This window comes from Yoonia sp. (genome assembly GCF_046292185.1).
GTDB lineage: Bacteria > Pseudomonadota > Alphaproteobacteria > Rhodobacterales > Rhodobacteraceae > Yoonia.
In genome coordinates this window covers 1-44192 of the sequence record NZ_JBKBQY010000015.1, presented here as the reverse complement: position 1 = coordinate 44192, position 44192 = coordinate 1, and the positions used below count along the sequence as shown (strand labels likewise).

Genomic DNA, 44192 nt, shown 5'->3' with positions numbered 1-44192 from the left:
GCGTTGAAATGGTCGGCGCGAATGAAGCCGCCCTGCGCAAAGTCCGTGGCAACGATATCAGTTTCATCTTTCAGGAACCGATGACGTCGCTGAATCCGCTGCACACGCTGGAAAAGCAATTGGCCGAAAGCATCGAACTGCATCAGGGCCTGCGCGGATTGGCGGTGCGCGCACGGATCATTGAATTGCTGAACCGGGTGGGTATCCGTGACCCCGAAACCCGGCTGGGTGCCTATCCGCATCAACTGTCGGGCGGGCAACGCCAGCGCGTCATGATCGCGATGGCGCTTGCCAACGGCCCCGAATTGCTGATTGCGGATGAACCGACGACCGCGCTGGATGTCACCATTCAGGCGCAGATCCTTGATCTATTGGCCGACCTGAAAACCCGTGACGGCATGTCGATGCTGTTCATCACCCACGACCTGACCATCGTGCGCAAAATCGCCGACCGCGTCTGCGTCATGAAGAACGGCGAGATCGTGGAAGAAGGGCCAACCGCAGAGCTCTTCGCAAACCCGCAGCATCCGTATACTCGCAGCCTTCTTGATGCCGAATCGACCGGCGTGCCAGTGCCAGTGCCCGCTGACGCGCCGGTGGTGCTGCAAACCGATGCTGCCAAAATCTGGTTTCCGATCCATGCGGGTCTGCTCAAACGCACTGTGGGGCACATCAAGGCCGTCAACAGCGCGAGCCTGACACTGCGTGCCGGTGAAACGCTGGGCATCGTCGGCGAAAGCGGCTCTGGCAAGACGACATTGGCCTTGGCGGTCATGCGTCTGATCCGGTCCGAGGGGCGCATCGCCTTTTGCGGGCGGGATATCCACACGCTGTCTCAGCGCCAGATGCGCCCGTTACGCAGCGACATGCAGATCGTGTTTCAAGATCCTTACGGATCGCTTAGCCCGCGAATGACGGTCGAACAGATCATCGCCGAAGGGTTGGGCGTACATGGTGTTGATCCGGGCCGCAACCGACGCGACATGGTGGCCGAGATCATGACCGAGGTTGGCCTGGACCCCGCCATGATGGACCGCTATCCGCACGAATTTTCCGGTGGGCAACGCCAGCGGATCGCTATCGCGCGCGCGATGATCCTGCGGCCCCGGTTGCTGGTGCTGGATGAACCGACTTCGGCGCTCGATATGACAGTACAGGTGCAGATCGTGCATCTGTTGCGCGAATTGCAGCAAAAGCACGGGCTGGCCTACCTGTTCATCAGCCACGACCTGAAAGTTGTGCGCGCCCTGTCACACAAGGTGATGGTGATGAAACAAGGCGATGTGGTCGAAGCGGGCGACGCAGACGCAATCTTTGACGCGCCCCAGGACCCCTATACCCGCCAGTTGATGGCTGCCGCTTTTGAAGGCCGCGCCATTCCGGCCTGATCCCGCTTCTTGTTTCGGAAAATGCTCCCGCCAAAGGCGTGAGAGTTTGCGCCCCTGGTGCCGGGGTTTACCCGTCAGCGCCGATCATGAAACAAGTCGTTCCGCGGGCCTGCAACCGGCGACAGGCGAGATCTGCGCCCTCACGGGTCAGTCCCATGAAATTCGCGTCAAACCCGCCAGACCGTTGCACCACACGCCGAAGCGACCCATCCAGTGTACTCATCTCATTCAGCGCAACCTGAAGCAGCATGCGCTCAGCGTCAAAACGGCTGGGGAAACGGCCCACGTTGACCCCCCAATGGCGGCCACCGGATGTGGAGATTCTCGTGACCACCTCAGGTTCGACAGGCTCGAAACTCTCGGCCGGAGATGGAGCCGGTGGGCTCACCGCTGCGGCGGCAACCTGCATCTCTGCTGGCGGCTCCGGTCGCGCTTGCGGCATAACTGCGGGTGCTTCGGCTACAACTTGCGTGGCGGCTGGTTCAGGTGCTGCTGCGACCTGTACGGGCGCAGGTTCGCGCGCGGCGGGTTCAGGGGCGATCACTTCAGCGCCAGCACCGTTAATCGTTTCGGCCAGAAGCGCGTTGATAATATCCTGATCCACGACAATCGACGCGACGTCGACCGCAGGCGTCGTTGCAGATGACAGCAGCAGCTCTGGCTCCGCTTCACCCGGTCGGCCTACGGGGCGGTAACTGCGGGTGACAAGTCCGTTCACGCGGATGGTCTTGCCGGCGGTGCCCCGCACATTGTCGGCAGCAGCGACAGTCTGATTGGCAGCGGGCGCTTCGGCCATTGCCCCGGGTGGTACGGGCCGGTTCACGTTCGCGCTGGAAGGGGCCATCCTGAACCCCATATCCATCAATTCCGTCACTCGCGCGTTCCGGGCCGCTTGGGAAGTGCCGCCAAAGACTGTTGCAATGATCCGCTGATCGCCGCGTTGGGCAGAGGCAACGAGTGTAAAGCCTGCGGCATTGGTAAAGCCGGTCTTGATACCATCGCCGCCGGGATAGGAATCAAGCCAGCGGCGGTTTGTGTGCTGTACGGTGGCCATGCCCGCATCCGCGGTGCGGCGCGAGAAAAGGTTATAATATTGAGGAAAATCATAGATCACATGCCGCCCGAGGATCGACATATCGCGCGCTGTCGACAGATGGCCCGATTGTGTCAGGCCATGGGCGTTGCGGAAGGTGGTGTTCGTCATGCCCATCGCGGCGGCGGTGCGGTTCATCCGTGCGGCGAACGCCTCTTCCGAGCCGGAAATGGCAATCCCGATCGCTGTGGCGGCATCATTGGTGGATCGCACGGCAGAGGCGCGCACAAGGTAGCGCAGACGGATCTTTTGTCCGACGCGCAGGCCAAGTTTTGACGGCGGTTCATTTGCGGCCTGCGCCGTGACGGTGACTTCGGTATCAAGCGTGATCTCACCGCGCTCGATCGCCTGAAACACCACATAAAGCGTCATCATCTTGGTCAGTGATGCCGGATGCAGGCGCGTATCCGCGTTTTCGGCGTGCAGCACCTCACCGGTGCGGGCATCCATTACCAGCGCAGCATAGGGCGCTGCGATCCCGCGGATCGGCACCGAAACAAGAATAAAAATCAAAACGCAAAGATATAGCCCGTAAAGGGCCAACTGTCCCGGACGACGTGCCATGTCGTAAGCCTCATACTGCCTCTGGCCCCGGATTTTTCCGGTGGCCTTATTATTGTCAAGAAACGCTAGCACAACTTTATCTCGTCGAAAATACCTTAATTCCAAAGACTTTTACGATGATCATTAGGCGTTTGGGGAAGATGTGGTAGGCAGCCGAGGTCAAGTCGCAACATGCGCGACAGGCGGCTTTCCCCTTTATGGCAGGATGCCCTTTTCTCTTGGCTGGCATAGTTTATATGTAAGCCGAAGAAGACAGGATTACTGATGCGCGCAGAGTTTCACATGATGGCAGACAAAAAGGACCGTGACGATGACGGCAACCTTGGTATTGCGCTTGAGACGAAGCCAAAGACCAAGCGCCCGCCGCTGTATAAGGTAATGATCCTGAATGATGATTTCACGCCGATGGAATTTGTCGTGCATGTGCTGGAACGTTTTTTCGGGCTGTCCCATGCGCAAGCGTTTGAACTTATGCTGACCGTCCATAAAAAAGGAGTGGCCGTGGTCGGTGTTTTCAGCCACGAGATCGCCGAAACCAAGGTGGCTCAGGTGATGGATTTCGCCCAACGCCACCAACACCCGCTGCAATGCACGATGGAGAAAGAATAACGCGCCCGCGTTATTCGCACAAATATGTCCCAGTCCCGCCTCAGCACCGCCATCCAGGATGGCCTTCTTGTCCTGCCGCAGGGCGATATTACCTTGATGCGCCCGCCCGCGACCTATGATGTCGCTGAACTTCCGCGCGCGCATATCCGCATCATGCATGGCTTTTATCCCGATGCCGCCGATTGGCGGATCGCGGGCTTTCCCGTCGATCAGGGCATGACGCGCGCTGCCAGCGCCATCGTCGTCCTGCCGCGGGCGAAGGCGCTCGCCCAGGCCATGATCGCCGAGGCCTGCGCTAAGGCCGATCTGGTCGTGATCGACGGTCAGCGCACCGATGGTGTCGACAGCCTTTTCAAGACCTGTCGAAAGCGGCTTGGCGATCTTCCGTCCATTACCAAGGCGCATGGACGATTGTTCTGGTTCCCCGCAACGGATGCTTTCAGCGACTGGGCCGCAGGCCCGCCAGTCAAAGGGTTGCATGGATTTTACACAGCGGCGGGGGTATTTTCGGATGGCAAGGTGGATGCTGGCTCCAGCCTGCTTGCTGAGGCCTTGCCCGCGAAATTGCCTGCCAGGATGGCGGATTTGGGCGCTGGCTGGGGCTATCTGGCGCAGGCTGTTCTGGCCCGCGATGGTGTCACCGCGATCGACCTGATCGAGGCAGAGGCGCAATCGCTTGCCTGCGCACAGCTAAACATCAGCGATCCGCGCGCCGCATTTCACTGGGCGGATGCGCTGCAATGGGCGGCCAAACCCGGCTATGACGGCATTGTCATGAATCCGCCATTTCATACGGGACGTGCGGCTGATGCAGGGCTTGGCCGTGGCTTCATACAGGCGGCGGCCCGCCTGCTTGCGCCCCACGGCAAGCTTTGGATGGTTGCAAACCGGCATTTGCCTTATGAAGCGACGATGGCCGAAAATTTCCGCAATGTAGACATAATTGGCGGCAACGGCGCGTTTAAGCTGTTTCACGCCACCAGACCAATGCGCTGACCGCGCAAGGGAGCAACGGGATGTCCTTTTCCATCAGCGGCAAGACTGCCATTGTAACCGGTGCCGCCAATGGCGTCGGGCTCGCGATTGCCCGCCATTTCGTCGAAATGGGGGCCAATGTCGTCTTTGCCGATATGGACGAAAAGACGCTGCGTCAGCAAATGGGTGACGAGGCCGGGAAGGCCGCAAATATCCGGCTTTTCGCGGGCGATCTGCGCAAGAAGCTGACGATTACCAACCTGCTTTCGGCGACGATAGATGCCTTTGAGCGGGTGGATATTCTGGTCAATGCGTCCCGTCAGATCCTGACCACCGATGCGCTGAACCCAGATGACACCTCGATGGACGAGCTGTTGGAGCAGAACACGCTGACGGCGATGCGCGTCAGTCAGGCCGTCGCAAGGCGTATGATAAAACAGGCCGATAAGGCCGGTGGGGCGGCGGGATCAATCGTCAACATCAGTTCCATTGCAGCGCGCCGTACTCACCCGGACCTTTTGGCCTATTCGGTTAGCTGTGCGGCCCTGGACCAGATGACCCGGTCCATGGCGGTGGCTTTGGCACCCCACGGCATCCGGGTCAATGCCGTCGCTTTCGGCAGCGTGATGAGCGCGAGTCTGAAAGGATCGTTGAAAGATCACGACCAGATGCGCGATGCAATCGTGGAAAACACGCCGCTCCATCGCATTGCCAGCCCCGGTGAAGTGTCAGATGCGGTGCAATATCTCGCCTCTGATGCGGCGGGATTTGTGACGGGGCAGATCGTCACGGTCGATGGCGGGCGGACCCTGATCGATCCCGCCGCCGTGTCGGCGCATTGATCATTCAGGATGAATGGCAATACATTGTGCCACGGTCTGATCGCTTGCTGCGCGCTGTTGGCGCTGCCGCTCCAGCAGTGAATTCATCTTGGCCTGTTCGGCATTCAGATCAATCGCAACAGGGCGCGTGGTCGTGAAAGTTTCGGTTTCATCACAGCGATAGCGAAAGGTCGTGCCATCACTGTTGCGGCCACGGCAGGTGCGCCGGACAGTACGGACCTGTTGATCTTCGGCCAGCGCATAGCCGCGCGCCAGATTGCCCTGCGTCTCGGTGACCAGATTGGTCAGCACGCGCAGATCGCGGGTGGCCTGATTGATACATTGTTCGCGCGGGGTCGCACAGGCGGCAAGCGCCAGCAGGGGCAGGATGATCAGGGCAGGGCGGCGCATTGTCTTCTCCGGTTTTGATCTGGCACTTCGGTGCGTGTTCAGTATGGTATGGCACACCATTCACAAGTGATATGCAATAGCACAGACAAGGCGCATTTATGACAGACGATTTTGCCGCTCAGAAAGACAAAGCCTCGGCATGGTTCCGCGCCCTGCGCGACCAAATCGTCGCCTCTTTCGAAGCGCTCGAAGACAGCCATCGCAGTGGCGCAGAGCTAGGCCGATTCGAGGTGACGAAAACAACGCGCCACGAAGATGACGGGTCTGACGCAGGTGGCGGGCTGATGTCGGTGATGCGCGGCGGTCGGGTGTTCGAAAAGGTCGGTGTGAATATCTCGACGGTTTATGGGCATCTAGGGGATGCTGCGCAACGCGCCATGGCCGCGCGCGGCGTGCCGGGCATGGCGGATGATCCGCGGTTCTGGGCTTCGGGGATATCGCTCGTCGCGCATATGCAGAACCCGCATGCACCAGCGGTTCATATGAATACCCGCATGTTCTGGACGCCGCATGCCTGGTGGTTTGGCGGTGGGTCCGACCTGAATCCCTGCATCGAATATGCCGAAGACACCGCGCATTTCCACGCCACCCAAAAGGCGCATCTGGACCCGCACGGCACAGATCATTATCCACGGCTGAAAGCCTGGGCCGATGAATATTTCTATATCCCGCATCGGAAACGCGCGCGCGGCGTCGGCGGGATATTCATGGATGATTACTGCACCGGTGACTGGGAGGCAGATTTCATCCTGACGCAGGATATCGGCAAGGCGTTTCTGCCGGCCTATGTGCCACTGGTCGAAAAACGCCGCGACACGCCGTGGAACGCGGCTGACAGGGATACCCAACTGATCCACCGCGGGCTGTATGCAGAATACAATCTTGTCTATGACCGGGGGACCAAATTCGGTCTGACGACCGGACACGACGCCAATGCCGTTCTGATGAGCCTGCCACCTTTGGCCAAATGGGTCTGACATGACGACGAAGGCGCTAAGGGGCGCTGCCCCCTCTCACCCCGGAGTATTTTGGGAAAAAAGAAGCAGAGGTTCTGGGTTTACGCGCCGCGCAATGTGTCGATCATGAGCTGCACATTGGCCGGGTCCGCATCCGGCGTGATGCCGTGGCCTAGATTGAAGATATGCGCTCCGCTTGACAAGGCGTCGCGGATGCGGCGGGTTTCGTCGATGAGGCCCTGTCCGCCGGTCACCATATGCGAGGATTTCATGTTGCCCTGCACGCAGCCCTCGGGCTGAACATGCTCGGCCACCCACGCCGCATCGACCCCGTCATCAACGGCGATGCAATCAGCGCCTGTCGCGGCATGGGTGCCGATATATTTCGTTCCCGCCCCGCGTGGAAAGGCGATGACCGGGATGCCGGGGTGCTTTTCTTTCAGCGCCGCCGTGATCCGCTGCATCGGTTTGATTGAGAATTCCGTGAAATCTTCGTCCTTCAGTGACCCCGCCCAGCTATCGAAAAGCTTGACGCATTCCGCCCCCGCCTCGATCTGTTTCGACAGATAGGCGATCGTGCCCTCGGTAATCCGGTGCATGATTCCTTCAAACACCGGGCGATTGGCGGCTTTCAGCGCATGCGCCGGTCCCTGATCCGGTGTGCCCTGACCTGCGATCATATAGGTTGCGACCGTCCACGGCGCACCCGCGAAACCGATCAGCGTGGTTTCCTTGGGCAATTCTTCCGATAGAATTTTCACCGTCTCGTAGATTGGGTTCAGTGTTTCATGGATCTCTTCGACCGGTTTCAGTTGGGCCAGTTCCTCTGCCGACGTGATGGTGGACAAGCGCGGCCCTTCGCCGGTGACGAACCACAGATCGGCACCCAGAGCCTGCGGCAACAGCAGGATATCGGCGAATAGAATCGCCGCATCAAAATCATAGCGCCTCAGTGGTTGCAGCGTCACCTCGGCAGCGAGTTCCGGGTTATAGCAAAGCTTCAGGAAATCGCCTGCCTCTGCACGAGTCGCGCGATATTCGGGCAGATATCGCCCGGCCTGTCGCATCATCCAGATCGGTGGGGTCGGAAGCGTTTCGCCCGCGAGGGCCCTAAGGATCGTCTTTTGCTGCGCCATCATCTGTCCTTTTTCATCCTGCCCGTGGTCCCAATTGCGGAACTTCTTGTCAAGGGAGTTGTCAGGCCAGATTGACACGTCTAACAATCTCGTCATGAATATAACCTTGCCCACACCCGCCTCGCCTTTCAAGATCGGAACCCGCGGATCGCCCCTTGCGCTGGCGCAAGCGTACGAGACGCGAACGCGCCTGATGGCTGCGTTCGATCTGTCGCAGGAGGCCTTTGAAATCTGCGTGATCAAGGTCACTGGCGACGCCATTCAGGATCGCGCGCTCAAGGATATCGGCGGCAAGGGCCTGTTCACCCGCGAGATTGAAGAGGCGTTGCTGGATGGCACCATCGATATCGCCGTTCATTCGATGAAGGACATGCCTGTCGATCAACCTGCCGGTCTGGTGCTGGATACCTATCTGCCGCGCGAGGATGTGCGCGATGCCTTTGTATCGCTGACTGCCAAGGGCTTTGATGACTTGCCCCAAGGGGCCACCGTCGGCACATCGTCCTTGCGCCGCCGGTCGCAATTGCTGGCCAAGCGGCCTGATCTGAAGATCGTTGAATTCCGCGGCAATGTGCAGACACGGCTGATGAAGCTTGGCAATGGCGTGGCCGAGGCCACGTTTCTGGCCATGGCAGGCCTGAACCGGCTGAATATGGGCGACGTGCCGCATACGCCGATTGCCGCCGAAGACATGCTGCCCGCGATTGCCCAAGGCGCCATCGGGATCGAACGGCGCGGCGACGACAGCCGCGCCGCGACGCTGCTGGAGGCACTGCATGACGGCCCGACTGGCCAGCGGCTTGCCGCAGAACGTGCCTTTCTTGCGCATCTGGACGGGTCCTGCGAAACGCCGATTGGTGGGCTGGCCGATCTTGATGGTGGCAGTCTGCGCCTGCGTGGCGAAATCCTGCGCACCGACGGCAGTCAGGTGCTGACGGATGACATGACCGGTGTTATCGCGGACGGGGCCGAAATGGGCCGCGCGATGGCGGCTAAACTGCTTGAAAGAGCGGGGCCGGGGTTCTTCGAGCATAACTAAGGTTGCCGGTGGCTGACGACGTCAGCGCTGCGTCTGCTTTCGCATTTTCGTAAATGAAGTGGAAGATGGGCTTGCGCGGAACCGGATCAGCGCTGCCGCGTTAAGTGGGCGGTGGAGGATCACTTTGTTCCAAGGAAACCTGGATGCCCAAATCACTTGCCGCCAACATGCGCCGGATGCAGCGCATGATGCGCCCAGCGAAATTGACCAAGAAAAGCCAATCTATCATCATCGCCTCCGCATTCGCGCCTTTCGGGGTGACAAAGCCGACGGAGACGAAAATCCGTGCTTCGGCTGCTGGCCAGGTGCTGGGGTTGATGGCGGCGAACATGCGCAACGCAAAAGATATTATGTCTGGCGCGCCCAAGGCAAAAACTACGCGCGCCATCGCCCCGGCTGTGCCAGAAGGGGCGCAATATATTGCGCGCCAGCATCGCTGTGCGCAGGGCGCACGGGGGTATAAACTCTATTTGCCGGCCTCGGCGCGCAAACAGACCAAGGGCTTGATTGTGATGCTGCATGGCTGCGGGCAGGACCCTGACGATTTCGCAATTGGCACCCATATGAACGCGGTGGCTGAGAAACAGGGACTTGCGGTGGCCTATCCGGCGCAAACCCAAAAGCATAATCCGCGTGGTTGCTGGAACTGGTTTGCGCCTGCGCATCAGATGCGCGGAATGGGCGAGCCTGCGATCCTCGCGTCACTGACCCGCAAGCTGATGCGTGAACTGGGCCTTACGCGTGATCAGGTTTATGTCGCAGGGCTTTCGGCGGGCGGTGCGATGGCGGCGGTCCTGGTAGATACCTATCCGGACGTTTTTGCAGCCGCAGGCATTCACTCCGGTCTGGCGCGGGGGGCGGCGCGTGATATCAGATCGGCAATGGCCGCGATGCGCAGCGGCGCGCCGGGCGGGGCTGTTCTGGCACCGATCCGCACAAAATATAGCCCCGTTCGGCGGATCATCTTTCAAGGCGACAAGGACGACACGGTGCATCTGTCCAACGCCAAGCATATTGTCGCTGCCGCGCTCGGCGATGTCCCGCAGGCCGGACGGATCACCAGTAATTCGGTGCGAAAGATCGCCTATACCCGCAGCGAATTCGCGCGCAGCGGCGATGTCGGACCGGTGGAGCTGTGGATTCTGAAGGGTGCTGGTCACGCCTGGTCGGGCGGTCGTGTCGCCGGATCATTCACGGACCCCAAGGGGCCCGATGCATCCGCGCAGATGGTCAGGTTTTTTCTGGCGGATCAGCGCTGACGTTTCGATGTCAGTGGGAACCCAGAGCATCGTAAGCCGTTGAATATGCACGACTGGCCGCATCCCGGCCGGCCGCCCCCTTTGCAGAGGGTACCTGTAGCCAGACATCCCGACACAGGGATAGTGGAGATTAAGATGACCCAACCCCCCATTCCTGCGAACCAAAGCACCATCGGCGGTGCGTTCCGTTTCAACCGCGAAGGCTATGACCATGTCGAAACCCACGCGCTGACGACGCATGACGTCGAAAGCGCCACTGTTCACGGCCGTAACGACGAGAAGATCGGGACGATACACAACCTTGAAATCGGCGTGAATGGGCGGATCACCCATGCGATCATAGATGTCGGTGGCTTTCTTGGGATGGGCGTGCATTCGGTCAGGCTTCCGTTCAGTGAACTGACCGTGCTGCGCGAAACCGGAGGCAAGGACCTGCGAATTCATCTTGATGCGACGAAGGCGATACTTGAAGCCATGCCGCATCACCCCACGTGATCGCGCCTCTCACTCGGTTCCTTGGGCGCATGCGCATAATGTCTGTATCACTAGCCTCGCAAAGCGTAGGCAGCCGCCCCATCGGTTCGGCAGGCGGCGGCCGTACGCGTGTCAGCATACAATCTGCCCTGATGGACGCGGCGCTCCGCTCTACAACGCGCGTGGGGGCTGGCCTTTCGCGCTGTCTGTGACACGCCATGGCGAATTGTCTGCCGGGGAAAGGTGGTGGCGTGGGGGAGACTTGAACTCCCGACCTATCGATTATGAGTCGATCGCTCTAACCAACTGAGCTACCGCGCCAAACCATGACCGTCCGATTACGCAAGTGGCGGGGGGGTGTCAAACCGATTCTGCCGATTTGATACCGATCCGCTGGGTCAAAGTTCACCAGACCTTAGTCATAGTATAAAAGTGAAGTTAAGGTTACTTTTGGCGAAACCTACGACTAGTAAAGGCACAATATGACCGGATTTCTGACAACCCATGTTCTTGATACAGCCAATGGTGTGCCCGCGGCGGGGATGACGGTTGATCTTTACCGGCTGGAGGACGTGGCGCGTGTTCATATAACCAGGATGATCACCAACACCGATGGCAGAACTGACACCCCGATTTTGCCTGTGTCCAGCTTTGCCGTGGGCCGCTATGAACTGGTTTTTCAGGCGGGCGACTATTTTGGCCGCAGCGATGATCCGCGGTTTCTGGACGACATTCCGATCCGGTTCGGGATCAGTGATCCGGCGTCACATTATCACGTGCCGCTTCTGGTTTCGCCTTTCGGGTTTTCGACCTATCGCGGCAGTTGATGCGTAGGATGCGTGATATCACGCATCCTACGGTGCAAACCGCCATGATGTGATCTGCTGATAAGTCTCGCCCGACGCCAGCTTCACACTTGGAAAATGCGCATGGTTGGGGGCATCGGGCCAATGCTGCGCCTCGATCGCCAACGCGCCGTAGCTGGGGCGTCCGTCAAAAACCTGAAGCCCCGGCATATTGGTCGCCAGCACCATGCTCGTCCCGCTTTGCCCGGTCAGCCACAGCACGTCGCGGTGCGGCACGATGTCATCCGAAAGACAGAAGTTATGATCAAGTGCGGGTGTCTGCGATCCGATCACCGGGCCGTCGCGCAGGTCCATATCCGTGCCGGTCACATCGACCACATCACCGGTGGGGCAGGTGCCGGCATCAATCGGCAGGTAATGATCCGCCGCGATCTTCATCCGGTGGCCATGCCATGTGGGCGCGTCGTCAAGGTTCCAATAGGAATGATTGGCGAAATTCATTACCGTGGTCGCGTCACTGGTTCCGGTAATCGTCAGGGTCAGCGTCGCAGGGGCGTGCACCGCAAATTCTGCCGTCACGCGCCGCTTGCCCGGCAGCCCGGCCATGCCGTCAGGCATATCCAGCGCCAGCGTCGCTGTCGTGTCTGTCACGGCGACCACATCCCAGACCTGTGCATGCGCGCCCTCGGACCCTGAATGCAGATGCCGCACCCCGTCTTCGTTGCGTTCCAGTTCATACATCATCCCGTCCAGCCGGACGCGCGCCGTGCCGATACGGTTGGCGACAGGGCCAACGATGGCCCCGTGATACCGCATCGCGCCTTCGTAATCGGCCAGATCATCTGATCCGGTGGTCAGCGAATGATCCACACCGGCCAGCCGGACATCGCGCAACCGCGCGCCATAGGTCAGCAACGTGACCGTCAGATCACCGGCCTGCAATGTAATCGCATGGACCGTCTTGCCTGTTTTTGTCGTGCCGAAAATCTGCATCACAAAGCCTCCCAATAAACACTGGCGGCGGACACGATATTGCCGCCCCAGACCTGCGCCCTTGGCGCGTAATTGAACACAAAGCGGTGCGTGGCACTATCCCTGATCCGCAGACCAGCGGGTAGAGTGTGGCTCGGCATGTCCAGCGCATTACACAGCCCGCCGATGATCGCAGGGTATTTGTCCGACATCCAGCGCGGCGGGGTGGCCGTCGGCGTGCCAAGGATTACCTGCAGCCCGCTTCGCCCAGCGCATCAATCGCATGGTCCAACCAATCCCATGTCAGCGTGCCGGGAACTGGTTCCATACTCGCCCAGGCGAATTCGCCGATCCGCACCCAGGACAGACCGACGTCGACCATGCGCGCGGCATCGCTGGCCCATTGGCCCTGCGGCCAGTGTTCAGGGCAATAACAGACGCCGAGTGTGCGTCTCATAGATCAGCCTTTGCGTATGTGGAACAAAGCGAGCGGAAGGTCACAGGATGACCTGATGCTCTGCCTGGCCTTTGTACGTTGTGGGCGTGGTATAGGTTTTCCCCTCATCCGCGCCATCGAGCCCGGTTGCCGCCGAGGTGCAGTAAAGCGTGCTCAGATCATCGCCACCGAATGCCGGGCAGGATGTTTGCCGCGCCGTGAAATCAAAACTGGTAATGAAGCCGCCATCAGGCGCATAGCCCGCAACGCGCCCGGCACCCCATTGCGCGTTCCACAGATTGCCTTGCGCATCGACGACCGCGCCGTCAGGGCGGAAATCAGTTGCGCTCAGATCAATATGGAGAACGGGTTCACCCTTGGGCCAGCCCTGCGCATCCAACGCGACGCGCATGATTTTCTGCGTCGGGGTGTCGGTGAAATAGGCGGTCGTCCCGTCGGGCGCAAAACAGATTGCATTTGAAATTGAAATCGGCGCGAAAAGCTGGCGCAGTTCCCCTTTGTAATAGCGATAGATCGCGCCAGCATCGGTTTCCGCGCCAATCCCCATCGTCCCGATCCAGAACCCGCCTTGCGGATCGGCGCGGCCATCGTTGGACCGTGTGCCGGGATTATCAGCCTCCAGATCACACAGCCTGGTCTGGCGGCCATCGCGAAGATCGAACCGGATCAGAGCGGTTTGGCTGGCAACCAGCAGCGTATCGACATCGACCCAGCCGGCGGCAGAGACGTATTCATTGAACTGCCAATGCCGCGTCTTGCTGTGCAGGCGCTTGCCAAGGATATCGAACCAGAAAAGTTCACCGCGCAGCGGATGCCACAACGGGCCTTCGCCCAGCGTGCATTGGGTGTCGTCATAGATCATGTGCTTGCCTCATCATATGCCGCGACGATGTCGCGGGCGCGGGTTGAAACATCGGCGGCAGAGGCGCCAGGTTGATAAAGTGCAGTTCCAATGCCGAAACCATCAGCGCTTGCCGCTATCCATGTTGCAAAATTACTTTCACCCGCACCGCCTACGGCATAGACTTGCGTCCCTGTAGGGAGCACGGCACGAATCGCCCTGATGCCGTCCGGGCCGATCAGGCTGGCGGGAAAAATCTTCAGACCGTCTGCGCCCGCCTTCAATGCGGCAAAGCATTCTGTGGGCGTCATCACCCCCGGCCAGCTTTGCATGCCTGCAGCTTTGGTGGCGACGATCACGCGCGGATCGCAATTGGGCGACACGATCAGCTTGCCGCCCACTTGCGCCACACGGCCCACATCATCGGTCGATAGGACTGTGCCCGCGCCGATCAGCGCGGTGTCGCCAAAGGCATCGGCCATCCGCCCGATCGACACAAACGGTTCCGGCGAATTCAGCGGCACTTCGATCCGCGTGATCCCGGCGGCGATCAGCGCTTCGGTCACCGGCAGGGCGTCATCGGGGGTGATGCCGCGCAGGATCGCGATCAAGGGGCGGTGCATGGAGTCATCCTTTCAATTGGCGATAGGCTGCGGTCAGTCCCGCAAGGGTCGCGCCTTCGGCATTGACCTGCATGGCAGGCACAGCTTGCTGCGCCAGTGCCTTCACGTAAAGCCGTGCGAGTCCGCCCGCGCCGATCACGGCAATCTGCTGGCCCAGCCAATAGGGCTTGGCCGAGGCTAGTTCGGCTCCGATCAGCAGCCCCGACCGGCGCGCGCGCGCGGCAGGTCCCGGCAGATCGTGCAACAACCCCTCGGCGCGGATTGAAAACAACCGACCGGCGAGCTTTTCAGGGCGCGAAAATGCGTCTGACAACCCGCTGTCAAATGCGGTATCATCCCAGCCATCCGCCGCAACCGAATGGCGCAGCACGGTATGGCTGATCAGCGTGGCAAATAATTCACCCGTCATGAAGGTCTGAAAACTGACAATCTCCCCTGCACTGACATGCACCCATTTGGTATGTGTACCGGGCAGGCAGATCACCCCGTCCCACCCTTTGTTCTGCGCAAGGAAGCCGGCGATCTGGGTTTCCTCGCCGCGCATCACATCGGCAGGTTGCATCTGTTTGATGCCGGGGATGACATGGACATCCAGCCGTGGGTCAATTGTGGCGGGGCGCGCAAAATCCTGCCCCAGTGGTGGGCAGGGTGTCGCGGTATAGTGCGCCTCGACCCAACCCTGGCGCGATCCGACCATGCCGCAGGCGATCACAGATGTCGGGCCATGCAGCCAATCGCCCACAAGTGCCAGCAATGCAGGTTCAAACCCCGCGCGGTCCAGTCCTCCCATGCCTTTGTCTGACCCAGCCTGTGCCAGTACCGCGCTGGTGGCCGACATTGCCCAGACGCGGACATTGGATGTGCCCCAGTCAGCGGCGATCCATGCGGGTGTGATCTGTCCGGTCATCCTGCGCCCACCACACCTGCATCCACCACCATTGTCTGCCCCGTCATCATGGCCGAGGCCTGCGAAGCCAGAAACAGCACTGGCCCGACCATGTCTGCCGGTTTCATGAACTGCCGCAGGCATTGCTTTTCCAGAAACCCCGCCTTGCTTTCGGGCGTCGCCCACAGATTTTCCTGCTTTTCGGTAAAGACCCAGCCGGGGGCGATGGCATTTACCCTGATCCCCCGTGGCCCCCATTCGCGCGCCAGTGACCGTGTCATGCCGCTGATCCCGGCATTGGCGGTGGCATAGACCGACAATCGCGCGGCTCCCAGCATATGGGCGATGGATGAAAAGTTGATGATCGCGCCCTGAGGTGCCATCACCTCTGCGGCTTTCTGGCAGGCAAAGAAATAGGCTTTCAGATTGATCGCCTGCAGATCATCCCAATCCTGCACGGTGACATTGCTTGCGTCATGGCGTAGGTCATTGGCGGCGTTGTTGACCAGTGCGCGCAGGGGGCCATGGGCGCTGGCAGCTTGCGCAATCGCCTCCTGCAAGGCCGCCGTATCGGTAATGTCGCAAGGGATGAACAATGGCCGGTTGCCGTGTTTCGTGGCCATCTCATCCACGAAAGCCCTCGCATCCGACCGCCCGACGAAAGCGACCCTGGCCCCTTGCGCCAGAAACCCATCCGTCAGTGCGGCACCGATGCCGTTTCCGCCGCCGGTAATGAACACAGACGCATCTTTCAGATCATGAAATGTGGCTGCCATAGTCTTTCCCCTGCATGGCTGATGCTACGGCGTATGCCGCGATGAAGACCGCGAGTAGTGTATTCGCAGTGGAATGCACATATTTCGAGCCTCACTATTGTCTGCATAGTTTCATTATACAAAACGCTGTCTTACATATTGATACCTAAACGCAGATCAACTAGCCTTGTCAACAAGCATGGGGGCGCAGGTCATGACAGGCGGTGGCACAGTCGGCAAGGCTCTAGACGTACTGGACCGCGTGGCAGGCTTTGGCAGGCCAGTGCGCTTCAGCGAAGTCCTGGCGCAATCGGATTTCCCCAAACCCACGCTTTACCGGCTGCTGCAGACACTGACGAACCAAGACATGTTGGTTTATGATCCTGACCGTCAGACATATAGTCCCGGTATCCGTCTGCTGCGTCTTGCCCATGCGGCGTGGGAACAAAGCACGCTAGCCCTCATCGCCCGGCCCCATATTGACGCCTTGAGCGCGGCTGTCGGCGAAACCGTGCATCTTGCACAGCTCGATCATGCGCAGGTGATTTATATCGACAAGCGCAACGCCAATAATCCGGTGCAGATGTTTTCTCAGGCAGGCAAGGTCGGGCCTGCATATTGCACCGGCGTCGGCAAGGTGATGCTGGCTTTTGCCGATCCCGCCCGGATTGATGCGGTAATCGCGCAGCAAAGTTTTCACCGCTTTACGTCAACGACGCTAACAGATTCCCGCAGCTTGCGCGCAGAACTGACAGCGATCCGCGCCAGGGGCTATGGTTTTGACCGCGAAGAACATGAACCTGGCATCATCTGCATCGCGATGCCGATCCGGACGGATACAGGCCGTGTGCTGGGCGCGATCTCGGTCACCAGCACGACAGGCCGCACCGATCTGGCGGGTCTGGAATCCTATGTGCCGATCCTGTCGGACACCGCCGCCGCCATCGCGAAGGACGCGCGGAACTGGAGCTTTCCTGAACATATTGGCGCGCCGATGGGTTCTTAATGTAATCCCGACATCGGGCGGCGCCTATAACGTCGCGATGACAAAAAACCTTGGCCGCTTGTCCACGGGTGGGTGTTTCGCGGTGACTATCGACAAATCCCGACATTGGCTGTCTGATGACCGGACCGAGATCCGCGCCCGCCGCTGAATTCTTTTGCAGGCGGGGCTTGCAGGAAAGATTTGCCATGACACTGACCCCTGACCTGATCGCGCAGACCTATGCGGCGATCAGCCTTGCCACGATTCGCACCCCGACGATTAGGGCGACGCGGCTGTCGCATATTCTGGGGATCGACCTTTATCTCAAGCTGGAAAACCTGCAGCATACTAACGCCTTCAAGGCGCGGGGTGCGCTGGCAAAGCTGCTGACGCTGGATGCTGCGGCGCGCAAGGCGGGCGTGATAGCGTGCAGCGCGGGTAACCATGCGCAGGGTCTTGCCTATCACGCAACGCGTCTGGACATCCCCGCCACCATTGTCATGCCCGAAGGCACGCCATTCAATAAAATCCAGCGCACCGCCGATCTGGGGGCAGAGGTCGTCATCCATGGCAAGAATTTTGATGACAGCGTGCAATTCACGTTTGATATGGCGGCAGAAAAGGGGCTGACCTTCATCCATCCCTTCGATGACCCGGTGGTCGCGGCGGGCCAGGGCACCGTCGCTTTGGAAATGCTGGAACAGGTGCCGGATCTGGATTGCATCGTGGTCCCGGTGGGCGGTGGCGGCTTGATCGCTGGCATGGCTGTGGCGGCCAAAGGGAAGCGTCCCGACATTCAGATCATCGGCGCGCAGGCGCATCTGTTCGATGCCGCCAAAGCGCGGATCGAAGGGTTTTCCCCCCATTTCGCCGGTGCCACGCTGGCTGAAGGCATCGCGGTGCGCCAGCCTGCGCCTGCCAATATCGCGATCATGCAAACCCACGTCGACCGGATCGACAGCGCCAGCGAAAGCGAGATTGAAGACGCCGTGTTCGACCTTCTTTCGCATGAAAAACTGGTCGCCGAAGGGGCCGCAGGCGCGGGGCTGGCCGTGATCAAGAATAGCCTCGCGCAATTTGCGGGCCGAAAGGTGGGCCTTGTCATCTGTGGCGGCAATATTGATTCGCGCCTGTTATCCACGCTGATCCTGCGCGGGCTGATGCGCGACGGGCGGATCACGCGGCTGGTGTTCGAGATTGACGACATGCCCGGTCAGCTTGCCAATATCTCGCGCATCATTGGCGAGGCGGGGGCGAATGTGATCGAGGTGATCCACCAGCGCATGATGCAAAGCGTGTCACTGAAGAAAGCCGAACTCGAAATCGTCATCGAAGCCCGCGACCAGCGCCATGTCGATACGATAACCGCCCTGCTGCGCGACGCGGGGCTGGCAGTGCGGGACCTGTAGGGTGGGTGATATCACCCACCTTCTGCGACGTCCTTTTTCGCGATCAACACGTAAAACGCGGGCACGATGAACAGCGTGAACACCGTTCCTACTGTGATGCCGGCAAAGATCACCAACCCCATCGCGAAACGCGCGGCAGAGCCTGCCCCATCGGCCATCATCAGCGGCACCACGCCAAGTGCAGTCGCCGCAGTCGTCATCAGGATCGGGCGCAGGCGCAACCGGGCCGAGGCGACCATCGCCGCCGCGCGGTCCATCTGTTGCGACACCCGCAATTGATTAGCGAATTCCACCAGAAGAATGCCGTGCTTGGTGATCAGCCCGATCAGGGTGATCAGACCCACCTGCGTGTAGATATTCAGCGTGCCAAGGCCAAGGTTCAACGGCACGATCACCCCAAAGATCGACAAAGGCACTGACATCAGCACGATGAACGGGTCACGCAGGCTTTCAAACTGCGCGGCCAGCACCAGATAAATCACGACAATAGCAAGGGCAAAGGCTATGGCGACGGTATTGCCTTCGGCCATTTCCAGCCGCGACTGGCCTGAATAGTCGATGAAAAACCCGTCGGGCAATTCCGCTTCTGCCATGGCCTGCAACGCGGCCAGCCCATCCCCGGTCGAGGTGCCGATCATCGGCAGGGCGGTCAGTGTTGCGGAATTTAGCTGATTGAACTGCTCAATTGCTTGCGGCGCGATGGCGGTCGAAATCTCGGCCACTGCCGACAGCGGCACCAGATCGCCCGAAGCGGCGCGCAGGTAGATTTCACCCAGACGTTCGGGGTTGTCGCGGTATGCGGCAGGGACCTGCATGATCACGTCATAGCTTTGGCTGTCGCGGTCAAATTGCGCGGTGGCACCGTCGCCGATCAGCAGGCTGAGCGCCTGACCGATCTGGCTGGGCGGCAGGTTCAATGCAGCGACACGATCCCGGTCAATGGTCACGACGACCTGACGGGTATCGAATGACATCGAATTTTGTACCACCAGAAATTGCCCCGATTGTTCGGCCGCAATGCGGATACGGTCGGCGACTTCGAACACTTCGGATGGCTCACCTGTGGACTGTATCACCAGACCGATGGGCAGACCGCCGCCCGCGCCGGGCAAGGAGGGGGGCGCAAAGACAAAGGCCTGCAACCCGGCGACAGGCGCGATGCGCGCCTGCAGATCGGCCTGCAATTCGCCCTGAGACCGGTCCCGGTCGGCCCAGTCTTCGAACGCCCAAAGCATGATCCCGGAATTGGTCTGTCCGCCAAAGCCGACGATGGAAAAGTTCGCTGCCAGTTCCGGCAGATCAGCGGTCAGTTCGCGCATCTGATCGACGTAATGGCTGGTATAATTCACCGTCGCATAGGACGGCGCGTTGATGAAGGAAAACAGCGCGCCTGAATCCTCTTCCGGTGCCAATTCGGACGAGGTGTTTACGAACAGATAGCCCGACAGCGCGGTCAGCACGACGACCGCCAACACGGTGACAGGGATAAAGTTCAGCGATCCTTGCAGGCGACGGACATACCACCCCTCCAGCCGGGTAAAGCCACTGTTCAACCGTCGTTGAAATCCGTTTTCGCCGCCACCGGGGCGCAGCACACGCGCAGCCATCATGGGGGAGATCGTCAGCGCCACAACGCCCGAGATGAACACGGCACCCGCCAGAGCGGCAGCAAATTCGCGGAACAAAGCCCCTGTCAGACCGCCGATGAAGAACAGCGGCAGGAAGACGGCGAAAAGCGTGGTCAGCATGGCGATGATCGCGACGGACAATTCGCGCATGGCGGTGAATGCCGCCTCCATCGGGGACTGCCCGTCGTCGATGTGGCGTTGGACGTTTTCAACCACGATGATCGCGTCATCGACCACCAGCCCAATGGCCAACACAAGCGCCAGCAAGGTCAGCAGATTGATCGAATAGCCCATCACGAACAGGATGAACAAGGTCCCCACAAGCGATAGCGGGATCGCGACCAGCGGCACGGTGACCGACCGGGCCGACCCCAGAAACAGCAGGATGATCAGTGCCACGATCACCGTGGCCTGCATGATGGTGATCAGGACTTCATTGATAGATGCTGCAATCTGTTCGGTCGCGTCATACATCAATTCCATCGTCATCCCGTCAGGCAAGCTGGCCTGTAGTGCTGGCAATTCCGCCAGCACGGCGGCAGAGACATCCAAGGGGTTCGCGCCGGGGCTTGGGAAGACGCCGATGAACGTGCCAGCCTCGCCGTTGAAGCTGACCACCATATCGCTTGACGCGGCAGCGAGTTCGATCCGGGCGACATCGCTGAGGCGGACAACCTCGGTCCCCGACCCGGAGATAGCAATATTGCCAAAGGCCTCGGGCGTTTGCAGGGTCGAATCCATCGTGATCGCATAGCCGACCAATTCGTTTCGCGTGCGCCCCGGCGCGGCAAGGAAGTTCGCGGCATTGATCGCTTGGGTCACTTCGGCGGCAGTCAGGCCCTGACCCGCCAGCCGCACAGGATCGATCCAAACGCGCATTGCATAATTGGCTGCCCCCATGACCTGACTTTCCGCGACACCTTCGATGGTGGACATGCGTGGCACAATCACCCGTTCGATATATTCAGTCACCTGTTCGGCGGACATCGCGGGGTTCTGCACCGCCAGATACATTGTGGCAAAGGTCTGCCCGGTGCCTTTGACGATGCTGGGGTCCTGCGCGTCCGCGGGCAGGCGGGCGCGGACCTCTTGCACTTTGGACATAACTTCGGTCAGGGCGATATCGGGGTCCTGGCCCAGGTTCATCTGTACCGTGATGACTGATGCCGATGGCCGCGACTGGCTGCTGACGTAATCGACGCCTTCGGCACCAGAGACAGCGCCGGCGATGGGGGCAGTGACAAAGCCTTGAATCAGTTCGGCAGAGGCACCGGGATAGATCGTGGTCACCGTGATGGACGTTTCATCGACCTGCGGATATTGCCGTGTTTGCAGGCCGAACAGACCCATCAACCCGACAAGCAGGATCATGATGCCCAGAACCGAGGACCCGACAGGTCGTTTGATAAATGGCGCTGACAGATTCATTCGGTCACATCCGGCGCTGTGGTTTCGGCCAATGACACGACCGAGCGATTGTTGAGCCGGTTTTGACCAGAGGAAACGACGCGGTCGCCTTCGGACAAACCTTCGGTGATTTCGACGCGCGCGCCGTCCCGGCGACCCAAGGTAACAAAGACCTGCCGCGCCTCAAGCGTGTCGGGGTCATCTTCCACCATGCGCACGACATAGACGAAATCGCCATAAAGACTGATGCTAACTGCGGTTTGCGGCAGGGTGATCACGCCATCCTCTGGCGGCAATGCGATTCGCAAGCGGGCAAACTGGCCCGGTGTCAGTACGCGGTCGGAGTTGTCGATATTTCCACGCACCGCGACCATGCGCGAACCGGGGTCAATGCGTGGGTCGACGCCTGTCACCTCGCCTGTGAAACTGCGGGTGTCGCCGTCGATCCGCGCGCTGATCTGCTGGCCGATCCTCAGCGATGGCAGCACCTGTTCGGGAAGGTTGAAGTCAACGCGCATCGTCTCAAGATCCTGCAACGTGGCGATGATCGTGCCGGGCGAAACATAGGTCCCCCGGTCCACACGCGGCAGGCCAATGGTGCCGTCAAAAGGGGCGATGAGCCGACGCTGGGCGATCACAGCTTCGCTGCGGGCCAGTTGCGCGGTCGCTGCGTCAAAGGCGGCGCGGGTTTCATCAGTACGCGCGTCGCTGGCGACACCACGGCTTTGCAACGCCTGCTCACGGTCTAGCTGGGCGCGCGCCAGATCAAGTTGGCTGCGCGATGCGTCGCGGTCGGCCCGCTGCACTTCGTCATCCAGTTGCAGCAACGTGTCGCCTTCGGCGACATCCTGATTGGCGGCGAAATTGATCGCGCGCACGATGCCTGCCGCCTCGACCGTCAGCTCCACACCCTGGGCGGCGTTGATCGTGCCGATAGCATTCAGCGCTGGCTGCCAAGTCGCAGCCTCGGCCAGCACGGTTTCGACGGGCAGCGCCGCAACCGGGCGGTTTGCCAGAAACTGCGCGATCATCCCTTCGCGGAACTTGTTGAAACCGACCAGCCCGCCGCCGATCAGGGCCAGCAAGATGATCGCAATAATAAAACGCTTTGTCATAAGGTATCCACGGTCTGGGCTTGCAAAATCTGGATGCCGACTATACCGTCTGGACGGTTAAGTCAACGCTTGGGGGACCAGAACCATGGCGCGATCACCACAGCAACCGGGGACGACCAGACAACGGCTTTTGGATGCGGCAGAGACACTTGCGCGCCGGTTGGGGCCGGGCAATCTGTCGCTGGACGCTGTCGCCGCAGAGGCGGGCGTGTCCAAGGGCGGGTTGCTGTACCATTTCCCGTCCAAGGCCAAGTTGCTGGAGGCATTGGTATCATATCACCTGCAGCGCCTAGATGATGCGTTGCGCGCGCAAGAGGCGACGGGCCGCCCCAATGCAGCGATCTGCGCCTATCTTGATCAGTTCATGCAGGAATGTGCGCGGCAACGCCCGCCGGCATCGGGACTGTTGGCTGCTTTGGCAGAAAACCCGCAATTGCTCGAACCGGTGCGCGCGCAGGAACGCGATTTTCTGGACCGGATCCGTGCCGATGCGGGTGATGCAGACTTTGCAACCATCGCGTTTCTGGTCGTCCATGCGTTGCGGGCGATGAAACTGCTGGGGACTGACGTGCTGGATGATGACGAAATCGCTAAAGTAATTGCTTGGGTGCGCAACGAATTGCGCACCCGAGAGGTTTAGGCCGTCGGGCTGCCTGCTGCGCTGACGCGCCGCGAGATCACGAAGTTCCACACCAACAAGGCCAGCACGAACATGCCGCCCGCAGCCTCGATCAATTCACTGGGGTTGAAAATGCAGATCACGCCGGGGATGATCAGCAGGCGCGACAGTTTGTCCATCCATGTGAACAGATAGCCCTCGATCGCGGCGGCAAAGCCCACCAGTCCGATCACCACCAGAACGCCGGTCCAGATCACATACCAGGTTTCACCGCCCATGATGATTTCGGGATTGAACACCATGAAGGCAGGGATCAGGTAAAGGCCCTTGGCATATTTCCACGCCTGCATGCTGGTTTCCATCGGTTTGGACCCCGCAATCGCCGCGCCCGCAAAACCAGCGAGGGCAATCGGTGGTGTAACGTTGCTGTCCTGTGAATACCAGAATACGACCAGATGCGCGATTAGCAGTGGCACTCCGAATTCATTGCTCAGCGCGGGGCCGACGAGAACAATCAGCACAATATAAGCAGCCGTCACCGGCAGTCCCATGCCAAGGATCAGGCTGGCGATCAGCACAAAGATCAGCGCCAGCACCAGACTGCCCCCCGACATCGAAATCATCATGGATGAGAATTTCAGCCCCAGCCCCGTTAAACCGACAACGCCCACAATGATCCCGGCGACCGCGCAGGCGACGCTGACCGCAACCGCATTGCGCGCGCCCAGTTCCAGCGCCTGTGCCATCAATTTCAGACCGCTGATGACCGCATCGCGCAGCCGGTCAAAGCTCAGTGGTTTGCCGTTCTGCGGGTCAAGCACAATCAGCGTGAACCCCGAGCGCAGCGCCGTGACAGCGATGACCGAGATGATCGCCCAGAACCCCACCCGCGTGGGCGAGATATTGTTGACCAGCAGATAGATCAGCACCAGTAGCGGAACGATGAACTGCCACCCTGCCGCCAGCACGTGCCGTATGACCGGCAATTCAGAGGCTTTCATCCCCGTCATGCCCGCCTTCATCGCGACCAGATGCACGAAAAGGTAGACTGTCCCCAGATACAGGATCGCCGGAAAGATCGAGACCATGACAATCTCGATATAAGGCACATTGGTGTATTCCGAGATCAAAAAGGCACCCGCACCCATCAATGGTGGCGTGATCTGCCCGCCAGTGGAGGCTGCAGCTTCGATCCCGCCTGCCTCTTTGGGTTTGTAGCCCAGTTTTTTCATCAGCGGGATGGTAAAGGCCCCTGTCGTGACGACATTGGCGATGGCAGACCCTGAAATCGACCCCATCCCGGCCGAGGCGATGACGGCAGCCTTGGCAGGCCCGCCCGGTTTGCGGCCCGTGGCGGCGAAAGCCAGATCAATGAAAAATTTGCCCGCGCCGGTGACTTCGAGAAAGGCGCCGAACAGGACGAACATGAACACATAGGTGGCCGCGACACCCAAGGGCAGGCCAAAGATACCTTCCTGCCCCAGATAAAGCTGCCCGATCAGACGGTCCACACTGGCCCCGCGATGCGACAGGATACCGGGCATCCATTCGCCCAGCCAGGGCAGCGCGCCGCGCGGTCCGGCCAGCGCATAGGCGATGGCGATCAATCCGATGATCGTCATGCCAAGGCCGACGACACGGCGACTTGCCTCCAGCACGGCGACGGTGGCGATGATGCCCATGATGATATCGGTGCGCGACCACCAACCGGCGCGGCTGACAATATCGTCAAGAAAGTAAAAGATGTAGAACCCGCTGAGAAAGGCCGCAGTCAAAAACCCGGCATCAGCGATCCAGCCAAGGGTGCCGCGCGATCTGGTCGCGCCGGTGATGGGAAAGATCAGAAAGGCGAGAAACAGCACAAAGCCCAGATGCGCCGAGCGTTGATAGAACAACCCCATCGGCGAAATCCCCGCCGTATACATCTGGAACAGCGACATGGTGATCGCTGTCAGTGTGATGATCCACAAGATGGGCCGCGGCTGGACGGCATCTGCCGATTGCAGGTTTGCAGGCAGGTCCGGGGGGGGCGTCACCGATGGCGTCGTGTTCATGATGAGGTCCTGTGTCAGGCGAGTATCAGTTTAATCGGCTTGCAAGCGCAGATGCACTAGGGTCCGCGGCGCAATCTGGCTGAGCCGCAATATCAGATCGCCCATTTTCAGGCGGTGGTTTACTGCCCTGTCCCCGACACGCAAAGCCAGGCTGTTGCCGGGGATCGTGTCGGCCATGCCGGTGATCCAATAGCCGCCATGTGCGGCGGGCTGTATCGTGCCGCGACCGGCGATGTCGCCCAGACCGGCAGCAAAATCGTGCAGATAGGACCGGGTCAACGTCATGCGCCCGGCCCGGTTCTCAAAGCAATCGGCGACGTCACCGCCGGTGACCGAATGCTGCCAATGCAGGCAGATTTCCTGTCCCGGCGCAAAAGGCAATTGCCCCAGCGATGCGGCTGTATCGTTTTGCCTGATCTGCAGGGTCTGCGCCAATACTTGCGCGGGCCAAAGACCGGTACAGACCAACAGGGCGACCCAAAAGGATCGCCCTGTCAGCGTCTTGATCATGGTCGTTGATGATCCTGCACGCCTGCGCCGATCTCTTCGAGATAACGCAATGCGCCGGGATGGAACGGGATCGGGGTCGAAGCGACTGAGAATTCAACCGTCGTGTCATTGGCCGCTGGATGGATCGCAATCAGATCGGCGACATTGTCATACATCGCCTTGGTGATGTTATAGGCCAGCTCTTCGTCCATGTCCGCATGCACGACCAATACGTTGGGTGTCGACATGGTCTGCACATCTTCGTCCATGCCGTCATACATGCCCGCAGGCAGTGTAAAGGCGGCGAATGTCGGCTCCACCTCCTGGGCGGCGGCGATTTCAGCGTCGCTGAAGCCGATCAGCGCGATATCGCGGGTCGCGGCGAGGTTCATGATGGATGATGTCGGTGGCCCCACGCTCCAGAACCCTGCAATGATATCACCGTCGCGGATCGCATCGGCCGTTTCGTTGAAGTTCAGCCGCTGGGCGTCGAAATCATCATAGGTGATGCCATTGGCATCCAAGATCATTTGCGCGCTCAGCTCGGTGCCCGAACCGGGGGCGCCAACCGATACACGCTGACCGCGCAGGTCTTCGATGCTGGTGATGCCGCTGCCGGCGAGTGTCACCAACTGCACTGCATTGGGATAGATCGAGGCAAGGGCGCGTGCCTCGGGAATCTGGCGGCCTTCGAATGCATCGGTGCCATTATAGGCCTGGAACAGCGTGTCGGCCAAGACCAACGCCATATCGCTTTCGCCGCGCTGGATCAGCGCCATGTTTTCGACTGATGCGCCGGTCACTTCGACGCTTGCGGTGTAGCCGTCAACATGGTTGCCGATCACCTCTGCCAGACCGCCGCCATAGGGATAATAGACGCCCCCAGTGCCGCCTGTGGCGATGGACAATTCCTGGGCCTGCGCCGCGCTGCCAAGGCAGGCCAGCGCGATGGCTGCAGGGGCCGCAAAGGCGCGCAGCCTCTGGTTGATGAATGTGGTCATGTTATTCTCCTCCATGTTCAGTCAGATGCGGACGGTTGGATCCGCCTTCGCCGTCTGTCCGAAGGCTAGAATCTTCCGCACGCCATGGCAAGGTTCACCGCTTGCCGTAATAGAGCCCGACGACATGTTCGGCCTGTGCGAAAAACAGCCAGCGCAGCACCAACACCCCCGCGATATGGCTGATCAGAGCAAGTGCGCCCCAGACATGGCTGAACGGCAGCAGCAGGAATACGACCGGCAGCACAAAGCCGAATGCCAGCGCCAGCACCCGCAAGATGGTGGCATGTTTGCGACCCACGACATGGATGAATTCGCGCATCAGGTAATTGGTGCCGGTATGGGGTGGTTCAAATGCGCGGACGGTGCCGATATTGCCCAGCCCTGTGGCTGTCGCCATATCCGTGCCGGAACGGGCCAGCCGTGTGTCGCCCGTGATCCAGGCATAGATCTGCAATGCCCCCGCGATCACCAGCAATAGAATGGCTTCGGTAACTTGCCCGGCCAGCAGCGCCCCGCCGCCAAGCGACAGGGCCAGAAACAGTGCAGGCGTCGTCCAATGCCGCCAGCGCGGCACGGTTCTGAGCTGGGCATAGATCATCGACGTGGTGAAAATGGTCGCCAGCGCCCCAAGTCCCCCGATCCAGCCCACTACGGGCAGGGCCGCACCGAAAAACACCAGTCCTGCGCCATAGGCCGCCATGATCAACAATGTGGCGACCGCGCAGATCCCTTCGCGCGATAGCCAGCTTGTCTGCCATTGCCTGAACGCCTTGATCGCGCGTTCCGGGCGGCCGAGGTGGAAGGCGGACGCCAGAAGCCCGCCCACCGCCGCCAGATAGGCGATCGTGAACCAGATGAATGCCATGACGCCGGTGGGGGTGATCGCGCCGATGCCAAGCCAGAACAGCAGGCCGAACCCGAGGCCTGAAAATGTCGTGAAGATGATGACGGATGGTGCGGGGTGCATTATCTGGCGCCCCCGGGCAGGGCGGACAATGCCTTGTCCAGCCAATGCGCAAAGCTGGTGCCGGACGTGGCTACAGGCTTCAGATAGGGGGCCAGCACGTCGTATTCGGGTGCCTGATCCTTGGGGCGAGGTGGCAGATATTTGTTCACAGGCTTGGTGCCTTGTTCCGGCATCAGATCAAAGCCCCCGCGTTCCGCGACCAGTTGGGATACATCGCTGTCGGGATCACCCAGATCACCGAAATGCCTTGCGCCGGCAGGGCAGGTGCGCACGCAGGCGGGTTCGCGGTCTTCAACGGGCAGGTTTTCGTTATAGATTCTGTCGACGCAGAGCGTGCATTTCTTCATCACGCCTTCTTTGGCGTCCAGTTCCCGCGCGCCGTAAGGGCAAGCCCAGGCGCAAAGCCCGCAGCCGATGCAATCGCTTTCATTGACCAGCACGATCCCGTCCTCGGCGCGCTTGTAGCTGGCCCCTGTGGGGCAGACCGTGACGCAAGGCGCATCTTCGCAATGCAAGCAGGATTTTGGAAAGTGGATCAGCTGGGCGGTGCCGTTTTCCGGCTGCACCTCATAGGAATGGACCCGGTTGAGGAAAGTGCCTGACGGGTCCGCACCATAGGCATCCTGATCCGACAGTGGCGCGCCGTAGTTTTCGGTGTTCCAGCCCTTGCAGGAAATCACGCAGGCGTGGCAGCCAACGCAGGTGTCCAGATCGATGACAAGGCCGAGTTTCTTGGCGGTGCTGGCTGGCAATTGGGTCATGTGAACGGCCTTGGCTGAGAGGGCGCGCCCGTCCGGAGAAAGGCACGACTTGACGGGCTATGATGATGCGGCGGCATTGCGTGATTATCCAATTGGGCCGCGCAGGCCTGGGTCCCATGTGGCGATGAACCAGATGAAACTGCCAAGTGTCAGCGCGACGAACAGGGCGATCAGCAGAATGATCCGGCGTTTGCTCATTGCCCGGCCTTCCATGCAAGGTTTTCTGGGGCGGGCGGCACCGGTGACGTGATGGCAGGCATGACGGGTTGCGCTTCGTTCGGGGTGCCGGATCTTTCGATCTTCACGCGCAGATCGAACCACGCGGCTTGCCCCGTCACCGGATCGGAGTTCGCCCAACGCAGGCCGTCACCGCGAGGCGGCAAAAGTTCATGTATCAGGTGGTTGAGCAGAAAACCCTTGGTCGCCTCGGGCGCATCCTTGTCCAGCGCCCAAGCACCTTTGCGTTTGCCGATAGCGTTCCATGTCCAGATCGTGTTCTCGTTCAGCGCCGCCTGATGCGCGACGGGCACCGTGATCGACCCATGCGCAGAAGTGACGCGCGCCCAGTCGCCATCCTTGAAACCATGTTTGTCCCAGACTTTGGTCGGCACATAAAGCGGGTTATGCCCATGGATCTGGCGCAGCCAGGCGTTTTGCGACCCCCATGAATGATACATTGCCATCGGGCGCTGGGTCAGCGCGTGGATCGGATATTCCACCGGATCGACATGCCCATCTTCGAACGGCGGATACCAGATCGGCAGCGGGTCCATCGTCGCCTTGATCTGGCCACGCAGGTGGTCTGGCGGTTGGCGCGATCCGATGCCTTCGGCGGCAGCCTGAAATTTGCGCAAGGGTTCGACGTAGAGCTGGAAGATATAGGGCTGGACCACGTCGTAGAAGCCCATTTTCACCGCCCATTCCTGATACTCGGCGCTGAATGGTTTGTAATAGGCGCAGTTTTCAGGAACGTGGCTGACCCAGAAACCACCATTTTCGATGTAGTTCTGCAACTGATCGGGGTTGGCGGTGCCGCGTCCTTGGCCCTTGCCATCTGCATCACGGAACCCCGCCAGCGGCCCGATGCCGGGGCGGCGGATGTGGTTGGTGATGTAATCTGCGTAATCCTTGTATTTGGCGCTGCCGTCATCATTGACGAACCCCGGCAGGCCCAGCCGTCCGCCCAGATCACACAGCACCGATTGGAACCCGCGCACGTCGCGGTCTGGTTCCACCACTGGCCAGCGGATCGCATCGGCCACCCCGTCAGCCTCGCTGATCGGGCGGTCGAGCAGGCTGATGCAGTCGTGTCGTTCCAGATAGGTCGTGTCGGGCAGGATCAGGTCGGCATAGGCCACCATTTCGGACGAATAGGCATCCGAATAGATGATGCGGGGAATGACATAATCGCCGTTGTCATCCTTGTCGGTCAGCATTTTGTGGACGCCGCCCACATTCATTGACGAATTCCACGACATATTCGCCATATACATGAACAACGTGTCGATCTTGTAGGGATCGCCGGCATGGGCGTTGCTGATGACCATATGCATCAACGCGTGGGCGGACATCGGGTTTTCCCATGAAAAAGCCTTGTCGATGCGGATAGGGGTTCCGTCATCGTGCAGCAACAGATCTTCCGGCCCTTGGACATAGCCCAGATGTGGACCGTCGAGGGGTGCACCAGGTGTCACCTTGCCATGCGGCTTGGGGTGGGCGGTTGCGGGTTTGGGGTAGGGCGGTTTGAAGCGCATGCCACCGGGCGTTTCGACCGCACCGAGAATAATCTGCAGCACATGCAGCGCGCGGCAGGTCTGGAAACCGTTGGAATGGGCGGAAATGCCCCGCATCGCGTGGAAACTGACGGGGCGACCGATCATCCGGCTGTGCTTTTTGCCACGGAAATCGGTCCATTCCCGGTCAAGGCTGATCGCCTCGTCAAACGCCACACGCGCCAAATCGGCTGCAATCGCGCGGATGCGGGTGGCAGAGATACCGCAGCGGTCCGCCACAGCCTCGGGTGCATAGGACGCATCAAGATAGCGATCAGCCATCAGGTGGAACACGGGCCGATGCGTGATGCCCGCCGCACGGTGGGTCGCGGCAAGGTCGGGCTCCACCCCTTGCCCGTTCCATGGCGCAAGCGCGCCGGTGCGCCGGTCGATGACCTGTGGCTGGCCTGTGTCGTCGCGCAGAAACAGGCCGAAACCGTTGGATTTGGGGTCCTCGTTCACCAGCACGGAGGCGTTGGTAAATCGCGCCAAATAGTCCAGATCGACCTTGCCTGCCTGCATCAGGCAATGCACCAGCGCCAGAATGAACAACCCGTCCGTCCCGGGGGTGATGCCGACCCAGTCGTCTGCGACGGCGTTGTATCCGGTGCGGATCGGGTTCACGCCGATGATCCGCGTGCCGCGTGCTTTCAGTTTGCCGATGCCCATCTTGATCGGGTTGCTGTCGTGGTCTTCGGCGACGCCGAACAGCATGAACAATTTGGTGTGGTCCCAGTCGGGCTGACCGAATTCCCAGAAGGCACCGCCCATCGTATAGATGCCGGCAGCGGCCATGTTCACCGAACAAAACCCGCCGTGGGCCGCATAATTGGGCGTGCCGAACCCCTGCGCCCAGAAGCTGGTGAAGGATTGCGACTGGTCGCGCCCGGTGAAGAAGGCGAGCTTTTCAGGATGTTTCTCGCGGATGGGCGCCAGCCAATCGGTGGCTATCTGCAATGCCTCCTCCCAGCTGATTTCCTCGAATTCGCCCGACCCGCGCTCGCCGACACGGCGCAAGGGCGCGCGCAGGCGCGATGGCGCGTTATGCTGCATGATGCCGGCCGATCCTTTGGCGCAAAGCACGCCTTTGTTGACCGGATGATCGCGGTTGCCTTCGATATAGGCGACTTTCCCTGCCTTCATATGCACGTTGATCCCGCAACGGCACGCGCACATGTAGCACGTCGTCTTGCGCACCTCGTCCGAGACGGGGGGCGATGTGTCAAGCGCGGGCTGGTCAAGCGACATGTGCAGGCTCCTTTCGCGGGCTTAGTCTTGTGCTGCGACGGCCAGCGCGTCGCGGGCGATCTGCTTTTCTTCGTCTGCGGCGATCACATGCACCGGCACCTTACCAAGAAACGCAAGATGGTCCATGATCCGGTCGCGAATTTTGCTCGCGTTTTCACCGATTCCGCCGGTGAAGGCTACGGCATCGACGCCGCCCATCGCGACAATCGCAGACCCCGCATGGCGCGCGGCCCAGTAACAGAAATGCGCGACGGCAAAGCGGGCTGCGTCGCTGTCGGTTTCCGACAACTGCGCCATGTTGCTGGTGCCGGCCAAGGCCAGCAGGCCGCTTTGGCTGTTGAGGATATCGCCCGCTTCGTCAATGCCGTGGTCGCGCGCCAGCCGTAGCACGGCCATGCCGTCAATGCCGCCGCTACGTGTGCCCATGACCAGCCCATCAAGCGGGGAATAGCCCATCGACGATGCAACGGATAGCCCGGCCTTGATCGCGCAAAGCGATGCGCCATTGCCCAGATGCAGCGCGAGCAGGCGGTCTGGCAGCGTGTCGGCAAAGCTGTGTACAAGGCTTTGGTAACTGAGCCCATGAAATCCATACCGGCGGATGCCTTTGGCGCGTTCACTGGCTGGCAGGGCATAGGTGGTGGCATAGGCGGGGTTTGTCGCATGAAAGGCGGTGTCAAAGCTGGCATATTGCGGCAGGTCGGGCAAGGAGTCGGAAATGGCGGCAACTCCGGCCAGATTATGTGGATTGTGCAGCGGGGCCAGATCATTGCAGGCGCTTATGGCTGCGATCGTGGCCGGTGTGACGCGCATGGGTGCTGTCAGGCTCGCCCCGCCATGCACGATCCGATGTGCGGCGGCGGACAGATCGGTCATCGGATGGCCATTGGCGTCCAGCGCTTGCAGCAGGGCCTGTAGGGCTGCGGTGTGATTGTCTGCATTGATCGCGGCTTTGGTCGCGCCCAAGGTGACCTGCCCCGCGCTGCCGATTTCAGTCACCGCGCCCGACACCAGCCGCGTCAGGTCGGCATCAAACAACGCCACCTTGACCGAGGATGATCCGGCGTTGACGACCAGTATCATCGCGGCATCCCCGCTGCGATCATCCCCAAAGCGGCAGAAGCAATCCTGTCGGCCGAGGTTTGTGACCGGCTGGTCAGCAGAATAGGGACTTTGGCCCCTAGCACGATGCCGGCGGCACAACAGCCCATGCCCAGTGACATCAGCTTGAACAGTGCATTGCCCGACGTGATATTTGGCACCAGCATAATATCGGCGTTGCCTGCGACATCCGATGCCACGCCTTTCGCCGCTGCCGCCGCGCGTGAAAAGATCAGGTCAAGCGCCAGCGGACCCTCCACGATGGCTTGTGGCAGGGCGGTTCTGGCCCAAGCAGCAATCATCGCCGCCTCGCCGGTAAAGGGTATGGTGGCTACCACATCCTCGGTCGGGGCGAGGATCCCTGCGCGCGGGGTTTCGATGCCCAGATGCTGCGCCAGGTGCACAGCCAGCGTCAGGGCCGCCTGACGGGTCGCCACATCGGGGTTCACGTTCAATGCGGCATCCGTCAGCAGCAGCGGTCGGTCGGAATGCGGCGTTGTGATATGCAGGATATGCGCGCAACGAGTCGATTTCACGCGCAGACCGGCGGCGCTGGGCAGCAGCCCCTGCAGGAACGTCGAAGAATGCACCTGACCTTTCATGATCATATCCACCTTGCCGTCGCGCGCGAGTTCGGCGGCCTTGGACGATGCCGCTGCACCCGGCGCATGGATCAGCGGCAGGCCGGTGATGTTCCAGCCGATCTGTTGGGCTGCCGCCTCGATCTTCGCGGTGTCGCCGATCAGCACTGGTGCAGCGAGGCCGAGCTCCGCCGCCTCGCGCAGACCCTGCAGCGGGATCGCACCACCGGCGTTGACCAAGGCAACACGTGGGACCGGCAGATCGCGCGCGCGGTCGCGCAGCGCCTGGGGACAATGCGGCTTGGTTCGTGACAGGAAGGGGAAATCATCATGCATTGCTCTGCCCTTTAAGTGACCATCGCACGGATCAGACCGAGCGCAGAGAGTATGAGCAAGAGCAAAACTGCCGATCTGCGGAATGCCGTGGGCGAAGCCGCAAGAAACCGCCGCCCGCCCAGCCAGACTCCGATGCCAAGGATCGGGAAAGCCAAAAATGCGGCGATGGCAGTGTCCCGTGTGACCAGCCCGCCCATCCACAACAGCGGCAGCGTGATCAGGTCGAGCGCAGTCAGATAGACGATCATCGTGGCGCGGAACGTCGCCGAATGCATCGGTTGCGCGGACATGAAGGCGGCGACCGGCAAACCGCCGATCCCTGCGCTGTTGCACATGCCGGACACGATCCCGACGCTGCCGTGCCCCAGCGCGCCAATGCGGTGCCGCAATGTCCACCCCGACAGTAGGAAAAGCGCCAGCAGCAGGATCACGCCGGAAATGATGATGCGTGCTGTGTCTTCGCCCACAGACAACATCACGGTGACCGAAAACGGCAGGGCAATCGCGGCCCCCAGCATCAGCCATGCAACACGCCACCAGTCGATATCGCCGCGAATGCCGCGGGCCTGAAAGGTGGTCATCATGATCTCGCAGGCGAAAACCACCGGGATCAGTGGCAAGGGGTTGGTGAACAGCGCGGCAAAGGCGATGAAGATCGCTGAAAAGCCAAAGCCCGAATAGCCGCGCACAAAGGCCGCACCCAGCAGGGCAAAGGCCAGTGCAACCGCGGTGCCGGGGCCAAGGTCGAACGGCAAGGTTACTGGACAGCCATGTCAGCCGCGGAAATGCCTGCGACTTTGACCGGCTTTTTCATCGCGTCACGGCGGAAAGGTTCCCCAAGTTCCTGATTGAGGATGACCTCGATCAGGGTGGTTTCGTGGTTGTGCATCTGGTCCTTGATCGCGGTCCGCAGCGCGCCGGTCAGTTCATCCATCGTCCTGACCTGCACGCCTTTTAGTCCACAGGCCTGCGCGATGCCGGCATAGGAAACTTTCATATCGAGTTCGGTGCCGACGAAATTGTCATCGAACCATAGCGTCGAATTGCGCTTTTCCGCGCCCCACTGGTAATTGCGAAAAACGATCTGCGTGATCGCGGGCCATTCGTCGCGGCCAATCGCGGTCAGTTCGTTAACCGAAATTCCGAACGCCCCGTCACCGGCGAAACCGATGACCGGCATATCGGGCTGCCCGATCTTTGCGCCGATGATGGCGGGCAGGCCATAGCCGCAGGGGCCGAACAATCCGGGGGCGAGGTATTTTCTCCCCGCGGGGAAGGTCGGGTAGGCGTTACCGATGGCGCAATTGTTGCCGATGTCGGAACTGATGATCGCCTCCTCGGGCATGGCCGCCTGAATCGCGCGCCACGCCTGACGCGGCGACATCCAGTCGGGGCGCGCGGCGCGGGCGCGTTCGTTCCATGTGGTGCCCGGATCGTCCTGTTCGTGGTCAAGCGATGTCAGTTCCTGTGCCCAGGCGGACTTTTTCTGCGCAATCAATGCCTTGCGGTCAGCGCGACCTGCATCGCCTGCGGAGTCGGACAGATGCGCGTTGATGCCACGCGCGACCTTGGCCGCGTCGCCGACGATCCCGACGGTTATTTTTTTGGTCAGCCCGATCCGGTCGGGATTGATATCGACTTGAATGATCTGCGCATCAGTCGGCCAGTAATCGATGCCATAGCCGGGCAGCGTGGAAAACGGGTTCAGCCTTGTGCCAAGCGCCAGCACAACATCGGCCTTGCTGATCAGCTCCATTCCGGCCTTGGACCCGTTATATCCCAAAGGCCCAGCGAACAAAGGATGGCTGCCGGGGAAAGCATCGTTATGCTGGTAGCCCACGCAGACTGGCGCATCGAGCCGTTCGGCCAGTATGCGCGACGACTCGATCCCGCCTGCCGCCAGCACGACGCCCGCGCCGTTGAGGATCACGGGAAACTTCGCCTCTGACAGCATCTGCGCCGCCTTGGCGATGGATTCCGTCCCGCCGGGGCTGGTTTCGAATTCCACCGGCTGCGGGATGGCGATGTCGATCACCTGCGTCCAGAAATCGCGGGGGATGTTGATCTGCGCAGGCCCTGACAGGCGCTTGGCCTTGGCGATGACACGCGCCAGCACTTCGCAGATGCGTGTCGGATCGCGGACCTCTTCCTGATAGGCGACGCAGTCGCGGAACAGGTTCATCTGTTCCATTTCCTGAAACCCGCCCTGACCGATGGTCTTGTTCGCGGCTTGTGGCGTGACCAGCAGGCAGGGCGTGTGGTTCCAATAGGCGGTTTTGACGGCGGTGACGAAATTGGTGATGCCGGGGCCGTTCTGGGCGATCATCATCGACATCTCGCCCGTCGCGCGGGTGTAACCGTCCGCCATCATGCCTGCCGAGCCTTCGTGTGCGCAATCCCAGAAAGTGATGCCAGCGGCAGGGAAGATATCGGAAATAGGCATCATGGCGGACCCGATGATCCCGAAAGCGTGGCGGATGCCATGCGCCTGCAGCGTTTTGACAAAGGCTTCTTCGGTGGTCATTTTCATTGCGCACGTCCTTGAGCAAAATAGGGGATTAACGCGGACCATAGGTCCAACGAGATATACGAGTTAGGGCCAGTCACCCTGGGGCCTTAGGTCCAGCGACGTTACCTTAGCGCCTGAGCGATGAGCTGGACGCCTTCTGCGATCCGGCTGGCGGGGATCGAAGAATAGGCCAGACGCAGATATTCCGTGGGTGGCGTTTCGCTGGCAAAGAACGGTGCGCCGGGTTCAACCAGCACGCCCTGCGCGCGCAATTGCAGCGCAAGTACCGTGGTGTCAGTGCCATCCGGCATCCGTACCCAGACGGACGATCCGCCCGAATTGCTTTGCCCCGCGATGCGCAAGTTATGCTTGTGCAAAGCGGTTTCAAGAATACCACGTCTTTCGTGATAGGCACGGCTCATCCGGCGGATGAGCGCGTCGTAGTGACCCAGTGACAGGTAATAGCTTGTGGTACGCTGGATGTGGCCGGGCGGGTGGCGCAGAACAGTGGCGCGCAACGCGCGTGCCTCGCGGATGAATGGCTCCGGGCCGACCAGATACCCAAGGCGCAGGCCCGGGAAAAGGGATTTGGAAAATGATCCGACATAGATCACCCGCCCGTGCTGATCGAGGGATTTCAGCGAAGGGGACGGGGATTTCAGAAACGACATTTCGAATTCATAGTCATCTTCTACGATGATGAAATCCTGCGTCTCGGCCTGGTCAATCAGCGCCTTGCGCCGGTCGAGCGGCATGGTCGTCGCGGTCGGGCATTGATGGCTGGGCGTGGTAAAGACCACGTCGATATCCGGGGGCAGATCGTCTGGCGGCAGGCCGTCCTGATCGACAGGCACCACGCTGAGATGGCAGCGCGATTGTGTCAGGATATTGCGCAGGGCTGGGTAGCAGGGGTCCTCGATCGCGGCACGGCGGCGGCTGTTCAGCAGAACCTGTGCCGACAGCCAGAGCGCGTTCTGCGCGCCCATCGTGATCAGGATTTCATCCGGGTTCGCCACAATACCCCGACGTGGAAGGGTCTGGCGGCTGATGAATTCCACCAGTTGCGGATCGTCGCCGTCAAAGTAATCCGCCGTCAACGCGCCGAAATCCCGCATGCCAAGCGCACGAAGCGCGCAAAGCCGCCAGTTGGCGCTGTCGAACAGCGTCTTGTCGGCCTGTCCATAGATGAACGGATAGCGGTAATCAGCCCAGTCGCTTGGCTTGTCGAGGCTGAGCCCGGGCGTGAATCTTTGCCCGATCGTGCGGGACCAATCTACCGTGCCGGTCTGCGCCCGCGTTGCGGTAAACGCGGGCGGTTCAGGTGCGTTGCCGGAGACGTAATAGCCTGAGCGGCCGCGCGCGATCAGGTAATCATCAGCGACGAGTTCGGTATAGGCAAGCGTGACGGTGATCCGGCTGACGCCCAGATGCTGTGCCATCATGCGTGACGATGGCAGCCTTTCGCCGCGGCGGAACCGGCCCGATAAGATGCCTTGCGCGACCATCTGCTGGATGCGGGCCTGCAAGGTGCCGACCGCACCGGAATCAAGAAAGAAGCTTTCGACAGAGATTGACATGCACTGGCCCTAAGTTCCGTCCAGACTGGACTTATCTCAGGGCCAAGGCAAGGCGGGCGATTTATCCCAGAACGCGGGTGATCGCCTGATCTACGGCATCGGTGATCTGGTTCAGATCGTCCTTGGTCGCGATTAGTGCAGGCGCAAACAGCAGGGTATTGTTATAGCCCGGCAACGAGCGGTTGGTGGCGCCGATGATGATCCCCTGCGCCATGCAATCGGCCACGATGGCCGCCACTTTCTTTTCATCCACGGGGTCCTTGCTGGCGCGGTCCGTGACCAATTCGGCGCCCTGAAATAGCCCCATGCCGCGCACGTCGCCGATCCATTTGTGCTTGTCCATCAGCGCATGCAGATTGTCTTGCAGATGCGCGCCCATCGCGGCGGAATTGCCCAGCAAATCCTCTTCCTCGATGATCTTCATGTTTTCGATAGCGGCGGCTGGCCCCGCCGTGCAGCCGCCGAAGGTCGAAATGTCACGGAAATAGGACAGCTTGTCAGTGTCGTCCTTGAACATCTCGAATACGGCATTCGTGGTGACGCAGCATGAAATAGCGGCATAGCCGGAGGCTACGCCTTTCGCCATGGTCACGATATCGGGTTGCACGCCGAATTGCTGATAGCCGAACCATGCGCCGGTGCGGCCAAGGCCACAGACGACCTCATCAATATGCAGCAGAATGTCGTATTTGCGGCAAAGTTCCTGAACCCGTTCCCAATAGCCTTTGGGGGGCACGATGATCCCGCCGCCTGCCGTGATCGGTTCCAGACAGAGCGCGCCGATTGTGTCGGCGCCTTCGGCAAGGATCACATCCTCGATCGCCTGTGCGGCGTTGGCGGCGTATTCTTCGCCCACACTGCCGTCTTGGCTGCGGTATTCCAGACAATGCGGGACACGAATGAAACCGGGCGCGAAGGGGCCGTATTGCGCGTTGCGTTCGTCCTGTCCGCCAGCGGAAAGCGCGCCAATCGTGGTGCCGTGGTAATCGCGGTCACGATAGAGGATTTTGTATTTCTTACCGCCGTAATGTTTGTGGCTGATCTGGCGGACCATCTTGAACGCCTTTTCGTTCGCCTCGGACCCGGAGTTCGCGTAATAAACGCGGTCCAGCCCCGGCATCTTGGCGGTCAGCATTTCCGCGAATTGCGCACCGGGGATGGTGCCGAGTGAGCCGCCGAAGAAACACATCTTGGTCACGGCGTCCGAAATCGCGCGGCCCATCCGTTCGCGGCCATAGCCGATGTTGACGGTCCAGACCCCGCCGGACACGGCATCGATGTGTTCCGTGCCCTTGATGTCCCAGACCCGCAGCCCGCGCCCTTCGACGATGATGCGGGGGTCGATGGTTTCGTAGGGTTTGTGCTGGCTGAGATGGTGCCAGACATGGGCTCGATCAGCCTCGATCACGTGACCGGGGTCATTTGCAAAGTGTAGGGTATCCATAGCCGGCCGCTCCGTAATGAGGAATGCAATGCAGCTTGTGCGAATCCAATACGCACAATGCCTTATTGCCATGCAGTGTGACGGGTCTGTGGGCGGGATCAATAGGGCCAGATGACGCGCATGCTTATATCCAACGCAGGGCGCGCGACTGGGGCAGGTCGCGTGTCATGTTGCTTTAATGTCATGAATTCGTGACATAAAATCCCGTTCAATAGGCCTGTTGAGGCATTAATTCGGCCCTGGTGGAGATTATCCAATGATTGACGCATCTGCCTCATTTTCGTTCGCTTGAGGGGACCTGATCCTGCAGGACAGCCTTGGCCTGCATCAGGTGCCTATGACCGACGGTGCAGGGCTATGAAACCTACGGCAGGTATGGTCAGCTAATTTCAAAGCGGGACCAACCCGCATTCAGTTCAATGATCTGCGCGGCAGGTCACAACACGGGAGACGACGTATGAATCTCAAGACATTGTTGAAAGGCGCTGTTGCCAGCGCTGCAGTTCTGATGGGGGCCGGCATGGCCAGCGCGCAGGCGGTCGAGGAAATCACCATCGGATATTTCCTTGAATGGCCGATGCCGTTTCAATACGCCAAGGTGAACGGCACCTATGAAGAGGCGTTGGGCGTGCGCGTCAATTGGGTCAGCTTTGACGCAGGTACGGCGATGTCGGCGGCGATGGCGTCTGGTGATGTGCAGATGTCGGTTAGCCAGGGTGTGCCACCCTTTGTCGTGGCGACATCCGCAGGGCAGGATTTGCAAATCCTTGATGTCGCGGTGTCCTATGCCGACAATGACAATTGTGTCGTCGCCTCTGGCTTGGAAATCGACAAGGATACCGCTGGCGATCTGGCGGGCAAGAAAGTCGCCGTGCCGCTGGGAACCGCTGCGCATTACGGGTTCCTGCGCCAGATGGACCATTTTGGCATTGACCTCGCCTCGCTTGAAATCGTGGATATGGCACCGCCCGACGGTGCTGCGTCGATTGCGAACGGTCAGGTCGATATGGCCTGCGGCTGGGGCGGGTCGCTGCGCCGGATGATGGAATTCGGCAATGTGCTGCTGACCGGCGCAGAAAAGGAAGCCTTGGGCATTCTGGTTTTTGACGTAACATCTGCACCGGCCAGCTTTGTGGCTGAAAACCCCGAACTTGTCGCCGCTTTCCTGAAGGTCACCGCAGAGGCGAATGCCGCATGGAACGAAGGGTCCGCCCGCGAAGAGATGCTGCCGGTGATTGCGATGGATGCGGGCATGGACGAGGCAGCCACCGCCGAGACGTTGGAAACCTTCGTCTTCCCCAGCTTGGAAGAGCAATTGTCCGACGCTTGGCTGGGCAGCAATGCACCCGCGTTCATGAAAGGGGTCGCCGATGTCTTTGTCGACTCGGGGTCCATCGCATCATCGCTGGACAGCTATGCCGATACGGTCAATCTTGGCCCGCTGACGACTGCAAGCGAGATGTGATAGGCAGGGCTGGCGCGTGACATACGCGCCAGTCATCCTTTGGCGCAATCCAGAGAATTATCGACCAGACGGGGGAAGTCCATGTCAGGATTACAGATCGACAATCTGTCGATGCGCTTTGATCTGCCCAACGGATCGTCGGTGCAGGCGCTGAAAGATGTCTCGCTTGACCTCAAGGCGGGCGAATTGCTCGGCGTTCTCGGGCCTTCGGGCTGCGGCAAGACGACATTGCTGAATATCGTGGCAGGGTTTCTGGCCCCGACCGGCGGGCAGGTCGTGCTGAACGGCAAGCGCGTGCGCGGTCCGGGCGCAGAACGCGGCATGGTGTTCCAGCAAGGGGCGCTGTTCGAATGGATGAGCGTGCGTCAAAACGTCGGCTTTGGCCCGTCAATGAAGGGCATGCCAAGGGTTGAGAAGGCGCAGATCGTCGATCATCTGCTTGATGTCGTGGGGTTGCAGGATTTCAAGGACAAGGCGGTCTACGAGCTTTCCGGCGGGATGCAGCAGCGTGTGGCCCTGGCGCGCTGTCTGGCCAATGATCCTGACGTGATCCTGATGGATGAACCTTTGGGCGCGCTGGATGCTTTGACCCGCGAAAAGATGCAAGGACTGGTACTGAAGCTGTGGAAAGAGACCGGCAAGACCATCATCCTCATTACCCATTCCGTGGAAGAGGCGCTGCTGCTGGGCGAACGCCTGCTGGTCATGGCCCCGCGTCCGGGGCGGATTCATCGCGAATATCGTTTGCCCTTTGCCGAAATGGGCGTGGGTCAGGACCTGCGCGAGGTGAAAAAGCACCCTGAGTTTGCCAGCACACGTGAAGAAATTCTGTCGATGATCTGGGACATGGAAGAAGAAATCATGGGCCGGACGGAGACTGCACAATGAGCCTTCTCAGCGATCTTGGCGGTGAACTGGTCGCCGTGCTTGGCACGATCCTGCGCGCCGCCCCTTATGTAATCGGCTATGTGCTGCTGATCCTTGTCACCATGCTGATCTGGACTGGAATCAAGCGGGTGTTGCGGCCGAAGCAAGATTATTTTTCGCTCAAGACAGTCACCTTCGGCGATGAAAGTGCTGTCACATCGAACGGTGTCGCCTCGGTCGTGTCGGTGGTGCTGATTTTCGTGCTTTGGGCTGCTTTTACCGGATCAAAGCTGTTGCCGGGGTTCCTGCACGCGCCGGGCGCATTTATGGGCACGGGCGAGTTTACCTATACGATCACAACGCCCACAGGGGAAACCGACGACGCCACCGTTTTGGTTCTGGTTCACCCGGTGGGTGCCAGTGTCGAAGCGCCGGAGATTGAGCCGGGCGAAGGGATTGCCAAGAACGATTCCGCGACGATCCCTGCCTATCGCAACGCCTTGCTGCGGGTCGACGAAAACGACGAGATGGGCCGCGCTGAGGATACGTTCATCACGGCCGTGAATGGCGAACCGATCGCGCCGGGCGTTTCTGTGAATGTAGATTTTGGCCGTATCGCCATGTCGGACCGCGGCACGCTGAACGTGATACCCGCGACGGGCATGCAGATGGAACCGATCTGGCTGCCCGCGCCCGAAACCGTCTGGGCACGGCTGGGCGAGATTGCGACGGCGGGCTATCGCAATTCCACGCTGGCCGAGCATCTGGGCTATTCGCTGTTTCGGGTGATCGTGGGTTTCGCGCTGGGCGCATTGGTAGGTATCCCTCTGGGTTATGCAATGGGACTATCAAACTGGTTTCGTGGTTGGTTTGATCCGATTGTTGAATTCATGCGCCCTGTCCCGCCGCTGGCGCTAATCCCTTTGGTGATCATCTGGGCAGGGATCGGCGAGACCGGCAAGATCATCCTGCTGTTTCTTGCCGCGCTCTGGATCATGGCAATCGCCGCGCGATCCGGCGTTTCGGGGGTGCGCATATCGAAAGTCCATGCGGCCTATTCCCTAGGGGCTTCGAAATGGCAGATCATGCGCCATGTCATCGTCCCCAATTCCCTGCCCGAGATTTTCACCGGTGCGCGTGTCGCGATGGGGGTCTGTTGGGGTACTGTCGTCGCGGCAGAGCTGGTCGCGGCGGAAAAGGGTGTGGGTATGATGATCATGGTCGCCTCGCGGTTCCAAAGCACCGATATCGTCCTGATGGGGATCATATTGATCGGAATCATCGGTTTCGGCATCGACATGCTGATCCGCTGGGCGGAACGTGTGCTGGTGCCGTGGAAAGGCAAAGGGTAAGGCGCGCCCGATGCAACTGACTGATTTTCTGATACTCGCACCGGCACTGATCGGCTTTGTCATCCTGCTGGTGCTGCGGCGCAAACCGCCCCCGCCGCAGGATGCAGAGTCCGAGGTTCCCCGCAATGCCATCGTGGTGGATGGATCCAATGTCATGCACTGGGCCGGCGCGCCTTCGGCCATGGTGCTGGCCCGCGTTCTGCGCGCGCTGGAGGGCAAAGGTCATACGCCCATCGTGTTTTTTGACGCCAGCGCCGGGTATCAGCTTTCTGACCGCTATATGAACGAAAAACATCTGTCCGCCGCGATTGGCGTGTCAGAGGCGCATGTCTGCGTCGTGGACAAAGGTGTGATTGCGGATCAGGCGATCCTTGCCTTTGCAGCGGATCACGGGCTGAAGGTTGTCAGCAACGATCAATACCGCGACTGGCGCGTGCAATTCCCGCACCTTGCGCGCAAAGGTGCCGTGCTGCGCGGGAATTTCCGGGATGGTGCGGTGATCTGGCGTCGGTAAGGTGCGTAGGACTACGCACCATACGCGTTATTTTTTGCCGCCATACCTGCTCTTCCCGCCGCGCATTCCGCCGCGCCCACCTGTGCTGCGGCCAGAGGCGCGGGACGCATCATCCACCGCCTTGTCCACGGCCTGTTGTCGCGCCAGGGGATCATCGGCAATCGCCAGTTCCACCGCCTCCAGGCGTTTCAATTCATCGCGCAGCCGCGCGGCTTCTTCGAATTCCAGATTCTCGGCGGCTTTGCGCATATCGGTGCGGATACCGTCGATGACAGTCTGGATATTGCCGCCGCCCCGGCCTTTGTCGATTTTCGCGGTGACGCGGTTCATATCCACGTCGCCCTTGTAAAGCCCGGCCAGAATATCCTCGACATTCTTCTTCACCGTCGTCGGGGTGATGCCATGTTCTTCGTTATAGGCCAGTTGCTTGGTCCGGCGACGTTCGGTTTCATTCATCGCCCGTTCCATGCTGCCGGTGATCCGGTCGGCATACATGATCACCCGGCCTTCGGCATTCCGCGCGGCCCGCCCGATAGTCTGCACCAGTGAGGTTTCAGACCGCAGGAAACCTTCCTTGTCCGCATCCAGAATGGCGACCAGCCCGCATTCTGGGATATCCAGACCTTCGCGCAAAAGGTTGATCCCGATCAGCACGTCGAAGGCGCCAAGGCGCAGGTCGCGCAGGATTTCGATGCGTTCGATCGTATCAATGTCGCTGTGCATATAGCGCACACGGATGCCCTGTTCATGCATATATTCGGTCAGGTCTTCGGACATACGTTTCGTCAGGGTCGTGACCAGCGTACGATAGCCAGCGGCGGCGACCTTGCGCACTTCGTCCAGCAGATCATCGACCTGTGTCTCAACCGGGCGGATTTCGATCTGGGGGTCGATCAGGCCGGTCGGACGGATGATCTGTTCGGTGA

General features: G+C 60.3%; 40 protein-coding genes, 1 tRNA gene and 1 pseudogene. 16 read left to right on the top strand and 26 right to left on the bottom strand.

Translation table 11 applies throughout. The annotated features are described in order from the left end of the window. Positions 1-1388, top strand: a 1388-nt coding sequence (locus tag ACK4TM_RS04685) for an ABC transporter ATP-binding protein (RefSeq protein ID WP_409697470.1), incomplete at its 5' end; no start/stop codon positions are given. Positions 1389-1455: 67 nt separating this feature from the next. On the opposite strand, the gene ACK4TM_RS04680 is transcribed toward ACK4TM_RS04685, so the two are convergent. Beyond that, complete coding sequence (locus tag ACK4TM_RS04680; RefSeq protein ID WP_409697467.1) at positions 1456-3045, bottom strand: serine hydrolase; 1590 nt, start codon at positions 3043-3045, stop codon at positions 1456-1458. A 264-nt stretch (positions 3046-3309) separates the two neighbouring features. Here ACK4TM_RS04680 and clpS point away from each other — a divergent pair, with 264 nt between their 5' ends. From clpS to ACK4TM_RS04665, 3 genes are read left to right on the top strand one after another with little or no spacing between them, the layout of a single operon-like run. Further along, the gene (clpS, locus tag ACK4TM_RS04675; protein ID WP_409697464.1) at positions 3310-3654 is read left to right on the top strand and encodes an ATP-dependent Clp protease adapter ClpS; all 345 of its coding nucleotides are present in this window, start codon (positions 3310-3312) and stop codon (positions 3652-3654) included. A 24-nt stretch (positions 3655-3678) separates the two neighbouring features. Further along, positions 3679-4650 (top strand): class I SAM-dependent methyltransferase, encoded by a 972-nt coding sequence (locus ACK4TM_RS04670; RefSeq protein ID WP_409697461.1) that lies wholly within the window; start codon positions 3679-3681, stop codon positions 4648-4650. Between the two features lie 20 nt (positions 4651-4670). Then, positions 4671-5471 carry an SDR family NAD(P)-dependent oxidoreductase gene (locus ACK4TM_RS04665; protein ID WP_409697458.1) on the top strand — a complete coding sequence of 267 codons (801 nt, stop codon included), beginning with the start codon at positions 4671-4673 and terminating at the stop codon, positions 5469-5471. Here ACK4TM_RS04665 and ACK4TM_RS04660 read toward each other — a convergent pair whose 3' ends face one another. Further along, a complete protein-coding gene (locus tag ACK4TM_RS04660) occupies positions 5472-5861 on the bottom strand; it encodes a hypothetical protein (RefSeq protein ID WP_409697455.1) in 390 nt (129 codons plus the stop codon). 98 nt (positions 5862-5959) lie between these two features. Here ACK4TM_RS04660 and hemF point away from each other — a divergent pair, with 98 nt between their 5' ends. Beyond that, the gene (gene hemF, locus ACK4TM_RS04655; protein WP_409697452.1) at positions 5960-6838 is read left to right on the top strand and encodes an oxygen-dependent coproporphyrinogen oxidase; all 879 of its coding nucleotides are present in this window, start codon (positions 5960-5962) and stop codon (positions 6836-6838) included. 80 nt (positions 6839-6918) lie between these two features. Here hemF and hemE read toward each other — a convergent pair whose 3' ends face one another. After that, positions 6919-7953 (bottom strand): uroporphyrinogen decarboxylase, encoded by a 1035-nt coding sequence (gene hemE, locus ACK4TM_RS04650; protein ID WP_409697479.1) that lies wholly within the window; start codon positions 7951-7953, stop codon positions 6919-6921. Positions 7954-8047: 94 nt separating this feature from the next. Here hemE and hemC point away from each other — a divergent pair, with 94 nt between their 5' ends. The 3 genes from hemC (at position 8048) to ACK4TM_RS04635 (ending at position 10746) form a co-directional block, all read left to right on the top strand. After that, positions 8048-8992, top strand: coding sequence for a hydroxymethylbilane synthase (hemC, locus tag ACK4TM_RS04645; RefSeq protein WP_409697449.1), 945 nt, complete (start codon positions 8048-8050; stop codon positions 8990-8992). A gap of 143 nt (positions 8993-9135) precedes the next feature. Further along, on the top strand, positions 9136-10251 hold the full coding sequence (locus tag ACK4TM_RS04640; protein ID WP_409697446.1) for an alpha/beta hydrolase family esterase: 1116 nt from the start codon (positions 9136-9138) through the stop codon (positions 10249-10251). A gap of 135 nt (positions 10252-10386) precedes the next feature. Continuing rightward, the gene (locus ACK4TM_RS04635; protein WP_409697443.1) at positions 10387-10746 is read left to right on the top strand and encodes a PRC-barrel domain-containing protein; all 360 of its coding nucleotides are present in this window, start codon (positions 10387-10389) and stop codon (positions 10744-10746) included. A 223-nt stretch (positions 10747-10969) separates the two neighbouring features. On the opposite strand, the gene ACK4TM_RS04630 is transcribed toward ACK4TM_RS04635, so the two are convergent. Next, positions 10970-11046 (bottom strand) — tRNA-Met (locus ACK4TM_RS04630). Positions 11047-11207: 161 nt separating this feature from the next. Between ACK4TM_RS04630 and uraH the strand changes: the two genes are divergently transcribed. Beyond that, on the top strand, positions 11208-11552 hold the full coding sequence (gene uraH / locus ACK4TM_RS04625) for a hydroxyisourate hydrolase (protein WP_409697440.1): 345 nt from the start codon (positions 11208-11210) through the stop codon (positions 11550-11552). 27 nt (positions 11553-11579) lie between these two features. On the opposite strand, the gene ACK4TM_RS04620 is transcribed toward uraH, so the two are convergent. The 7 genes and pseudogenes from ACK4TM_RS04620 to ACK4TM_RS04590 all read right to left on the bottom strand — a co-directional run bounded on the left by ACK4TM_RS04620 (position 11580) and on the right by ACK4TM_RS04590 (position 16086). Then, complete coding sequence (locus ACK4TM_RS04620; protein ID WP_409697437.1) at positions 11580-12524, bottom strand: aldose epimerase family protein; 945 nt, start codon at positions 12522-12524, stop codon at positions 11580-11582. After that, positions 12524-12715: a hypothetical protein gene (locus ACK4TM_RS04615; protein ID WP_409697482.1), complete on the bottom strand. Its 192-nt coding sequence runs from the start codon at positions 12713-12715 to the stop codon at positions 12524-12526. The genes ACK4TM_RS04620 and ACK4TM_RS04615 overlap by 1 nt, the downstream gene beginning before the upstream one ends. Next, a pseudogene (locus ACK4TM_RS04610) lies at positions 12689-12960 on the bottom strand (beta-galactosidase); the annotation flags it as partial. The gene ACK4TM_RS04615 and the pseudogene ACK4TM_RS04610, both read right to left, overlap by 27 nt. A 40-nt stretch (positions 12961-13000) precedes the next feature. Beyond that, complete coding sequence (locus tag ACK4TM_RS04605; protein WP_409697434.1) at positions 13001-13822, bottom strand: SMP-30/gluconolactonase/LRE family protein; 822 nt, start codon at positions 13820-13822, stop codon at positions 13001-13003. After that, positions 13819-14424 carry a 2-dehydro-3-deoxy-6-phosphogalactonate aldolase gene (locus tag ACK4TM_RS04600; protein ID WP_409697431.1) on the bottom strand — a complete coding sequence of 202 codons (606 nt, stop codon included), beginning with the start codon at positions 14422-14424 and terminating at the stop codon, positions 13819-13821. The genes ACK4TM_RS04605 and ACK4TM_RS04600 overlap by 4 nt, the downstream gene beginning before the upstream one ends. 4 nt (positions 14425-14428) lie before the next feature. Beyond that, positions 14429-15331 carry a 2-dehydro-3-deoxygalactonokinase gene (locus ACK4TM_RS04595; RefSeq protein WP_409697428.1) on the bottom strand — a complete coding sequence of 301 codons (903 nt, stop codon included), beginning with the start codon at positions 15329-15331 and terminating at the stop codon, positions 14429-14431. Next, positions 15328-16086 (bottom strand): SDR family NAD(P)-dependent oxidoreductase, encoded by a 759-nt coding sequence (locus ACK4TM_RS04590; RefSeq protein WP_409697425.1) that lies wholly within the window; start codon positions 16084-16086, stop codon positions 15328-15330. Before ACK4TM_RS04590 ends, ACK4TM_RS04595 begins: the two co-directional genes overlap by 4 nt. A gap of 193 nt (positions 16087-16279) precedes the next feature. Between ACK4TM_RS04590 and ACK4TM_RS04585 the strand changes: the two genes are divergently transcribed. Both ACK4TM_RS04585 and ACK4TM_RS04580 read left to right on the top strand, forming a co-directional pair. After that, complete coding sequence (locus ACK4TM_RS04585; protein ID WP_409697476.1) at positions 16280-17071, top strand: IclR family transcriptional regulator; 792 nt, start codon at positions 16280-16282, stop codon at positions 17069-17071. Positions 17072-17256: 185 nt separating this feature from the next. Further along, entirely contained in the window at positions 17257-18459 is a 1203-nt protein-coding gene (locus ACK4TM_RS04580; protein WP_409697422.1) for a threonine ammonia-lyase, read from the top strand. 11 nt (positions 18460-18470) lie between these two features. On the opposite strand, the gene ACK4TM_RS04575 is transcribed toward ACK4TM_RS04580, so the two are convergent. Together ACK4TM_RS04575 and ACK4TM_RS04570 are read right to left on the bottom strand one after the other, a co-directional pair. Beyond that, on the bottom strand, positions 18471-21515 hold the full coding sequence (locus ACK4TM_RS04575; RefSeq protein ID WP_409697419.1) for an efflux RND transporter permease subunit: 3045 nt from the start codon (positions 21513-21515) through the stop codon (positions 18471-18473). Next, positions 21512-22609 (bottom strand): efflux RND transporter periplasmic adaptor subunit, encoded by a 1098-nt coding sequence (locus ACK4TM_RS04570; protein ID WP_409697417.1) that lies wholly within the window; start codon positions 22607-22609, stop codon positions 21512-21514. The genes ACK4TM_RS04575 and ACK4TM_RS04570 overlap by 4 nt, the downstream gene beginning before the upstream one ends. A gap of 85 nt (positions 22610-22694) precedes the next feature. On the opposite strand from ACK4TM_RS04570, the gene ACK4TM_RS04565 reads away from it, so the two are divergent. Continuing rightward, on the top strand, positions 22695-23249 hold the full coding sequence (locus ACK4TM_RS04565) for a TetR/AcrR family transcriptional regulator (RefSeq protein WP_409697414.1): 555 nt from the start codon (positions 22695-22697) through the stop codon (positions 23247-23249). Here the strand turns inward: ACK4TM_RS04565 and ACK4TM_RS04560 are convergent. The 12 genes from ACK4TM_RS04560 to ACK4TM_RS04505 all read right to left on the bottom strand — a co-directional run bounded on the left by ACK4TM_RS04560 (position 23246) and on the right by ACK4TM_RS04505 (position 39068). Beyond that, complete coding sequence (locus ACK4TM_RS04560; protein ID WP_409697410.1) at positions 23246-25282, bottom strand: TRAP transporter permease; 2037 nt, start codon at positions 25280-25282, stop codon at positions 23246-23248. The genes ACK4TM_RS04565 and ACK4TM_RS04560 overlap by 4 nt on opposite strands. 30 nt (positions 25283-25312) lie before the next feature. Beyond that, positions 25313-25792 (bottom strand): DUF1850 domain-containing protein, encoded by a 480-nt coding sequence (locus ACK4TM_RS04555; protein WP_409697407.1) that lies wholly within the window; start codon positions 25790-25792, stop codon positions 25313-25315. After that, on the bottom strand, positions 25789-26772 hold the full coding sequence (locus ACK4TM_RS04550) for a TAXI family TRAP transporter solute-binding subunit (protein ID WP_409697405.1): 984 nt from the start codon (positions 26770-26772) through the stop codon (positions 25789-25791). Before ACK4TM_RS04550 ends, ACK4TM_RS04555 begins: the two co-directional genes overlap by 4 nt. A gap of 94 nt (positions 26773-26866) precedes the next feature. Beyond that, a complete protein-coding gene (locus tag ACK4TM_RS04545; protein ID WP_409697402.1) occupies positions 26867-27739 on the bottom strand; it encodes a dimethyl sulfoxide reductase anchor subunit family protein in 873 nt (290 codons plus the stop codon). Continuing rightward, positions 27739-28500, bottom strand: a complete 762-nt coding sequence (locus ACK4TM_RS04540; RefSeq protein WP_409697399.1) for a 4Fe-4S dicluster domain-containing protein — start codon at positions 28498-28500, stop codon at positions 27739-27741. Before ACK4TM_RS04540 ends, ACK4TM_RS04545 begins: the two co-directional genes overlap by 1 nt. Positions 28501-28694: 194 nt before the next feature. Further along, complete coding sequence (locus ACK4TM_RS04535) at positions 28695-31520, bottom strand: molybdopterin oxidoreductase family protein (RefSeq protein WP_409697396.1); 2826 nt, start codon at positions 31518-31520, stop codon at positions 28695-28697. Positions 31521-31541: 21 nt separating this feature from the next. Further along, complete coding sequence (locus tag ACK4TM_RS04530) at positions 31542-32603, bottom strand: acetate/propionate family kinase (RefSeq protein ID WP_409697394.1); 1062 nt, start codon at positions 32601-32603, stop codon at positions 31542-31544. After that, the gene (locus ACK4TM_RS04525) at positions 32600-33538 is read right to left on the bottom strand and encodes a phosphate acyltransferase (protein ID WP_409697391.1); all 939 of its coding nucleotides are present in this window, start codon (positions 33536-33538) and stop codon (positions 32600-32602) included. The genes ACK4TM_RS04530 and ACK4TM_RS04525 overlap by 4 nt, the downstream gene beginning before the upstream one ends. Positions 33539-33549: 11 nt before the next feature. Then, a complete protein-coding gene (locus tag ACK4TM_RS04520) occupies positions 33550-34293 on the bottom strand; it encodes a TSUP family transporter (protein WP_409697388.1) in 744 nt (247 codons plus the stop codon). Between the two features lie 2 nt (positions 34294-34295). Next, positions 34296-36068, bottom strand: a complete 1773-nt coding sequence (gene xsc, locus ACK4TM_RS04515; protein ID WP_409697385.1) for a sulfoacetaldehyde acetyltransferase — start codon at positions 36066-36068, stop codon at positions 34296-34298. A 101-nt stretch (positions 36069-36169) separates the two neighbouring features. After that, on the bottom strand, positions 36170-37624 hold the full coding sequence (locus ACK4TM_RS04510) for a PLP-dependent aminotransferase family protein (RefSeq protein ID WP_409697382.1): 1455 nt from the start codon (positions 37622-37624) through the stop codon (positions 36170-36172). A gap of 61 nt (positions 37625-37685) precedes the next feature. After that, positions 37686-39068, bottom strand: a complete 1383-nt coding sequence (locus ACK4TM_RS04505; RefSeq protein WP_409697379.1) for an aspartate aminotransferase family protein — start codon at positions 39066-39068, stop codon at positions 37686-37688. Positions 39069-39525: 457 nt separating this feature from the next. On the opposite strand from ACK4TM_RS04505, the gene ACK4TM_RS04500 reads away from it, so the two are divergent. From ACK4TM_RS04500 to ACK4TM_RS04485, 4 genes are all read left to right on the top strand, one after another. Next, on the top strand, positions 39526-40533 hold the full coding sequence (locus ACK4TM_RS04500; RefSeq protein WP_409697376.1) for an ABC transporter substrate-binding protein: 1008 nt from the start codon (positions 39526-39528) through the stop codon (positions 40531-40533). Positions 40534-40614: 81 nt separating this feature from the next. After that, on the top strand, positions 40615-41421 hold the full coding sequence (locus ACK4TM_RS04495; protein WP_409697373.1) for a taurine ABC transporter ATP-binding protein: 807 nt from the start codon (positions 40615-40617) through the stop codon (positions 41419-41421). Positions 41422-41522: 101 nt separating this feature from the next. Continuing rightward, the gene (locus tag ACK4TM_RS04490; protein WP_409697473.1) at positions 41523-42752 is read left to right on the top strand and encodes an ABC transporter permease; all 1230 of its coding nucleotides are present in this window, start codon (positions 41523-41525) and stop codon (positions 42750-42752) included. Between the two features lie 10 nt (positions 42753-42762). After that, positions 42763-43266, top strand: coding sequence for an NYN domain-containing protein (locus tag ACK4TM_RS04485; RefSeq protein WP_409697370.1), 504 nt, complete (start codon positions 42763-42765; stop codon positions 43264-43266). A gap of 27 nt (positions 43267-43293) precedes the next feature. Here ACK4TM_RS04485 and ACK4TM_RS04480 read toward each other — a convergent pair. After that, positions 43294-44192: helicase-related protein (locus tag ACK4TM_RS04480; protein ID WP_409697367.1), on the bottom strand; the 899-nt coding region annotated here is incomplete at its 5' end.

Bases quoted from the DNA above. Each gene is read 5' to 3' on its own strand.
- ACK4TM_RS04580 (WP_409697422.1), top strand. From the start codon at position 17,257: ATGACACTGACCCCTGACCTGATCGCGCAGACCTATGCGGCGATCAGC.
- ACK4TM_RS04590 (WP_409697425.1), bottom strand. From the start codon at position 16,086: ATGGCAGCCACATTTCATGATCTGAAAGATGCGTCTGTGTTCATTACC.
- ACK4TM_RS04500 (WP_409697376.1), top strand. From the start codon at position 39,526: ATGAATCTCAAGACATTGTTGAAAGGCGCTGTTGCCAGCGCTGCAGTT.
- ACK4TM_RS04510 (WP_409697382.1), bottom strand. From the start codon at position 37,624: ATGTCAATCTCTGTCGAAAGCTTCTTTCTTGATTCCGGTGCGGTCGGC.
- xsc (WP_409697385.1), bottom strand. From the start codon at position 36,068: ATGAAAATGACCACCGAAGAAGCCTTTGTCAAAACGCTGCAGGCGCAT.
- ACK4TM_RS04560 (WP_409697410.1), bottom strand. From the start codon at position 25,282: ATGAACACGACGCCATCGGTGACGCCCCCCCCGGACCTGCCTGCAAAC.
- ACK4TM_RS04565 (WP_409697414.1), top strand. From the start codon at position 22,695: ATGGCGCGATCACCACAGCAACCGGGGACGACCAGACAACGGCTTTTG.
- ACK4TM_RS04575 (WP_409697419.1), bottom strand. From the start codon at position 21,515: ATGAATCTGTCAGCGCCATTTATCAAACGACCTGTCGGGTCCTCGGTT.
- ACK4TM_RS04545 (WP_409697402.1), bottom strand. From the start codon at position 27,739: ATGCACCCCGCACCATCCGTCATCATCTTCACGACATTTTCAGGCCTC.
- hemC (WP_409697449.1), top strand. From the start codon at position 8,048: ATGAATATAACCTTGCCCACACCCGCCTCGCCTTTCAAGATCGGAACC.
- ACK4TM_RS04530 (WP_409697394.1), bottom strand. From the start codon at position 32,603: ATGATACTGGTCGTCAACGCCGGATCATCCTCGGTCAAGGTGGCGTTG.
- ACK4TM_RS04535 (WP_409697396.1), bottom strand. From the start codon at position 31,520: ATGTCGCTTGACCAGCCCGCGCTTGACACATCGCCCCCCGTCTCGGAC.
- ACK4TM_RS04585 (WP_409697476.1), top strand. From the start codon at position 16,280: ATGACAGGCGGTGGCACAGTCGGCAAGGCTCTAGACGTACTGGACCGC.
- ACK4TM_RS04540 (WP_409697399.1), bottom strand. From the start codon at position 28,500: ATGACCCAATTGCCAGCCAGCACCGCCAAGAAACTCGGCCTTGTCATC.
- ACK4TM_RS04555 (WP_409697407.1), bottom strand. From the start codon at position 25,792: ATGATCAAGACGCTGACAGGGCGATCCTTTTGGGTCGCCCTGTTGGTC.
- hemF (WP_409697452.1), top strand. From the start codon at position 5,960: ATGACAGACGATTTTGCCGCTCAGAAAGACAAAGCCTCGGCATGGTTC.
- ACK4TM_RS04485 (WP_409697370.1), top strand. From the start codon at position 42,763: ATGCAACTGACTGATTTTCTGATACTCGCACCGGCACTGATCGGCTTT.
- uraH (WP_409697440.1), top strand. From the start codon at position 11,208: ATGACCGGATTTCTGACAACCCATGTTCTTGATACAGCCAATGGTGTG.
- ACK4TM_RS04550 (WP_409697405.1), bottom strand. From the start codon at position 26,772: ATGACCACATTCATCAACCAGAGGCTGCGCGCCTTTGCGGCCCCTGCA.
- ACK4TM_RS04505 (WP_409697379.1), bottom strand. From the start codon at position 39,068: ATGGATACCCTACACTTTGCAAATGACCCCGGTCACGTGATCGAGGCT.
- ACK4TM_RS04490 (WP_409697473.1), top strand. From the start codon at position 41,523: ATGCTGATCTGGACTGGAATCAAGCGGGTGTTGCGGCCGAAGCAAGAT.
- ACK4TM_RS04525 (WP_409697391.1), bottom strand. From the start codon at position 33,538: ATGCATGATGATTTCCCCTTCCTGTCACGAACCAAGCCGCATTGTCCC.
- ACK4TM_RS04605 (WP_409697434.1), bottom strand. From the start codon at position 13,822: ATGATCTATGACGACACCCAATGCACGCTGGGCGAAGGCCCGTTGTGG.
- ACK4TM_RS04665 (WP_409697458.1), top strand. From the start codon at position 4,671: ATGTCCTTTTCCATCAGCGGCAAGACTGCCATTGTAACCGGTGCCGCC.
- ACK4TM_RS04595 (WP_409697428.1), bottom strand. From the start codon at position 15,331: ATGACCGGACAGATCACACCCGCATGGATCGCCGCTGACTGGGGCACA.
- ACK4TM_RS04660 (WP_409697455.1), bottom strand. From the start codon at position 5,861: ATGCGCCGCCCTGCCCTGATCATCCTGCCCCTGCTGGCGCTTGCCGCC.
- ACK4TM_RS04600 (WP_409697431.1), bottom strand. From the start codon at position 14,424: ATGCACCGCCCCTTGATCGCGATCCTGCGCGGCATCACCCCCGATGAC.
- clpS (WP_409697464.1), top strand. From the start codon at position 3,310: ATGCGCGCAGAGTTTCACATGATGGCAGACAAAAAGGACCGTGACGAT.
- hemE (WP_409697479.1), bottom strand. From the start codon at position 7,953: ATGGCGCAGCAAAAGACGATCCTTAGGGCCCTCGCGGGCGAAACGCTT.
- ACK4TM_RS04640 (WP_409697446.1), top strand. From the start codon at position 9,136: ATGCCCAAATCACTTGCCGCCAACATGCGCCGGATGCAGCGCATGATG.
- ACK4TM_RS04495 (WP_409697373.1), top strand. From the start codon at position 40,615: ATGTCAGGATTACAGATCGACAATCTGTCGATGCGCTTTGATCTGCCC.
- ACK4TM_RS04620 (WP_409697437.1), bottom strand. From the start codon at position 12,524: ATGCAGATTTTCGGCACGACAAAAACAGGCAAGACGGTCCATGCGATT.
- ACK4TM_RS04670 (WP_409697461.1), top strand. From the start codon at position 3,679: ATGTCCCAGTCCCGCCTCAGCACCGCCATCCAGGATGGCCTTCTTGTC.
- ACK4TM_RS04635 (WP_409697443.1), top strand. From the start codon at position 10,387: ATGACCCAACCCCCCATTCCTGCGAACCAAAGCACCATCGGCGGTGCG.
- ACK4TM_RS04615 (WP_409697482.1), bottom strand. From the start codon at position 12,715: ATGTCGGACAAATACCCTGCGATCATCGGCGGGCTGTGTAATGCGCTG.
- ACK4TM_RS04570 (WP_409697417.1), bottom strand. From the start codon at position 22,609: ATGACAAAGCGTTTTATTATTGCGATCATCTTGCTGGCCCTGATCGGC.
- ACK4TM_RS04680 (WP_409697467.1), bottom strand. From the start codon at position 3,045: ATGGCACGTCGTCCGGGACAGTTGGCCCTTTACGGGCTATATCTTTGC.